This window comes from Chryseobacterium sp. MEBOG07 (assembly GCF_021869745.1).
In the GTDB taxonomy this organism is placed as follows: Bacteria; Bacteroidota; Bacteroidia; order Flavobacteriales; family Weeksellaceae; genus Chryseobacterium; species Chryseobacterium viscerum.
Genome location: NZ_CP084579.1, coordinates 3,344,948 through 3,402,618 on the forward strand (window position 1 = coordinate 3,344,948; position 57,671 = coordinate 3,402,618).

The 57,671-nt window shown below is 36.5% G+C and carries 50 protein-coding genes, 2 tRNA genes and 1 pseudogene (2 of these 53 running past the window's edge); 24 read left to right on the forward strand and 29 right to left on the reverse strand.

Annotation, left to right across the window (positions count from 1 at the left end; genetic code table 11):
- Positions 1-249, forward strand: partial view of a helix-turn-helix domain-containing protein gene (locus LF886_RS15430; RefSeq protein WP_236850361.1) — the 3' portion only. Its footprint begins 507 nt before the window's first position; only the last 249 of its 756 coding nucleotides appear in the window; its start codon lies off the left edge, out of view; it ends in the stop codon at positions 247-249.
- 27 nt (positions 250-276) lie between these two features.
- Positions 277-1,440, forward strand: coding sequence for an FAD-dependent oxidoreductase (locus LF886_RS15435; RefSeq protein WP_236850362.1), 1,164 nt, complete (start codon positions 277-279; stop codon positions 1,438-1,440).
- A gap of 102 nt (positions 1,441-1,542) precedes the next feature.
- Here the strand turns inward: LF886_RS15435 and LF886_RS15440 are convergent, their stop codons facing one another.
- The 3 genes from LF886_RS15440 to LF886_RS15450 all read right to left on the reverse strand — a co-directional run bounded on the left by LF886_RS15440 (position 1,543) and on the right by LF886_RS15450 (position 8,175).
- Complete coding sequence (locus LF886_RS15440; protein WP_236850363.1) at positions 1,543-4,581, reverse strand: reprolysin-like metallopeptidase; 3,039 nt, start codon at positions 4,579-4,581, stop codon at positions 1,543-1,545.
- A gap of 643 nt (positions 4,582-5,224) precedes the next feature.
- Complete coding sequence (locus tag LF886_RS15445; protein ID WP_236850364.1) at positions 5,225-6,649, reverse strand: tetratricopeptide repeat protein; 1,425 nt, start codon at positions 6,647-6,649, stop codon at positions 5,225-5,227.
- A gap of 119 nt (positions 6,650-6,768) precedes the next feature.
- The gene (locus tag LF886_RS15450) at positions 6,769-8,175 is read right to left on the reverse strand and encodes a tetratricopeptide repeat protein (RefSeq protein WP_236850365.1); all 1,407 of its coding nucleotides are present in this window, start codon (positions 8,173-8,175) and stop codon (positions 6,769-6,771) included.
- 512 nt (positions 8,176-8,687) lie between these two features.
- Here LF886_RS15450 and LF886_RS15455 point away from each other — a divergent pair.
- On the forward strand, positions 8,688-9,170 hold the full coding sequence (locus LF886_RS15455; protein ID WP_236850366.1) for a GNAT family N-acetyltransferase: 483 nt from the start codon (positions 8,688-8,690) through the stop codon (positions 9,168-9,170).
- Between the two features lie 286 nt (positions 9,171-9,456).
- On the opposite strand, the gene LF886_RS15460 is transcribed toward LF886_RS15455, so the two are convergent.
- The 9 genes from LF886_RS15460 to LF886_RS15500 all read right to left on the reverse strand — a co-directional run bounded on the left by LF886_RS15460 (position 9,457) and on the right by LF886_RS15500 (position 17,771).
- Positions 9,457-9,532, reverse strand: a tRNA-Lys gene (locus tag LF886_RS15460).
- Positions 9,533-9,825: 293 nt separating this feature from the next.
- The gene (locus LF886_RS15465; protein WP_236850367.1) at positions 9,826-10,527 is read right to left on the reverse strand and encodes a DAPG hydrolase family protein; all 702 of its coding nucleotides are present in this window, start codon (positions 10,525-10,527) and stop codon (positions 9,826-9,828) included.
- Positions 10,528-10,729: 202 nt separating this feature from the next.
- A complete protein-coding gene (locus tag LF886_RS15470) occupies positions 10,730-11,545 on the reverse strand; it encodes a helix-turn-helix domain-containing protein (protein WP_236850368.1) in 816 nt (271 codons plus the stop codon).
- A gap of 174 nt (positions 11,546-11,719) precedes the next feature.
- A complete protein-coding gene (locus LF886_RS15475; RefSeq protein ID WP_236850369.1) occupies positions 11,720-11,980 on the reverse strand; it encodes an SWEET family sugar transporter in 261 nt (86 codons plus the stop codon).
- Between the two features lie 82 nt (positions 11,981-12,062).
- A complete protein-coding gene (locus LF886_RS15480; RefSeq protein ID WP_236850370.1) occupies positions 12,063-13,466 on the reverse strand; it encodes an MFS transporter in 1,404 nt (467 codons plus the stop codon).
- Positions 13,467-13,469: 3 nt separating this feature from the next.
- The gene (locus LF886_RS15485) at positions 13,470-14,108 is read right to left on the reverse strand and encodes a uridine kinase (RefSeq protein WP_236850371.1); all 639 of its coding nucleotides are present in this window, start codon (positions 14,106-14,108) and stop codon (positions 13,470-13,472) included.
- A 59-nt stretch (positions 14,109-14,167) separates the two neighbouring features.
- Positions 14,168-15,289, reverse strand: coding sequence for an amylo-alpha-1,6-glucosidase (locus LF886_RS15490; protein WP_236850372.1), 1,122 nt, complete (start codon positions 15,287-15,289; stop codon positions 14,168-14,170).
- Between the two features lie 65 nt (positions 15,290-15,354).
- Entirely contained in the window at positions 15,355-16,911 is a 1,557-nt protein-coding gene (locus tag LF886_RS15495; protein WP_236850373.1) for a TonB-dependent receptor domain-containing protein, read from the reverse strand.
- A gap of 8 nt (positions 16,912-16,919) precedes the next feature.
- Entirely contained in the window at positions 16,920-17,771 is an 852-nt protein-coding gene (locus LF886_RS15500; RefSeq protein ID WP_236850375.1) for a TonB-dependent receptor plug domain-containing protein, read from the reverse strand.
- A gap of 242 nt (positions 17,772-18,013) precedes the next feature.
- Between LF886_RS15500 and LF886_RS15505 the strand changes: the two genes are divergently transcribed.
- Entirely contained in the window at positions 18,014-18,985 is a 972-nt protein-coding gene (locus LF886_RS15505) for a LacI family DNA-binding transcriptional regulator (protein ID WP_236850377.1), read from the forward strand.
- 206 nt (positions 18,986-19,191) lie between these two features.
- Here LF886_RS15505 and LF886_RS15510 read toward each other — a convergent pair.
- Positions 19,192-19,264 (reverse strand) — tRNA-Lys (locus tag LF886_RS15510).
- Between the two features lie 413 nt (positions 19,265-19,677).
- On the opposite strand from LF886_RS15510, the gene LF886_RS15515 reads away from it, so the two are divergent.
- The 3 genes from LF886_RS15515 (at position 19,678) to ric (ending at position 21,365) form a co-directional block, all read left to right on the forward strand.
- Positions 19,678-20,109 (forward strand): RrF2 family transcriptional regulator, encoded by a 432-nt coding sequence (locus LF886_RS15515; protein WP_236850378.1) that lies wholly within the window; start codon positions 19,678-19,680, stop codon positions 20,107-20,109.
- Positions 20,110-20,193: 84 nt separating this feature from the next.
- Positions 20,194-20,616, forward strand: a complete 423-nt coding sequence (locus LF886_RS15520) for a c-type cytochrome (RefSeq protein WP_236850380.1) — start codon at positions 20,194-20,196, stop codon at positions 20,614-20,616.
- A 23-nt stretch (positions 20,617-20,639) separates the two neighbouring features.
- On the forward strand, positions 20,640-21,365 hold the full coding sequence (ric, locus tag LF886_RS15525) for an iron-sulfur cluster repair di-iron protein (RefSeq protein WP_236850381.1): 726 nt from the start codon (positions 20,640-20,642) through the stop codon (positions 21,363-21,365).
- Positions 21,366-21,450: 85 nt separating this feature from the next.
- On the opposite strand, the gene LF886_RS15530 is transcribed toward ric, so the two are convergent.
- From LF886_RS15530 to LF886_RS15570, 9 genes are all read right to left on the reverse strand, one after another.
- Positions 21,451-24,936 carry a DUF2723 domain-containing protein gene (locus tag LF886_RS15530; RefSeq protein ID WP_236850383.1) on the reverse strand — a complete coding sequence of 1,162 codons (3,486 nt, stop codon included), beginning with the start codon at positions 24,934-24,936 and terminating at the stop codon, positions 21,451-21,453.
- A gap of 176 nt (positions 24,937-25,112) precedes the next feature.
- Positions 25,113-25,901 carry an SDR family oxidoreductase gene (locus LF886_RS15535; protein WP_236850385.1) on the reverse strand — a complete coding sequence of 263 codons (789 nt, stop codon included), beginning with the start codon at positions 25,899-25,901 and terminating at the stop codon, positions 25,113-25,115.
- Between the two features lie 185 nt (positions 25,902-26,086).
- Positions 26,087-26,899, reverse strand: a complete 813-nt coding sequence (locus LF886_RS15540; protein WP_236850386.1) for a hypothetical protein — start codon at positions 26,897-26,899, stop codon at positions 26,087-26,089.
- Between the two features lie 417 nt (positions 26,900-27,316).
- Positions 27,317-27,706, reverse strand: coding sequence for a RidA family protein (locus tag LF886_RS15545; RefSeq protein ID WP_236850388.1), 390 nt, complete (start codon positions 27,704-27,706; stop codon positions 27,317-27,319).
- A gap of 99 nt (positions 27,707-27,805) precedes the next feature.
- Positions 27,806-28,366, reverse strand: coding sequence for a Crp/Fnr family transcriptional regulator (locus LF886_RS15550; RefSeq protein WP_236850389.1), 561 nt, complete (start codon positions 28,364-28,366; stop codon positions 27,806-27,808).
- Positions 28,367-28,690: 324 nt separating this feature from the next.
- Positions 28,691-29,410 carry an SMI1/KNR4 family protein gene (locus tag LF886_RS15555; protein ID WP_236850391.1) on the reverse strand — a complete coding sequence of 240 codons (720 nt, stop codon included), beginning with the start codon at positions 29,408-29,410 and terminating at the stop codon, positions 28,691-28,693.
- Positions 29,411-29,432: 22 nt separating this feature from the next.
- The gene (locus LF886_RS15560) at positions 29,433-29,924 is read right to left on the reverse strand and encodes an SMI1/KNR4 family protein (RefSeq protein WP_236850392.1); all 492 of its coding nucleotides are present in this window, start codon (positions 29,922-29,924) and stop codon (positions 29,433-29,435) included.
- A gap of 12 nt (positions 29,925-29,936) precedes the next feature.
- Complete coding sequence (locus LF886_RS15565) at positions 29,937-30,539, reverse strand: TlpA family protein disulfide reductase (protein ID WP_236850394.1); 603 nt, start codon at positions 30,537-30,539, stop codon at positions 29,937-29,939.
- Between the two features lie 161 nt (positions 30,540-30,700).
- The gene (locus LF886_RS15570; RefSeq protein WP_236850395.1) at positions 30,701-31,420 is read right to left on the reverse strand and encodes a DUF6796 family protein; all 720 of its coding nucleotides are present in this window, start codon (positions 31,418-31,420) and stop codon (positions 30,701-30,703) included.
- Between the two features lie 208 nt (positions 31,421-31,628).
- Here LF886_RS15570 and LF886_RS15575 point away from each other — a divergent pair, with 208 nt between their 5' ends.
- From LF886_RS15575 to LF886_RS15590, 4 genes are all read left to right on the forward strand, one after another.
- On the forward strand, positions 31,629-32,612 hold the full coding sequence (locus LF886_RS15575; protein WP_236850397.1) for a helix-turn-helix transcriptional regulator: 984 nt from the start codon (positions 31,629-31,631) through the stop codon (positions 32,610-32,612).
- 623 nt (positions 32,613-33,235) lie between these two features.
- On the forward strand, positions 33,236-35,566 hold the full coding sequence (locus LF886_RS15580) for a TonB-dependent receptor (protein ID WP_236850399.1): 2,331 nt from the start codon (positions 33,236-33,238) through the stop codon (positions 35,564-35,566).
- A 3-nt stretch (positions 35,567-35,569) separates the two neighbouring features.
- Complete coding sequence (locus LF886_RS15585; protein WP_236850400.1) at positions 35,570-36,388, forward strand: DUF4249 domain-containing protein; 819 nt, start codon at positions 35,570-35,572, stop codon at positions 36,386-36,388.
- Positions 36,389-36,533: 145 nt separating this feature from the next.
- The gene (locus tag LF886_RS15590) at positions 36,534-36,929 is read left to right on the forward strand and encodes a VOC family protein (protein WP_109738198.1); all 396 of its coding nucleotides are present in this window, start codon (positions 36,534-36,536) and stop codon (positions 36,927-36,929) included.
- Between the two features lie 78 nt (positions 36,930-37,007).
- Here LF886_RS15590 and LF886_RS15595 read toward each other — a convergent pair whose 3' ends face one another.
- From LF886_RS15595 to LF886_RS15605, 3 genes are all read right to left on the reverse strand, one after another.
- Positions 37,008-37,955: an alpha/beta fold hydrolase gene (locus LF886_RS15595; RefSeq protein WP_236850402.1), complete on the reverse strand. Its 948-nt coding sequence runs from the start codon at positions 37,953-37,955 to the stop codon at positions 37,008-37,010.
- 164 nt (positions 37,956-38,119) lie between these two features.
- Positions 38,120-38,470 (reverse strand): hypothetical protein, encoded by a 351-nt coding sequence (locus LF886_RS15600; RefSeq protein WP_236850404.1) that lies wholly within the window; start codon positions 38,468-38,470, stop codon positions 38,120-38,122.
- Positions 38,471-38,657: 187 nt separating this feature from the next.
- Positions 38,658-39,056, reverse strand: a complete 399-nt coding sequence (locus tag LF886_RS15605) for an ACT domain-containing protein (protein WP_236850406.1) — start codon at positions 39,054-39,056, stop codon at positions 38,658-38,660.
- 194 nt (positions 39,057-39,250) lie between these two features.
- On the opposite strand from LF886_RS15605, the gene LF886_RS15610 reads away from it, so the two are divergent.
- Entirely contained in the window at positions 39,251-40,957 is a 1,707-nt protein-coding gene (locus LF886_RS15610; RefSeq protein ID WP_236850407.1) for an amidohydrolase family protein, read from the forward strand.
- A gap of 427 nt (positions 40,958-41,384) precedes the next feature.
- On the opposite strand, the gene LF886_RS15615 is transcribed toward LF886_RS15610, so the two are convergent.
- Positions 41,385-42,038, reverse strand: coding sequence for a response regulator transcription factor (locus tag LF886_RS15615; protein ID WP_236850409.1), 654 nt, complete (start codon positions 42,036-42,038; stop codon positions 41,385-41,387).
- Positions 42,016-43,749: a sensor histidine kinase gene (locus LF886_RS15620; protein ID WP_236850410.1), complete on the reverse strand. Its 1,734-nt coding sequence runs from the start codon at positions 43,747-43,749 to the stop codon at positions 42,016-42,018. Before LF886_RS15620 ends, LF886_RS15615 begins: the two co-directional genes overlap by 23 nt.
- A gap of 569 nt (positions 43,750-44,318) precedes the next feature.
- Here LF886_RS15620 and LF886_RS15625 point away from each other — a divergent pair.
- The 5 genes and pseudogenes from LF886_RS15625 (at position 44,319) to LF886_RS15645 (ending at position 50,670) form a co-directional block, all read left to right on the forward strand.
- Complete coding sequence (locus LF886_RS15625; protein ID WP_236850414.1) at positions 44,319-46,097, forward strand: flavin monoamine oxidase family protein; 1,779 nt, start codon at positions 44,319-44,321, stop codon at positions 46,095-46,097.
- A gap of 205 nt (positions 46,098-46,302) precedes the next feature.
- Positions 46,303-47,253 carry a helix-turn-helix domain-containing GNAT family N-acetyltransferase gene (locus LF886_RS15630; protein WP_236850416.1) on the forward strand — a complete coding sequence of 317 codons (951 nt, stop codon included), beginning with the start codon at positions 46,303-46,305 and terminating at the stop codon, positions 47,251-47,253.
- A 9-nt stretch (positions 47,254-47,262) separates the two neighbouring features.
- Positions 47,263-47,673 (forward strand): DUF2000 domain-containing protein, encoded by a 411-nt coding sequence (locus LF886_RS15635; protein WP_236850417.1) that lies wholly within the window; start codon positions 47,263-47,265, stop codon positions 47,671-47,673.
- Positions 47,674-47,996: 323 nt separating this feature from the next.
- Positions 47,997-49,136, forward strand: coding sequence for a vWA domain-containing protein (locus tag LF886_RS15640; protein WP_236850419.1), 1,140 nt, complete (start codon positions 47,997-47,999; stop codon positions 49,134-49,136).
- An 80-nt stretch (positions 49,137-49,216) separates the two neighbouring features.
- A pseudogene (locus LF886_RS15645) lies at positions 49,217-50,670 on the forward strand (sigma 54-interacting transcriptional regulator).
- 100 nt (positions 50,671-50,770) lie between these two features.
- Here LF886_RS15645 and LF886_RS15650 read toward each other — a convergent pair.
- Positions 50,771-51,178 carry a YybH family protein gene (locus tag LF886_RS15650; RefSeq protein ID WP_236850421.1) on the reverse strand — a complete coding sequence of 136 codons (408 nt, stop codon included), beginning with the start codon at positions 51,176-51,178 and terminating at the stop codon, positions 50,771-50,773.
- A gap of 427 nt (positions 51,179-51,605) precedes the next feature.
- Here LF886_RS15650 and LF886_RS15655 point away from each other — a divergent pair, with 427 nt between their 5' ends.
- The 7 genes from LF886_RS15655 to arsB all read left to right on the forward strand — a co-directional run bounded on the left by LF886_RS15655 (position 51,606) and on the right by arsB (position 57,414).
- Positions 51,606-52,430: a GyrI-like domain-containing protein gene (locus LF886_RS15655; protein ID WP_236850422.1), complete on the forward strand. Its 825-nt coding sequence runs from the start codon at positions 51,606-51,608 to the stop codon at positions 52,428-52,430.
- A gap of 70 nt (positions 52,431-52,500) precedes the next feature.
- Complete coding sequence (locus LF886_RS15660) at positions 52,501-53,622, forward strand: agmatine/peptidylarginine deiminase (protein WP_236850424.1); 1,122 nt, start codon at positions 52,501-52,503, stop codon at positions 53,620-53,622.
- Between the two features lie 124 nt (positions 53,623-53,746).
- Positions 53,747-54,691: an MBL fold metallo-hydrolase gene (locus LF886_RS15665; RefSeq protein ID WP_236850426.1), complete on the forward strand. Its 945-nt coding sequence runs from the start codon at positions 53,747-53,749 to the stop codon at positions 54,689-54,691.
- 184 nt (positions 54,692-54,875) lie between these two features.
- Positions 54,876-55,205, forward strand: a complete 330-nt coding sequence (locus LF886_RS15670; RefSeq protein ID WP_103235672.1) for an ArsR/SmtB family transcription factor — start codon at positions 54,876-54,878, stop codon at positions 55,203-55,205.
- Between the two features lie 75 nt (positions 55,206-55,280).
- On the forward strand, positions 55,281-55,751 hold the full coding sequence (locus LF886_RS15675) for a DUF6428 family protein (RefSeq protein WP_236850427.1): 471 nt from the start codon (positions 55,281-55,283) through the stop codon (positions 55,749-55,751).
- A gap of 14 nt (positions 55,752-55,765) precedes the next feature.
- Positions 55,766-56,377, forward strand: coding sequence for a low molecular weight phosphatase family protein (locus tag LF886_RS15680; RefSeq protein WP_236850429.1), 612 nt, complete (start codon positions 55,766-55,768; stop codon positions 56,375-56,377).
- Between the two features lie 2 nt (positions 56,378-56,379).
- Complete coding sequence (arsB, locus tag LF886_RS15685) at positions 56,380-57,414, forward strand: ACR3 family arsenite efflux transporter (protein WP_236850431.1); 1,035 nt, start codon at positions 56,380-56,382, stop codon at positions 57,412-57,414.
- Positions 57,415-57,480: 66 nt separating this feature from the next.
- Here arsB and LF886_RS15690 read toward each other — a convergent pair whose 3' ends face one another.
- Positions 57,481-57,671, reverse strand: partial view of a hypothetical protein gene (locus LF886_RS15690; RefSeq protein ID WP_236850433.1) — the end only. Its footprint extends 4,873 nt past the window's final position; 191 of the gene's 5,064 nt are visible here — the last part of the coding sequence; its start codon lies off the right edge, out of view — the gene reads right to left on this strand; the stop codon is at positions 57,481-57,483.

Sequence of the window (57,671 nt, forward strand, 5' to 3'; positions counted from 1 at the left end):
AGCAGCAGGCAGATCAACCGGTATTTTACCAAACAGCTGGGTTTATCATTGAAAGCCTACTCTACCATACTGCGTTTCAGGGCATCATTGGAACATATCGCACAGGGAAGACTCTTTCCCGAGCTCAACTATACGGATCAAAATCACTTCATCAAAGAAGTGAAGAAATTTTCAGGAGTTGCTCCTAAAGAATTATCCAAAAATAAAAACGACCGATTTGTACTATTATCAGTGTTGAAAGGAAAATAAATTTGCATTGTAAAATTTAAATTAAAAATGCTGATAGAAAATAAATCAATAGCAATCGTTGGTGGTGGTCCGGCAGGACTTACGCTGGCAAGACTTTTACAACTAAAAGGTGCCCATGTAAAAGTATATGAAAGAGACTTTAATCAATATGCACGGGTACAGGGTTCTCCTCTCGATATGCATGAAGATTCCGGGCTGGCAGCTATACGTAAGGCAGAACTGCTGGAAGAGTTTAAAAAAACTTTCCGTCCTGGTGCAGACAGAACTTTGATTCTCAATGACCAGGCAGAAATATTCTTTAATGATCATGAAACTAAACCTGAAGAGGATTTCGGGCACGAACATTTTCGTCCTGAAATAGACCGCGGTCCATTAAGAAATATGCTTCTGAAATCCCTACATCCCGAAACTGTAGTCTGGGACAGTCATTTTCTCTCGATGGAACGTCAGGATGAAGGCTGGCTGCTACATTTCAAAAACGGAAATTCAGTGTATGCAGACCTTGTCATTGCCGGTGATGGCGCCAATTCTAAAATACGCCCCTATCTTACTGATATTAAACCTGTTTATTCCGGAGTGATTATGCTGGAAGGAAATATTTCAAAAGAAAATGCTCCTCAGATTGATGCGATGATTAAAGGTGGAAAGATAATGGCCTTTGGAAATACTAAAAATATTTTACTCGGCCAGAAAGGAAATGGGGATCTTGGATTTTATGCAAGCTTTAAAACAGACGAAAACTGGGTGGTCAACAGCGGTATCGACTTTTCCGATACTACACAGGTATTGAAATGGTTTAAGACAGAGTACTCTGAATGGAGCCCAATCTGGGATGAGCTTTTTGAAAATGCTACTGCACCTTTTATTCCACGCCTTATCTATTATATGCCTTTGGATCAGACCTGGGAAGCCCAGCCCAATATAACGCTAATAGGAGATGCCGCTCATGTAATGCCGCCATTTGCAGGGGAAGGCGCCAATATGGCTATGCTGGATGCTCTTGAATTGAGTGAATATTTGACGGATAACCGCTACACCTCTTTGCAGGAAGCTATTTCTGACTACGAAAATAATATGCGCAAAAGAGCTGCTATTGCCACACAGGAATCCCTTGAAAACGGAGAGCGAATGCATTCTGAAAAATCATTGACAACCATGCTTGATTTTTTTAATGGTCATTTAAATTCATAATAAACAAAAGGCTGCCTCCAATCAGAGACAGCCTTCTTTAGTTAAAATAAATCTTTTTTCTCTCCGCTTTTAGATCCTGATACGGAGATTCATTTCTGTTTTTTATTTTTTAATTAATTTGGTGTTATAAGTGTTTTTGTCATCTTTTATGGTGATCACATACATTCCTTTTACCAGTGAAGCAACATTGATTCTTTGCCCATCAAGTTTTCCTTCCTGAACAAGTCTTCCATCTGCACTATAGATTTTGTAATCAGCTTTACCCTTTAGGTTTTTCACTTCTACAAATGTATCTGCCGGGTTAGGATAAATAGATATTTCTGATGATTTTGTGTCTGTTATTTCTCTTACAGCAAGATTAGCATTTTCCGAAATTCTTACAGAAAAATCTCTGAAAGATCCTACAGAAACGATTCCTCCTCCATTTACAGGTACAGTAGGGCTTCCACAAGGTCCGCTAGCTGCATTAAAGAAAGTACTGGCCACTCTCATTCTCAATAATTTATCGCCGGAATATGCAGTGTCAGGTACCGTAAATGTTACATCACCATCACGAAGATAAGCTTGAGCAGCAGCAGCATAGAAAGGAAGAGCTCCATTAGTTGCCACTTTTTCAGAGCTTTCGAATACTCCGTTTCTGTTATAATCTATCCAGATTTCAAGCCAGTCATTATAATTTCCTCCTGCAAGGTTTCTAAAGGTTGCTGTGTATTGAGTACCCTTTGTTAAGTTCACAACTTTGGTTGCATCTTCACTAAAGTCAAGGTATGTTTTATAAACATCCACTCCGGAATATACGTAAGCAAGATTAGATAATGTCAATTTTACAAGACCACTATTAAAGTTTCCGCCATTTCCTCCTGTAGTCATTAAGCAATAATCTGTACCTGTTCTCAAGCCTTTCGTTTTGAAGGCATAATTAGTTGAAAACGCTCCTGGAACACTATTTACAACAGCAGCCACCTGTACTTCATAATTGGTTTCATCTTCCAGATTTGATAACAATACCGAATTTGCAGTGCTTGTTGTGTTCGACCAGCTTGCAGCTCCCACTTTTCTGTAATTGACAGAATAAGTGGCTCCCGGCACCTTATTCCACGATATTCTTGCAGTTGTTTTGAAAACTTCTGTAGCTGTCGCAGAAACTCCTGTTGGAGCAGCTGTAGTAGAAGTAGGAGATGTTCCTACTGTTACAGCAGGAGATACAGCATAGAAAATATTACCTATTGCCGATACTCTTAATTTAACAGTACCAGTTACATTAGCAGGCATTTGTGCTGTATAGCTTCCGGTATTGGGTGTAGAGGCAGTCAAATCTGTCCATGTGGTTCCGTTATTGGTAGTATAATCTATTTTTACAGCGGCTACGTTATAAGGGGCGTTATTAGTGTTTGCGGCATCCCAGGTAATTGTATTGGATGCATCATTGTATAACACTGATGTTGTTGTAAGCCCGCTGAACTTGAAAGGTCCGTCATTACCTATTGTTACTACTGTTTCAGCAGTGGAAGTCATTGGTCTTACTGCGTTTTGGTCTCTTACAGTTACTGCATAATTTAATGTTCTTGGGATATAGGAAACAGTTTCCCATACCTGCTTGTCTGTCAATACACCATTGACCACTGTTTCCAGCTTAGGGAAATATCTTCTGCTATTAGCTGTTCCCGGCAATGATCTAGCGATAGCTCCTTCTGCATTATAACCCCATCCGCTGTCTCCTGAAATGGAATTCCTGTCTCCTACACTATTATATTGTTCCCATGTATAATTAACCGGATCACCTTCTGCATCTGCTGCTACAGCGTCCAGATAATAAGCAGTTCCTTTAGGAATAGAATAATTAGCCAGTGGTGTAATCACTGGTGCTGTATTATTTACGATATCAGCAGCAACCCCACATCCTACTTTGGATTCTAGATTATTTAATACCTGAGAAATAGATTTATAGTGGAAATATCCATCCATATTTGCCTGAATATTATCTTGTGTAATTCCAGGATATCCCATGATCGTTGTTCCTCCCCAAGGCTCTACATTAGCATTTGAACCTTCAGTTCTCATAGAAAAGGTATGATTGGCTCCCAGCTGGTGCCCCATTTCGTGAGCAGCCATTAAATCAAACACTTCTCCTACAGGATCAGGGCTCATTGAAAAAGCAGATCCTTTTGCTAAAGAAGTATTCGTTGCGGGATTGGTACAAACAATTCCTATTCCTCCTGCATTTCCATTTCTGCTTTGTCCTGCATTGCGATGAAATACGTGTCCAATATCATAGTTAGCATTTCCTACATCTGCTGTAAGTTTTTGCTGTAACTGTAAGTTTAAAGACGGATCAGTTGCAACGGCCTGAGGGGTATAAAAATCAGTAGCAGGATCAGTATAAATAATTCCAGGAAGATCCAGAACATTAAAATGAGCTCCAAAATCTCTCTCAAAAACCCCATTAATCCTTGTCATTGTATTATTGATGGCAGCAACGGCTCCGGCAACTGTACCTCCATGAAATTGTGTATATTCACCGGTAGCAGCCATAGCCATTCTGAAAGTTCTGTATTTGGTATTCGTAGGTCTGTTGGTAATTCCTACATTGGAAAGCATTTTTTTCCCGTTTTCCACCAGCTTATCAATATCTTTAAGATCATGGTCCGTATCACATTCAAACCCATGCATGTCTCCTTTTTCCTTTGTTTTATAAAAGACTCCATAAGTTTGTTTATCCGCGCTTATAGGTTCTATAAATTGAAATACTCCATCTTTGATAATCATAGACTGCATATCTGTAGGAGAAGTACTGAATCTCAAATATTTAGAAGTATCTTCTACTCCAACTCCCACATAAGAACCTAGCTGGTATCTGTCTACCAGAGATTTATCCATCACCGGATTGCTATAGACTGCAAATTTTTCAATTTTTCCTTCTGCCGTTGGTAAAGAAATAATAACAGGTCTTGCATTTTTCCCTGTTTCTTCAGCATTTCTAAGTATTTCTCTAAGAGACTTCAGGTCTACTCTGTAAGAATGTTGTACTTCTACCCCTTCTCTTGTCTGCGAAGTTCTTTGAGAGACAGACTCCCATCTCTGAGCATTAAAAACGGTAAAACAAGATGCTAACGCACAAACAAATAAAATTCTTTTTTTCATAGATTTATTTAAAGTATTATTGTGAATAAGTGTATTTGATATGATTTAGAAAGATGGAATGTGAATGAAATTATTAACAACAGCATTTCAAGCAGCAATTAATATAAATCAACTAAAACATGCATTTCTATGAATATTTCACAAGCAAAACTATCTAAAAAGCAATATATATTCAATTAATTAGAGAAAAACATGATACTACATAGATACAACACAAACGTAAAGTATTAACTTACAACAAATTATAAAGTAGCCTTATTTACTCAAAATAAAATTGAAAAAAGTACTTCCTTAAAAATCTAATCTGAAATATAGGATAATAAGCTCATTCAAAACGGTGCAACATACTGCCCTATTGAACAGAGATCTTAAGACGACTGATGAAAAACGGTGTATTAACTCATCATTAGCTTGCCTTTATATGAATTAACAAGCTCAATTCAACAATAAATACAAACAACTGAATACCAATTTATTAAAATTAAAAATATGTAGTGTAGTACCTGTGTAGTAGAGTTTTTTTTCTCATTCCCATTATAAATTTTGATATTTGCCCACAAGAGACCCACACAAAATCTGAGTGGTGAAAAGAGAATATTTCGAATACTGTTTGACCTGATGTGTCAGACAGTTTTTTTTTGAATTATTTCAATGTATCAAGAAAAAGATAGATATCAGTTTCTCCCGGAATGTTGAGCCTTTTTCTAATCCTGTATTTCTTCTGTTGGACAGTACGGTGTTGAACCAAAGTATAACTTGCAATTTCCTTTGAGGTAAAATGAAGTTTCAGCATGGCACAAAAAACCAGTTCAGAACTTTCAAGGCCTGGATTAATTATTAAAAGCTGATCTATAAAACCTGGATAAACTTCTTTGAAACGATTGAAAAATTCGGGATCATTATTTTTACCTAGTTCTATAATCTCTTCCTGCTTGTTATCATTCATCTGAATTTTCAGGTTTTCCGCTTCTATACCAAGAACTTTTTTTCTTTTTCCCAATGCACTGATGATTCTCCATGCATATATTCCCAATAGAGAAAGGGCAACAATAGATAAGAAGATAATCCTATATATATACTTTCTTTTATTATCCGTATCTTCTTGGGCATTGGTAATAAATCCCTCCATATCCTGATTAATTGTGGCTAGCAAAGAGGTATTGGTTTTAAAATAAGCATCGGTATACGCCTTCAGATAAAAGTATGCTTTTTCTTTATCTCCCGTACGTTCGTATAATATTCTGAGATCGTTATAAATATATTTACTGTAGTAGGCATAGATCCGTTTTGTTTTCTCACTGATTTTCAACGCCTTTTTAAGAGCTTCTTCTGCTTTGTCATATTGTTTATAGGTAATATAATATTCTCCCATAATTGTATTGGTATACAGCGATATCCCGTCTTCTTTACCATTTTTATTGGCCTTGTCATAAGCAAGAGTTATATATTTATAGGCTGAGTCCCTATTTTTATGCATATAAACATAATCACTCATAGCACATTCTGTAAGACCAGTATCATCTAACCTTTTTGCCTTATGAAAATAGTAAAGGGCTTTTTCATACTCTTTTCTTTCAATAAGATAAAGGGCTTGTCTTAAATATATACTGAAAAGAAGATCATTTTTGAGTTCTGATGGATCGCTTTTATGGATGAAGCTCATTGCTTCATTATTATACTGAAACGCTTTATCCAGCCTTCTGAGTTCTACATTGAAACGGCCGTAAACGTTATAAAATCTGGCTTTATGTATATTATCTTCTGAATGATCAAGGATTTCTTTTGCATTATCAAAAAGAATCTGGGCCTTCTGATAGTTTTCAAGTGAGATATTAAGCTCTGCCAGATTGATATAGCAGAGTGCCTTTCCGTCTGCATAATTTAGTTTATCAGCCTGCTTATAATATCTTTTATTAAGATTGATTAAAGAGTCATATTCTCCCGCAAGCCTGAACTTCTCGTTCTGCTTCAGCAAAGAAACATCAAATTTCTTTTCCACCTCTTTATTAGAATGAGAATGGCACGAAACGGTAATAGTAAGTAAAACAAAAAGAAAAATACGCATCATGTGATTCTCTATATAAGCTAAATTCTTGTACAAAATATAATTACTTCCAATGTGAGATCAACAATAAAATCTTTTCATAAAACAGAATCCTGCTCCTTTTATTGTGATTCACTTATTGATTATGCTAAATTTTCAAAAAAATCATAAATATCCGTATCTCCAGAGATATTCAGTCTTTTCCTGATCCTGTATTTTTTCTGTTGAATAGACCTGTGTTGTACGAAAGTATAATCTGCAATTTCCTTGGATGAAAAATTCAGTTTTAACATTGCGCAGAATGCCAGTTCTGAATTTTCAAGATCTGGTTTGATCTCCAGCAGTGCTTTTATAAAATCAGGATATAATTCTTTGAATTTTAACAAAAAAGAAGAATCATTCCGTTTAGCAAGCTCAATCACTTCTTCCAACTGCTTTGTCTGGACATTATTTTTCAATTCATCTGTTTCTTCCTTTAGAGTATTCTTTTTCAATTTCAGAGTATTGATTATCTTTCGGACATAGGCTCCCGAAATGGTAATAACTGTGATAGACAATGCAATGAACAGTGGGAGATCATTTTTATGCCAGTCCGATTCCTGCTTCATTTCAAGGATGAAATCTTCCGTAGCTTTATTCATCGCTGAAAATCGTTCTGCATCAAAGCGCTTTTCCTCTTCCATATATTTCTTCAGATAAAAATACGCCTTCCCTCCGTCATTTTTTTTCTTATACAATTCTGCAAGAGACTTATAGACCTCTTTTATGTGTGAAGAATAGGTACGTCTTGTTTTAATATTAATTTCCAACGCTTTCTTAAGTGCTTTTTCAGCCTGCTCATTATTATTGACATCATTGTAGTAATATCCCATCGTGTAATAGACCCAAAGAGATTCCACATCAGTTGTTTTCTGGCTCAGCATCTTTTCATCTGCCCGTGCAATATATATTCCTGCAGAATCCGGCTGATGGAAAAATAAATAATACTGTGCGACCATACAATTGGTATACGCAGAGTTTTCCAGCATATTTGCTTTTGTAAAGCATTTTAAAGAGGTTCCCAACCACCCTTTCAAGGCATAGTAAATTCCTTTGTTGACGTACAGTCTTGGAAGAAGTTTATCGGTAAGCTTAGTTTTTTTTGCCTGTTTTAAATAATAAAACGCTTTATTATTACATTCTATAGCCTTATCATTTAATTTAAGATGAGAATAATATTGGCCGTAATCATCATAGAATGTTGCCTTATGAAAAGTATTTTCTGAGTTTTCCAGATCTTTTTCAGCTTTGTTGAAAAAAAAGCGGGCTTTTTCATAATTTCCTGCAGAGACATTCACACCAGCCATATTCAGATAACAAAGGCCTTTTCCTGCTTTGTACTTCATTTTACCGGCCTTTTTCAGATATTTTATGTTAAGCCTGATTAGCGCTTCATATTCACCGGATAACTGCAGCTCTGAACTTTGGGTTGATAAAGAAATGTCAAAATCTTCTCTTTCCTTATCCTGAGAATCACGGCCGCAAGAAAGCATACATAGAAATAATCCCATGCAGATTGTATAGGCTAGTATTTTCTGTATGTTCTTTGACTGTATTTTTTATTCTTAAAAAGAATCAAATTAATTTTTCCCATCACCACCGCTTTTCCCTAAATCTACATACCTACCTATCCATATTTCCTTGAAATATGTTGATAAAAATCTATTATTATTTATTGTTTTCCCCAATATGTGTTATAAATATACACAATTTATCATGCTTATTGTGAGATAAGCCTTTTATTTTACGTAAAAGCAATATTCAAATAAAGTAAGCTATTTTTCCCCTAAAACAGACATTTTTCTAAATTTCCAGACAGTTTGTGTAGGATTTTCTGATTAAAAAAATGTCTGTTGTATTTATAATAAGACTATATGAAATGAAAATTGTTACAAATGCATCGTCTGGTTTTAAAATTTTAATTGAACTATTTAAATTCCATCACTTATATTAAAAAGAAATTCAAAATAATCCACATATTTGCAGTTGAATACCAATGAAAATGACAAACAAGGTTAACATAATGAATATTAGCTATCGAAAACTTCTTCCTGAAGAGAGTAAAAACTACCGAACCATCCGCCTGGAAAGCCTCGAAAAATTTCCTGAATCTTTTGGAGCAAACTATCAGGAAGCCTTGAAGATTGAAAAATTCCGAATGGAAAGCGACATTGAGGATCAAACCCCAGAAAGATTTGTGTTTGGTGCTTTTGCAGATCAGGAACTTATAGGGATCTGTACTTTTGTTAAAGATGAAAATAATACCGGAAATATTTACCAGATGTATGTAAAAAAAGAGTTTCAGGGAAGAAATATTGGTCAGGGATTGATTGAGGCTGTTATTCATGAAGCCTGTAAAAAATTTAATGGTATTGAAATCATTTTAGAAGTTACTCCTGGAAACAATAAAGCGTACAACTTATACAAGAAAATAGGATTTCAAGAAACAGGGATCACGCCAAGTGGAGATCACAACAGTAGCATGATCATGAAATATGCTCTCTAATACTATCCTCCACCTGTTGTTTTATATATTGTTTGCTATCTAGTAAGGAATAGTTCCCTTTCTTATCCTTAAAACAACTTTCTGAATCTGTGGTAAAATGAGAAGAATAATAATCATAACAACTAGTCCCAAAAGCATAAGATCATAATAATCCCGAGTGGCACGAGCCCATATTTGTTGCCCTACCAACTTATTAAAACACACTCCTGAAGCATCTTTACGGTATAGATATAACTGCCGAGATTTATTTAACAAAAAAGCCTCAACGAAAGTTGAGGCTTTTTCTTGGTGACCCGGCTGGGATTCGAACCCAGGACCCATACATTAAAAGTGTATTGCTCTACCAGCTGAGCTACCGAGTCGGCCACTTACTTTTTCAAGTAAATCCCTTTGTTTAAGGGACTGCAAAGATAGAAACTTTTTCTAAAATTCCAAATTTTTTCTCTGTATTTTCTCAGAAACTTTCATATTATTTTGAGCAAAAAGAAACCATTTGCAGTTGATATGAAATTCAATCCGAATTTCTCTATTCTTAAGTCCTTGTGTATTAATTTAATTCCTTCAAAAAACAAAAAATGAAGATTCCTGTATCCTATTTTAAATAAATTAATGAAAATTTTACTTTTTGGTCACAATAGACTTTAATGAATCAGGATTACCAAAGAAGTGGGGCCTTATCTCCTTTTGTATTTTCTGCATAGTAAAGAGAAGGAAGAACATGGGAGAGGTAAGTAAATTCGGTATAACAATGCTCCATCAATCCAAATCCAATTTCATCCGGCAACGGGTGATCACTGTCTGCAGCTAATGCTCCAAGGAAAAAGTGACTTCTCAACACACATCCCTGTGGTGTATCTCTGGTAACATGTACCATATACCCATCCATAGGATCACCGCTAACATCTTTTGGAGTGTTTTCCCCAAACCCTATTCTGGCATATATTACTGCACTTACCTCATCGGTTTCATATGCCTTTTTTAAAAGATCAGGATTAAAAATCTCCACAGGATCATGAAACTTAATTGCAGCCGGTACGGGGGGAATATTCCCCAATGACTCTGTGGCATGTATTGTAGCCCCGATGTAATTCTCATTTTTGATCCATTTGCTGTCCCATCCACTGTGTACCACATGATCATGCGGATGCCATAATTTCAAGTCTGCAGTTGTTTCAAAATAAGTGAACCACCAATCCAGCATCTTCCCTTTGCAGTGATGCATCACATTTCTCATTGCAATGTGCAGCATTCCGTTTTCCAATCTTTTGATACCGGCTTCCAGAGATATTGGTTTAGGTGATAAAAGAGCATTAATATCCTGAAACATTAGTTGTTCCGCTTCTTTTGTGAGTTCCATAATTCAGATATTTTTAGATTCATGTATTGATTCTTCAACCATTAGGCTTTGAATCCTGACACAAAATTAAATCAGAGCTGTATAAGTTCTCTTGCATTATTTCCTAATCTAATGGTACAATTAGGAAATCCAACAAAACATGAAGAATATGCTGAATTCATAAAAATCTACATCATAAAAAACTTGAAAAGATTGAATAGTCTTACATCCCAATAGTCTGATTTCTAAAACCCTCAGGGGTCCGCCCTGTCCTATTTTTATAAAATCTGGAAAAATATGCAGGATCATCAAAACTCAGATGGTATGCAATTTCTTTTATCGTGAATTCACTGGAAACCAGCATCCGATCTGCCTCCACAATAAGTCTTTCATGCAGCAGCTGCGTAAGCGTTCGGTCCATTTTCTCTTTCAGAATCTGATTGATCCGTTTTTCACTGATTCCCATTTTTGAAGAATAAAAGTCCGCTTTTCGCTCTGTTTTGTAATGTTCATCCATCAGCATAATGAACTGATAAACCCTTTTCTGATTGACATCCTGATGTAAAAAATAATGCTGGTTGATGCGGATAAGATTTAATAAGAGAACTTTCAAAAGTGCTTTTAAAACCAAATAGGTTCCCATTGGGTCATTATACTCTTTCTTTATCAATACGACCAGATGATTCAAGGTTTCTCCAGTATTACGGTCTATAGAAAACCCACTAAACTGCCCATGCATATTGAAAAGATTGAAAACATCCAACGCATATTCTTTGTCATCCTCTTCCAGATATTCTCTTTTAAAAGAGAGTATACAGCCTTTTTTATCTTCCAGATCTAATTTTGTAAAACGATATGGGGGAATAAGATAGATGTAATTATTTCCTTCATTCTGATCGCTTTCATCTCCTGTATAATCTTTTATCCAGATCATTTCAAAAAAATGGGTCCGCTGAGAACTTTGAAAATAATGATCAGGGCAATGAGGCAGCTCAAAAAAGATAAATTTTAATGGATCAATCTGGTGAATGAATTTCATATACTGCGCAATTTGCCTACAAAGATACCGTTATACACCATCTGAAACGATGATAAAGGATTAGATTTTCAGCCAGCAAAACCTGAATCAGATTTCAAGGATACTTTCTTTACCTATCCGGCCTGGAAAAAGATATTCCAGAAGATAATCAACCGAAGATATAAAAGACCGTTTTTATAAGGCAGTCATAAAAGCAAATATTCCAAAAAAAATACCTGGGGAATTGGCAACCACAATCGGCCAATCTCTTTTTGGCTTTTTAATAAAGCCGTAGATCACCCAAAGACTACAGTTGATGGCAGCAACCAAAGGCTGGAACCAGTCTCCTTTATCACCATTTAAATTATGAGATATCTGTGGGATATAAGAAAAATACATAGCCATTGCTGTAACAGTAGCTACCCATCCTAATATTTGCATTAACTTTTCATTCATAATTATTTTAGTTAAGTAGCATCCAATAATTGAAATTATCATGCCAAGCAATCAAACCTGGACAACAAATTTATCACACAAACTAATCTGCCGCCGGCCTATTTACCTTCATAAGGATTACTGAAAAAGATGCCAGTAGGAACAAAATCCCTGCAATTCTGATTGCATCAGCAGGATTACTGCCTAATATATATTTGTAAAAAGCTCCGAAAGTCAAGGTCTGTATCAGCATAGGAATAACGATCATCATATTAATCACCCCCATATAAACTCCCCTTTTGTTTGCTGGAATAGACGGAGATACCATAGAATAAGGAAGTCCCATCATGGCCGCCCATCCAATTCCAAAAAGGACCATTGGTAATAATATTATATATTCATTGATGCAAAGCGGCAATACCAGTAATGATATTCCTGTTGCCAAAAGACAGAAGGCATATACATTTTTGGCAGAAAACTTCAGAGCGAATGGAATCAAAAGAAGTGCTGATATCATTGTAATGAAATTATAAAATCCATTCATCAGACCTGTCTGCCCAACAGCTTGTTCCACAAGATGAAGTATATTTTTGGCCCAGAGCAGATCATTCTGAGGCACTGAAAAGCCATTTTTCGACAGCTCAACAAACCGATTAGCTCTTTCTTCATCAATTTCGGAAACATGATACAGGGTCTGCTTGGTCATGGGTGTGGCAAACTGCCAGTAGCAGAAGAGCGCATACCACTGAAACAAGTAGACCAGTGCCAACTGCCAGAGTATTTTTGGCATATTAACAATGGCTTTGAAAATATCGATAAATGGTGTGAATACTGTATCATTTTCTTTCTCAGCTTTTAGTTGAATAAGTTCTTCGTCTGTGGGAGGAATTTCAGGTGTTTTGTACACAGACCACACTACAGAAGCAACGGAACAGAAAGAACCTAAGAAAAATGAATAATAAACCCATGTGGGTATACCTCCTGATTCTGAACTGCCTCCAAAATATTTTTGAAAAATAAAAAGAGAAAGATTAGCCAGTGTGATTCCACCCCCTACAAACAGACTCTGCATCTGAAAACCATAGGTTTGCTGTTCTTCCGGGAGCTTATCTCCAATAAAAGCCCTGTAGGGTTCCATAGCCGTATTATTGGCTGCATCCAGGACCCATAGAAGCCCTACCGCCATCCAAATCGAAGAGCTGAATGGAAAAACAAACAATGCCAGACTACACAATATAGCTCCCAGCAAGAAGAAAGGCTTCCGGCGTCCCCATTTTACACTCCATGTTTTATCACTTATTGCTCCTATCAACGGCTGAATAAGCAATCCTGTTACCGGGCCTGCCAGATTGAGGATTGGAAGCTGATCTGCGTGAGCCCCCAAAAAAGAATACAGCGGATTCACAGCAGTCTGCTGCAATCCAAAGCTATACTGAATTCCAAAGAAACCAACATTCATATTCCATATCTGCCAAAAACTCAGTCTCGGTATTATTTTCTTATTCATAATTTATGACTTTACAATTTGATAGTTCTTATCAAGTATCATATTTGCCTTTTGTTTGAACTGAAGGATGATATGGTGTTCAATATCCAACACTTTTTCAACGAAATCACTTTGCTCATCACGGTTCCTTTTCATTCGGTTTTCATAAGTATCTTTATAATCACGGTCAATGAAAATACTGAAATCAAAGTCATCTATATTCAATATATAAGTTCCTTCAACTATAAGTACCTGAATATCACACACACCCACAATCTCGTCATTGACAACATTATCCACATAATGAACAAGAGGTTTTGAAATAAAGGATTTCCCTTCTTTAAATTGCTCTATGTTTTCCTGAATCCTATCCAGATGAACTTCATGTATACCTACATTATCCAGGCTTTTCTGTCTGTTCTCATGATTGCTTTTCGGAGGAAGTTTAAAGTAATCATCCATCTGTATCACCAGGCTCTTGATGCCATTTTTTTCCAAAATATTTTTAAGAGCAAAGGCCGTGATTGACTTTCCACTGCCGCTCTCGCCGCAAATCCCTATAGCCCACTTTTGGGTATGATCAAACGTTTCCTTTATTATTTTGTAAATATTTTCAGCCGTATCCAAATGTTTCAGCTCCAAATTAATAACATCTCCAATCATCTTTTAATCCGTTTAAAAAAATAAATAACTTTTGTTGTAAATTGTCCTTGTTTTTATCATTATATCTTCATCAAAAGATAGCCTGAAGCCGAAAAACACAGGTGATTTGTTCCTGAGGGTATCAGCTGATCTGTAGAATAATATTCTCTGAAACTGGCCCCTTTCTCTGTGAGAAGCTTTTCATATTGATTGACAATTTTTAGAGATATTTCATGATAATTTCTTTTCTTCAATCCCAAACAAAGCCACCCAAGATATATAGGCCAGGATCCACCGTTGTGGAAATGATAAGGTTGATTTTTGAAGTCATAACTATAATTGTTTTCCAGTAAATTCCAGTCGGTAGAATTTGGAAATACAATGGGATAAAAAACAGGCAGCATCCAATGCCCAAACTCCAGACTCAATTTTTCTAAAAAATGAGTGAAAGCATCTAAATCTAAATCAAAACCTAAAAGAACCGCTAAAGCATTTCCTGCAAGATCCAATCTTTCATCATAGCCATTGGCATTCAATGATGCCCATAAATAAGGCTTGTCATTTGCTTTTTGATATGCAGTCTCATGATATTTTGCTGCTTGAGAACTATTTTTCCTGAAATTATTTTCTATCAGTTTTTTTGTGGTTTCAGCGAGAGATTTTAAACTTTCATCCTCATATAATTCTGCTGCTCTTTCTAAAGCCCAATAACGGAGTACATTATCATAGAGAACATATCCCGAAGTGATATATTCATCTGCCCAATTCCCTCCTAGCGGACTGTATAGCAGACCTCTCTGATTGAATTCCCATGTTTTTAGACAAGAAAAAGCTTTATCTATTTTTTCTTTTAAAGCTTCTTTCAAATTTTCATCTCCAGAATACATAATATATTCACAGGCTCCTATGATCCACCAAATCGTGGCATCTGTTCTACCTACCAATGTTCCGTAACTTGCCTTTTCACCATCAACATTTGAAGGAATCTGGCCATTTTCAGCCTGATGCTCTGCAAGTGTTTTTATTGATTTTTCCAAACCATCCACGATGTTTTTATTCTTAATTAAAATCCCTGTAATACCCGTCATCATAGAATCTCTGGACCAGACTCTTGCATAATTATCTTTTCTTTCAGAAGAGGCAAGAATCCCTTGTCCGGAGATGGACTGCTCTATAACCTGTAAGGCTTGTTGTGTAAACATATATGATAGAATAAGTTTTTGTATATAATGATAATAAATGTTTCTAATAAAGTTTTAGCACCCGCTTAGAAGTCAAACTTTACGCTTGCTCCAAAAGTTCTTCCCGGCAATGTTCTTGCTCTGACTATTCCATTGGTTCCCTGTAATGATCCCTCTTCTGCTTCTGTAATGGCAAGCGCATTGAATATATTGTTGGCATTGATATTCAGTGTCAAGTTACTCAACACTCTATACGAAATGTATGGATTTATAATTACATAACCCGGCATAATCAGCTTATTACTATCCTGAGTAAACGCTTTTGTAGATCCTACGGCAAAGAAACCCAAGCTCAGCTTTTCAATATTCACATTCGGATTGAATGAATACATGAATTTTGGAGTTCTTCTTGGCACATTTCCTATGATAGTCGGATCAATTGCATTTTTAATTTCAGCGTGGGTATAGGTAAGACCTGCCTTGATGTCAAAATTTTTATTGATTTTATAGAATCCGTCAAACTCGATTCCCCATGACTGGTATTTATTTTCTGTTCTCAGCTGGGTAGTTGCTTCATAATTGGCCTCAATGGTTCTTGCATGGAAGAAAGTTGTATTCAGGAAATAATTAGCTCCCCTTACTTTATAACCGGCTTCAATCTGATTGAGTTTATTCACCTTTACAGCATCTAAGGCAGGATCATCATTATTGGTATAATTGTATCCTGCAAAAAGGATTCTGTCAGCAGAAGCACTTCCTCCCTGGCTTACTCTGGCGAAGACTGCATGATGGGCATTAAGGGTATAGTTGGCACCCAATGAGTACCCAAAAATTCCATATTTATAATCCACGGGAACAGTTCCGTCTACTACCGCTACTGAAAGTTCAGGGATTTCAAAAATTCCGTTTTGGTTTACATCAATGGCACGGGTTGTATTTTTTGTTCCGGAAAAGCTTCCCGATACATTTCCAAAATCATATCTTGCTCCAAAATCCAGGGTTAAATTTTTAATAGGATTGATTTCCACCTGAGCATGGGGTGCAATCACCGAATATTTGGTATCATAATTTCTGTTGACACCTCCCCACTCCGGAACACCATAATGAAGAAGCCCATGATCTGTAATTTTGGTTCCTGTATTGCTTACAATATCCACTAGTCTGGCATTGTTATCAGAAACTTCCATCAGATATGTATTCCAGTTCCATGATAGGTTGATATTTTGTCTGCTGTTGTAAACCCCGGCATTAAGTTTTGCTTTATTCCATTTTTTACTGATATTCAAATCACTGAAAAAGTTATTGAGATTATTCAGTTTAGTATTAAACAAAACTGTTTTCATATATTTTGCATTACTGTCTACAGGCGTATTGGTTCCTACATATACTGCGCTTCCATATCCAGCAACAGATTCCAGAATTTCAGATTTGCTGCCTACGGAAGCTGGGAAAGGGGCTAAAAACTGACCGTCATTGGCGGCATACCTTGCTTTGGCATCTAACTTCCAACCAGCACCAAAATCATAATTAAATTCCAGTCCTACTGTCTTGGATACGGAATGCATTCCATCACGGATGTCGCTTTTAAGAATCTGCCCATTTCCTCCAAAAGTAAGATCATTTTTGAAGTTAGAAGATTGCAACGCCCCCGTTAAGATATTATAACTGCTGAGAGAAGTATAATCCGGATTGGAGTCTGAACCGGAACGGCAATAGGCATCGGCATATAGGCAGCCGTCCGGTCATCAAGATATTTACCATAAATTCTGACACTTCCTTTTTCAAACTTCTTTAATAAAGACAATCGAAATTGCCCTCCATTATTAGAGGTATATCCTGTTTTTCTTGGACCATCTCCTCCTCTGTAAAAACCACCTATTCCAATATAAAAATCTTTCCCCAACGGAGTTCCATAATCAATATCCGTTCTGAAGTTTTTATAATTCAAACCGACCTGCTGCATAATGCTACCCCCTGCTTTTTCACCTGTTTTTGTAATAAAGTTGATAATACCCGCTGGTGAGTTGGATGCAAAAACGGATGCTGAACCTCCTCTCAATGCCTCAACCCTAGATACAAAAGAATCGAATCTTGTAAACTGATCCTGTGTTCCAAATGCAATATCTCCAAACTGCATTACCGGAAGCCCATCTTCCTGGATCAGTAGATATCTTGATCCCCCGGCAGAAACAGGAACTCCCCTTACTGTAATATTCGAGTTCCCTTCACCTCCTGAAGATTCAGCACGGATCCCCGGAATCGTTCTAAAAATTTCGGCAGTTGTTCTCGGTGAAGAATTGATAATATCTGCCTGTTTTAAGGTTGAAATTGAAGTACTGGTCTTGATAGAAGATTTAGGATTAGAATTACCCGTAATGACTACTTCGTCTATCACCTTATCTTTGGCTGATAGTGTATCATGAACGGTATTCTGAGAGAGCATAAAAGCTGCTATATTCATTGTCCCGAAAATCAGTAATTTCTTTATTACTTGTGATTCCATAGCATTTTTAGATTTTTGTTATGTCTCAAAAGTATTTTTTTTAGGGTCTTAAAAAATGATTTTTAACGGGGTGTTAAGAGTATATTAATTTCAAACGTTTGCGCAAACGATTGCAGTGGATAACTTTATTTAAAATTAACTTTTCATTAACAAATTAGCTGTATTTATTTAACAAATATTAACAAAATAATATCGCGTAATTATTCTTATTTTCTCCCGATAATTAACATTGAACCATCAGAATGAAAAGAACAACCTTAAAAGACCTTGCAAAGATGCTTAATATTAGTCCTTCAACAGTGTCCAGAGCATTGAAGGATCATCCTGATATCAGCAGTTCTGTAAAACTTAAGGTGAAGGAAGCCTCTGAAATGTTTAATTATATTCCCAATGATTTTGCGATCAGTTTTAGGAAAAAATCTTCTAAGGTAATTGGCCTTATTGTTCCGGAGATCTCCATGTTTTTTTTACCCTCTATTATTAATGGTGTTTCATCGGTTCTGAATAAAGAAGGTTACCGTTTTTTTATATTATCATCGGATGATTCTTATGAAGCTGAGAAGGAACATATAGAAACCTGTATCAATTCAAGAGTAGATGGTATTCTCATTTCTTTTACAAAGGAAACAAAGGATGATGAGCATTTAAAGAAATTGAAGGAAATGGAAATTCCGGTCATTATTTTTGATAAAACGATTCCCCAAAGTAGTTTCGAATCTGTAATTTTTGATAATATAAAAACAACTGAACAATGTGCAGAAAAACTAATTGATCATGGCTGCAAAAATATACTGGCTATTTTTGGTGATGAAAATCTTGAAATCACACAAAGCAGACTCAAGTCTTTTGAAAAAAAAATCCAACAATCCCCTTCTATCCGAGTGGAGATTATATTTTGTAAATCTGCTGATATTGTAAAGCAGAAATTAGATCTATTATTAGATGATGATTCATTTGATGGTTTCTTTGCGATGAGTGATGAAACGCTGATGGGCCTTCACAGCTCATTGATCAAAAGAAATCTTAACAATACCAATAAAAAAGTGGTTGCTATAAGCGAAGGAACTCTTCCGAAATATCTGGATGAAACTTATGAATATCAAATCAATGATGCGTACAGAATGGGGACATTTGCGGCTACAAAATTGATGGATGCAATAAAAAAAGTAAATCCTGATTACCCAAAAGGTCCTGGCAATTGTTATTACTTATAGTCTTTATTCTATTATTGATTATTGGATAAAAGCTAGCTTCACGCAATAAAAGAAAAGTTTTTTATTCAATTTTCACCAAAAAACTACAATTTGATAAAACAGTTTTTGAGTATCTAAAACTAAGCGCATATCAGAGCCTATACCACTTATAAACAACAAGCTGAAAACAAATAAAAAAAGACATTCTGAGAAGAATGTCTTTTTAGTGACCCGGCTGGGATTCGAACCCAGGACCCATACATTAAAAGTGTATTGCTCTACCAGCTGAGCTACCGAGTCGGCCACTTTACTTTTTCAAGTAAATCCCTTTGTTTAAGGGACTGCAAAGATAGAAAAACGCTTCTTAAATCCAAATTTTTCTACGCTTTTTTATGATAAAATTTTCACTAAAAAAGTCAAACATCTGTTTATAAATAAATTACACTCCCTATTTTTTTCAACAAAAATTACAGAAATAAAGGATGTATGAATAAAAATTGGATTTTCGCTGATTCTACTGTTTTGTAATTGCTTCATCATTCTACTATTTTAGGGTTAAAATTTTTGGATAAATACATTATTCTTCCAGCCACTCATAACATAGCAGGACAAAAAGGTTTTTCATGACCTTCGTCAGATTTAAAAAAAAATAAAAGAGTTATTTGTCTTTTATTAAAAATCTCTTTGTACCTTTGTCTCATAAAATCAGAAAAATGTTTTCAAAAACCTGTGAATATGCTTTAAGAGCTTTAATCTACATTGCCCAGCAGTCTAAAAATGGCAGCAGGGTCGGGATTAAAGATATTGCAAAAAGCATTCATTCACCGGAACATTTCATCGCCAAAATTTTGCAGGATCTCAGCAGAAAAGGATTTGTACAATCTGCCAAAGGCCCGAACGGTGGTTTTTATATGGATCAGAAAAACCTGAATAGCTCTATTGCTGATATCGTAAGAGAAATAGATGGTGATAAGCTATTCACAGGGTGTGGACTTGGACTTGACCAATGCTCAGAAATTCATCCATGTCCGCTTCATGATCAGTTTAAAAAAATCAGACAGGATCTGCGCATTATGCTAGAAACCTCTAAAATTCAAATGTTTGTTGATAATCTGGATTTAAAATTAACCCACCTGAAGGTTTAAAAAAATTTAATTAAATAAAAGATAAAAAGATCTTTTAATATTAAATAAATCAATATGAAATTATACCTTAAAATACCCCATATTATGAAAACACAATTGCTAAAGGCTCTCATTATTCCGGTGCTGTCACTCGTTTTATTTTCCTGTTCCAAAACAGAAACCACTCCTATCCCGCAGCCTGATCCTACCGCTCTGCAGACAGCCCCACCCCCCGTAGAAGCTCCTCCAGCTCCTGTCGTAATACCGAATCCAACAGGGGATAAAGGGTTACAATTAATTCAGGAAACCGACTGTCTTACCTGTCATAAGGTGGATTCAAAATTAATTGGACCTTCTTACCAGGAAGTTGCTGCAAAATATACAGACGCAGATCTCGATATGCTGGCACAAAAAATCGTTGATGGAGGTAAAGGTAATTGGGGAGACATTCCGATGGCCCCTCACACAGGATTAAGTAAAGAAGACGCCAAGCTAATGGTAAAATATATCCTGTCACTCAAAAAATAATCAAAAACAAAAAGTATCATATTATGAACACAAGAACAGACTTTATAGGAAATATGGTGGCTGAAGATTTCAGAACAGCTGCCATTTTTAAAAGACATGGCATTGATTTCTGCTGTAAAGGAGGAAGAACTATTGAAGAAGCCTGCAGCAATAAGAAACTTCCGCCTGAAAAGATTTATGAAGAGCTGGAAGCATTACCCAAAAATGAAAACGCATCAATAGACTTCAACAGCTGGCCTTTAGATCTGCTGGCAGATTATATTGAGAAAACCCATCACCGCTATGTGGAGGAAAAAACTCCGGTTTTACAAGCTTTCCTTGAGAAACTATGCAAAGTTCATGGAGAGAGACATCCGGAACTCTTTGAAATCAATACTTTATTTAATGAATCAGCTCACGACCTGGCAGCTCACATGAAAAAAGAAGAGCTCATCCTGTTTCCTTTTGTAAGAAATATGATGAAGGCGAAAATATCCGGTGGATCTCTGCAGCAACCCGTTTTTGGAACAGTGGAAAATCCTGTTCATATGATGCAGCACGAACATACAGTGGAGGGTGACCGTTTCAGAAAGATTGCAGAAATCACTGATGAATATCTTCCTCCAGCAGATGGCTGCAACACGTATAAGGTTGCTTTTGCGATGCTTCAGGATTTTGAAAATGATTTGCATAAACATATTCATCTCGAAAATAATATTCTGTTTCCGAAAGCTATCCGACTGGAAAAAGAGTTTACTGCTGTCCTTTAAAAATAGATAACAAAAAACAGGCTGTCTCAAAAGTCAAATAATTAAACATTATTTATATGAGACAGCCTGTTTTTTCACATATCGTTTACTGCGTTGCTTTCATCATGGCATTGGTTATTTCAATTTCTTTTTTTCTGGAGTAGGCAGAGTCAAAAGGCTCCATCACATTGAATAAATATTGATAAAAAGGAGCAATCTGTCTGACATTTTCAGATTCCTTCATGGCTTTTTCTTTACCCATTTGCTGTAATCTATTTACAAAAGCATTGAATTTTTTGTCGATTGGCGTAACAGATTTCAAAACATATGCATATGCTTTTTCGTTCTGCCCCAAAGTCTTGTAGGCATCCGTAACCGCTGAAACAACTAATGCATATTCCATCGGTTTGGACCTCATCGGTCTTTTGGACGCAACTTTAAATGAAGGGGAAAGGTTCTGATAATAATCATATTCTTCAAATATTCCTTTCTTGAGGGTTTCTGCCAGCTGAAGACCTTTTTGCTCCTGTCCTGCAACAATATATCCTGTGACCATCGAGCTTAATGAGCGTGGGTCGTTGTATTTCTCAACAGGAATTTCTTTTGCCGCAAGATCCAGTAGTTCCAGGGCCTTAGCTTTCTGTCCGCTTACTACAAGTGCAGACACTGCTCTGCTTACCGACATCCTGTAGCCCAGAATATTTGAAGTAGCCGTTTCATCATAATGAATACTAAGGTCTTTAAAATTACCCCATCTGAAGTTTTTCACCACCTGATAAAGAGAGTTGGCCTCTACCCTTCCTTTATCTCCATCCGGACTTTGAGGAGTATGAATAGGAACCAGCCTGTAACTGAAACCATCAAACTGCAGATATTCATCAAGATAAAAAATATTTTCACTGTCATACATTCCGCCTGATGAGAAATTCACAGGTCGCTTCCAGTCGAAATTGGCCAGCATGTCCAGCATCATCAGATTGCTTTTATAAAGGGTATTCGCCTCATAATTGATCATAATCTGATCCACTGCATTGGGAAGATCAGCTTTATTAATGATCCCTGATTTTACAGCATTTTCCTTATTTACAGGAAGAATAAATTTACTTACCGGAAGAATATTGTACTTTTCGTACTGCTTTTCGCCAAAATACATTTTCAATAGTTCATCCTTTGCGGATGATTTTAGTTTTAGGAATTTGATAGCATCTTTCAACGTAAGAGAATCCTGAGTCAGATATTTTCTGAACTCCTGAAATTCTGTCTCGGGGGCTCCCTGTTCTTTCAACATTTGGAAAAACCCTTCCCAGTCTTCTTTTTTCATCAGATACACCTGATCATTTACGCCGTCTCTGTATTCTTCATGGGTCAACTCTCCCGGGATTCCCATGGCATTATATGTTCTTCTTTTTACCTGATCGATACTCCATGGTGTAGCCAAAAGAGTAAAGTTGACTGTCTTTACATCATCCCTGAATCTTTCCGTTTCCTGGATTGCCCATACCGGAAAAGTATCATTGTCGCCGTAAATGAAAATAATATCGTTTTTAGGCAGCGAACGTAAAAATGAATACGCATAATCACGGGCTGCCGTTTTTTTGCTTCTGTCATGTGAAGTATAATTCTGGAACCCCATCATAAAAGGAATTCCTAATAATACAATTCCCAAAACAATAGGGGCTGTACTGGATTTAAGCTTAGATTGAATTAACCAAAGTATAGCTCCGGCTCCCAAACCGATCCAGATCGCAAAGGCATAGAATGACCCTACCATTGCATAATCTCTTTCTCTTACTTCGAAGGGCTTTACTCCGGTATAAAAGACAATTCCCATACTTGTCAGCACAAACAATGAAAGGATGGCATAAAACCTTCCGAAATCTCTGTTTAGCTGGAAAAAGAAGCCAATCAAACCTAGTATCAATGGAAGGAAAAAAAGCTTTACGGTACTTTCGTTTTTAAATTTGGCAGGCATATGATCCTGATCGCCCAGCATTGCATTATCTATAAAAGAAAATCCTGAGATCCAGTTGCCATTGGTATTTTCCATATGTCCCTCAAGATCATTTTGTCTTCCAGCAAAATTCCACATCAGGTATCTTACAAAATAGTATCCGTTCTGGAAAGAGATAAAATAATCCATATTTTGAGCGAAGGAAGGGCGTTTTACTTTGATAATATCGTAAGGTTTTACCTTCAGATAATCTTCTGCTGTGATAGAATCTCCTTCATATTTCGCTCTCAACTCCTCAAAAATCCGTTTAGCCTCCGGATTGTCTGCCACCTCTGCATTGTCATAATTGAAGGTGAAATCCGGAGCTCCATACAAAGAAATATAATTGGCAGTCACCTCTTTATCTTCATTGAACATCCTCGGCATAAAACTGATGTGGGATTTATTAAACACATAATTGAATCTTTCCCCGGTTTTTCTGTACGTTCCGGTTTTTTCATCTTTTTCGTAAATATCTCCTGTGACATCTCTTTTATAGCTTCCATCTTCATCTTTTTCCAATCCATTTTTGTCAAGAAATGCCGTGTAGTTCTGTCCGTAAATGGTAGGCCAGTCCCCATATTGTACCCTGTTGTAATAGTCTCTCATTCCGATTGCGGTATCCGGGTCATTAAGGTTCATTGGAGGATTGGCATTTGCTCTGATCGGAATCACCAGCCAGCACGAGAAACCAATAATCATGTATACAAGAGATAAAACGATAGTCTGGTACAGCTTTCTTTTGGCTTTTCTGGCGTATTTAATCAAAAGATAACTGATTACGGTCATGAGAACAAACGCAACAATCGTCCCCGAATGGAAAGGAAGTCCCAGCCCATTCACAAAGAAAATTTCAAGTTTCCCGAACAAAGTCATGACCAAAGGGAAAATAAATTTGAATACAAATGCAAGAATTCCCAATGTAACCAGATTAGCTATTATAAAATTCTTCCAAGAAAAAGTATAGTTTCTGGCGTAATACACCAGACATATAGCCGGAATTGCCAGCATACACATCATATGAACCCCTACAGAAAGGCCTATTATAAAGAAAATAAGAATGATCCATCTTTCGCTGTCAGCTGCCTTATATTCGTTTTCCCATTTGGTGATAAGCCAAACTAACAGTGCAATAAACAGAGAAGCCATCGCGTATACCTCACCTTCTACCGCTGAGAACCAGAAAGTATCTGAAAAGGTAAAGCATAAAGCTCCGATTACTCCGGCAAAGAGTATCGAAATCTTCTGAGATTTGGTAAGATCTTCAAAATCTTTATTTAAAAGCCGTCTTAAAAAATGGGTAATCGTCCAGAACAGAAACAGAATGGTAAAAGCACTGAATACTGCTGACATTGCATTAATCACAATAGAATAATTTTCTGAATTTCCCAATGCAAAAATACTTGCTACCGCTCCCACAATCTGGAATAAAGCGGCTCCCGGAGCATGCGTTACTTCCAATTTTACGGCTGAAGATATATATTCCCCACAGTCCCAAAAACTCAGGGAATGTTCTATGGTTGAGAGATACGTGATAAGCGCAACAGCGAAAAGGAACCATCCCACAACGGTGTTCCATTTTTTAAAAGACCAGTTTTTCATATACTATTTTTCAATATGTATATGACAACTGAAAAAAAGGATTTATTACATGAAAGTTGAAAATATTATTTAGGATGAAAATATTCAGATGATAAAATCCAAAAACTGTAAAAGCTTTAACTCAATTAAATAAGTTTAAAATGATACTGCATAAATAGATCAGGTAGTCTAAAATTTTAATAGGTATTATTCAAACCTCCGTCCAAAGGGATACTTGTTCCGGTAAGATAAGCGGCATATTCTGATGCCAGGAAAGCAACAAGATGGCCATATTCCTCAGGCTTTCCGAATCTTTTCATTGGAATTTTATTTTCTCTCGCTTTTTTTATTTCTTCTGCCGGAGTACCGGTCTGCTGCGCTTCATGGGTAACGAGTTTTTGAATTCGCTCGGTATCAAAATACCCCGTTAACACATTATTTATGGTAATATTATGCTGTGCAATTTCATTGGAAAGAGTCTTTGTCCAGGCGATTACTGCAGAACGGATAGAATTGGAAAGGGCCAGATTGGCGATCGGTTCTTTTACCGATAGTGAAGAAACATTGATGATACGTCCATTTCTCTGTTTGATCATATGAGGCAGAGCCAGCAATGTTGTTTCACAAACCGTCTTAAAAAGAAGATCAAATGCCTTCTGGTAATCATCTGCATTTTTATCAAGCGCTAAACCAGGTTCCGGACCGTTTGTATTGTTAACCAGAATATCTACCGAATGAGTATTAAAATATCCGGCAATAATTTTTTTATAGCTTTCAACATCCGAAAAATCAGCCACCAGATACTCGTGTTTCTGATCAGAATTGATTACCGGCAGTGAGGAAACGAAATCTTTAAGTTTTGTTTCATTACGGGACATAACGGTAACATTGGCTCCGCATTTTGCCAGCTCTATGGCAATTCCGGCACCGATTCCCTGTGTAGCCCCACCTACTAAAGCATTTTTTGAAAAAAGTTGAATATTCATCTTGATAATGAGCATTGATTAATCTATATAAATGTATGAAAAGCTTTACTGGTAAAAAAATCTCTTTACAATAATCCATATCCGACTTTCTCAATACAACAAAGCACCAGTATAAACCGGTGCTTTAGTATTTGTGTTAATAGAATCTTTTTTGATTGATCAATGCCTTGGGAACATGTATAACATTAATCTCCAATTCGGAAAACAAGCATCTGGGTAGACGTCGCTGCCAGGTTCATTCCTGCCCCTGAACAGTTGCCTGACTGACCTCTACCGAGATTAATCTGCCAGGTTTTGTTGGCCGGAACTGTAGTTGCATACGTAATGGTTCCTCCATGATTGGAAAGGGCTCCTTGCGAATGTGCAGCAGTGTTGTGAACTCTGGAACTTGTAGCATTCAAAGGAAAATCTACAAAATAAGAACTGACTGTACATCCTGTTGCATTATGTGATGCTTCATAAACAAATGTAATCTGATACGTTCCCGCAGGAAACGTGATGGTGCTTGTACCTGCATTATAAGTCAACCCTACAATAGAATTTTTTATAATAGTCATAGGTACTGCCAGTGATCCTCCTGCGCCCTGAGCCTGTAAAAAGTCAGTTTGGCCCGTTTCCAGACGGAAAACCGCGGGACTAGGAATAGATAAGGCTCCTAATGTACCAATGTTCTTTACAACACCATTAGCATCAATCACCAACAGAGGGTCTGTGGTACTATTTCCTGTTCCAACTCCCTGCAGACGCAGCGGATCTGTTCCATTGACATGGAGCTTATTGGTAGGAACTGTAGTCCCTATTCCCATATTTCCTGCAGCGGTAACCGCTACGTCATTGGCTTGTTGTGCTACGGATGGTATTCCGGTAGTGGGGTTATCCTTTGCACCATCAACATTAAATACTCCTTGCGGATTGGTTGTATTAATACCTACCTGTGCACTTAAAAAAATAAAATTACTTGTCAAAAGAAGTAAAAAATAGACGAGTTTACGTTTCATAATAAATTCTTTTTTAGTTAATATTTAAAAAATTCTCCGGTGTTATGAAAGTAGTTATTCCATTATGAATATAAATTCAATTAAAATAATAACCTTCATTAAACCAAATATAGTGAATTTCACATAAAAGTGATACGTTTTAAATTAAAAATAATTATTTATTTTTTTCAAAACACACACTATTACAATAAATTAGTAAAATATTTTTAATATAATCTACATATTATTAAATACATTTCATTCATTAAATTATTACCATATTTTAATAGAAATAATATCTCCTACACCAGAACAAAGCCCACCATTATTAGTAAAATTGAATGTTTATAGACCTTTATGCTAAGTCTATTGAAAGAAAAAAGAAAAAGACCTTCAAAAGTTGATTTGAAGGTCTTTTTTTTAATTTATATTTCTCATTTATTTTACTGCTGTCGCTTCGAGCTCAACTTTTAATGTTTCAAATAAGCCTGTTACTTCCAGCATTGCTACTGCCTGCTGAATATTATGCTTAGCAATCCACTCCTGAAGAATGGGGAAATAGGGCCAAAGTTCTTCTGTAGAAGTTGTATAGATATTTAATCTGACAATACTCTCACACTCATATCCTGCTGAGCTGATCAATTCTTCCAGATTGGCAATGGCCTGTTCCAGCTGGGATTTCATATCCTTATCACTCGATGTCCCGTCAGGATCAATAGCAGCCTGCCCTGAACAATATAAAGTACTTTCAACATTTTTTACTTCTACAGCCTGAGAATAGCTTCTCTCATCCTGCCATTTCCATGGATTAATTATTCTTTTTTCCATTGTATTGAATTTGTTATAGGTTACTCTGCAAAATTGCAGAATAGATACAGCAAATCCCTGTGATCCGGATCACGATTATGGTGTGAGTGAAGTCACATTTTACAGCGAAAGACGGCTCAAAGTTTCTCTGGATACGCCCAGATATGCTGCCAAAAGAGATTTCGGAACCCGCTGAACCAAAGAAGGATATTTTTTCAAAAGCTGATCATAACGATCTTTTATACCTGTTGTCATCATTGAAATAGTACGCTGCTGCGCTGTAATGAATCCCATATATGCTTTTTCAAGGAAGAAATGTTCAAGTTTTGGAAGCTGCGTACATAGCTTTTTATAATCGTCTAACGTAAGACACAATGCTTCTGTATCTTCAAGACATTCCAGAGACATCGTTGCCGGAGCCTGCTGATAGTAAGCCGGAAAATCTGTTTCCCACCAATCTTCCATAGCAAATCCGATAATATGTTCTTTTCCTGTTTCGTCAGAATACACCAATTTCAACAGACCTTTCAATACAAAATAATTGTAGGGTACGGTTTCTCCTTCCTGTACCAAAAACTGATGTTTCTTATATTTTTTATAGGTAAAGCAGGATGATATGAATTCAAATTCGCTATCATTTAGAGGGATTATTTTTTCGATGTGAGTCCTTAGCTGCTGCATATTCTATTTCTTAGGGTATAAATTTACTGTTTTTTCAAAGCAGAAATTACTATAGTAATCAGAAATCCGTCCATAAAAAAGCCTGCAATCTTTCATTTACAGGCTTTTTATTTTTAAAACTGTTTAAACTTTTTTATTAAACCACAAAAGGCACAAAAGATTGGGAGCTTAAGAGGATATCCTGGCAGAGAATAAGTCCACATAAGTTTTAAAAAATCAAAGATTTTTTAAAACTTATGTGGACTTTTATGCTGTATTATTTTAAACTTTCTAAAGTGTTTTTAAAAAAAACTTTTGTGACTTTTGTGGTTCGTTTAAACAGACTTATTTTATCTCTTTTGTATAATTGAACTTTGCGTTCAGTCTGTCAAAAGCAATCTCCCTTTTCAGGATTTCTTCCATTTCATCAAACGTAATGAGTCCTTCTGTTTCAAATGTATTGCCAGCAGGTACTTTATAGGTGTATTCAAAAATATCTCTCTGATAAATTTCATTCAGAATATCAATGTGCTTTGGTGCTAAATACGGCTCATGCGTTTTTAACTGGTTGAGCAGATTTTGTTTCAGATCTTCTTCATTTTCTTCATAAAACATAGAGTCTTCATCTATTTCGACGATCGCCTCAAGGAGCTGACGAAAGATAAAATCCTGGAAATTTTTAGCCAATATTTCAGCTTCCTCATCATCATGGGGTATAAAAGTTACCGGAACATCACCTCTATTTTCAAGATCAAACTGAAAAGCATACAGATCCCCTGCCCCACTTTTGGCAAACGGAACAAAGCTGTACCCAGCATGAATATTTCTGTAATCATCTTCCTCAGACATTTCATGAATGGAAGCTCTGATGGACTGTTCATCATTCCAGATCTCAATATCATACCCGAATAACAGCAAAGGTGGATTCTCTTTCAGTTTTGGAAAGACCGTCTGATACCAATCAGCACCGGATTCTCCCCAATCCAGCATACCGGATTCTGATAGTCTTCTGTAGACTTCAGGATAGTGGAAATTATATTTTTGTTCTAAGTTCTTTAAAATCATATTTTTTGTGATATAAATAAGGTTACAATATAAATGGGTATTTGTCACTTAATGTTGGATGGATCCTATTCAGGATTTGAAAAAACTCCTGTTTAATGAATTTCGGGATGGTATCATATTCATCAAAATAGACATCCAGCTGACCCACGATGAATGCCATTTGCAGCCATTCTTCAAAATTAATATTCATAGGCTCCAGCTTTTCATCATAGTCATGGTCATAGAAGAAAACCTGATCCTCTGTATTAAAAAACCATCGGTCACCCTGTCCGTTACAAGAAAAACACCAATAATTGGGCAGAACAAATTCTTTATTTTCGTTGACAGCATCCACTGAGTTATACAGGATGGTTTCAGAAGAAATTTCTGTTGTATTCATTTGGGTAACCCAATCCTTATATCGCTCGGAGAAAGGAAATGTAATGGTCTTTGGAAAATTCTGCAGGGGTGTTTTTTCTTTCAATATTTTGGAAGAAATTTCTTCAAGAGTTAATAAGGTAAAGGAACTCATCATTAAACTTAAAAATTATGGTTTTTGTTTCAACAGCTCATCAATCTGTTTGTAAAATGAATCTTTGCTGTAATCTGCCAATCCTTTATGATGCAGGCGAATCTCTCCTTTTTTATCAATCACGACTGTTGTGGGTAAGGAACCACTGTAAAGCACAGCAGGAATATTGCCGGCAGGCACCAGAAAAGGAACGGTAAATCCTTTTTCTTTTAAATAAGATCTTCCAAGAGCCGCATTATCATCCAGATTTACGGTAAGAAACACCATATCCGGATTCGTTTTGTATTGATCATAAAATTTCTGAACAGACGGAAACTCTGCTCTGCAGGGAGGGCACCATGATGCCCAAAAATTGATAAAGACCACTTTATTGTGTAAAGCAGAGATATCAATAATCTTTCCGTCTTCATCTTTCAGCATAAAACCTGCGTAGATAAATCTTTTTGAGGTATCCTGTTTTTCTTTGGGTTCTGATATGCTGGAATTGAGGATTCCTGTGGAAGCAACCTGTCTCATCAGCCATGCCTTTGCATCCTTATTTACCAATACGATAATGAATAAAACCATCAGTATAGCTGTGGAACCATTCTTTCTTATCCATGTTTTTAGATTTCCCATATTCTTCTGCGTAATTCTTAAGCCAATATAAGGTTAATATTTCGTACGAAGGTTCAAAAGGATAATTTTCTAGAGCAAAAAAGCCTTTAAATCCTAAGACTTAAAGACTTCTCACTGCACTTTAATAGTAAGTTATTCTCATGGTAAAGCTCTTTTAAGAATCATCTATTATCCAGCAGTTTCTTTCTGAAAATGAATAACAATGAACTGAAAAATATCAGATAAGCAATATTGAATATTGCCCCTCCAACCCATCCTGAATAAGGAAGCGGCAAAAGACCTTTTACAGGAATGATCAACAGCGTTAAAACAAATGGCGTCAATAAAGCCATCCATTTTGGAAGCAAAGTTTTGTTTAGAAGTATGCAGACCGCAAATGAAATCCACCCGATAGCCAGAACACCAATGGCCATTCCCCAGGCAATATTCAGCATTTTCATGAAACCTCTTCCTGTCTCCAAAAGATAAGCATGAGAAACCGGATCTGTGTGGTAAACTGCTTTATAGATTTCCCCAACATAGAAAAATCCGGCGTGGCCTAAAGGAGATAAAACCGCTCCGGCCATTAGAACCCAATAGACAAAAACAGCATACCATTTCTGGGTATCTCTAAAAAACTGATACACCAGCCAGGTTGCAGGAAGCAGTAAAGGACCTGTAAGGGCACCGATCAAAGCACCAAACATCAATCTTGAAGTAGATCCTTCCAACATTAAAGTGGAAAATTCAACGTTTACCTGTTCTGCATACGTTTTTGAAAACAATGGATAATCTGCAGGGTTCGGATCAAATCCGGCTACAAAAATATCACCTATCAGCCAGCATATTGATACAGCTATTGCCGCTGCAAAAGACCATTTTACTTTACTTGAATATTTCATATTTTTTAAATAATTAATTTTTAATACACTTTAAACACACCTATTTCATTTTACTTTTCCGTGTGTGGGGAATAACAAATCTGATTATTAAGAATGATTCTAAATAAACATTATCTTTGTACAAAAGTATCTTATCCATTTAACAGTGGAGGTACGCAAAACGGAATAAAAAGTCCGTCATAAGGAAATTCTAACAAAAGGAAACGAAATGACAGTACGGCTATACAATGAAACCCTTGGGGAAATGCTTATGGAGAAAGATTATCCTGATATTTATTTCTCAGATAATGTTGATATTCAGGAATATATTACACAGCTCAGCCCTCCTTATGGGAATGGTTTTTATCATGAAATATGCTTTGCGAATGTCCATATCAGTTTTGGAAATATTTCATTGACTAACCGGCTTCAGCTGTATCTTGAAAGCGATGCAGATACTGTAGAAATGCACTTTGCCCTTAAGGGAAAAAGTAAAGCAATTTCAGGAAAATTCGAGAAAACGGTAGAATTTGACAGCTACCAGCACAATATTATTTATGCCCATCATATGGAGGGTAAAATGGAATTCGACGGTCCAGAAATGCATCTCTTAGAAATCAACCTGGCCCCGGAATTCTTTAAAAAATTTCTACCCGAACACTTTGGGCTTTTTGAACTGTTCAGAAATTCGATTGACAAACAAAACTCATCCCTCATTCAGCCAAATCATAACCATATCACTTTGGAAATGTACCAGATTCTGAATGATCTTATGCATTGTGACAGAAAAGGGATTTTTAAAAGGATGTATCTTGAGGCTAAAGTAAGCGAACTGCTTTTGCTTCAGTTAGAACAACTTTTTCACAAAACACCTTCTACTTCCAGCTTGTCCAAAAAAGATGAAGAAAAGATATATGCTGTAAGAGATTATATTGCACATAATCTGCAGGCAACCGCTTCTCTTAATGAACTTGCCCATCTGGTGGGAACCAATGAATTTACTCTAAAAAAAGGATTTAAAGAACTGTTTGGAACTACTGTTTTCGGATTCTGGAATGATACTAAAATGGAACTGGCGAAAAAAATGCTTCTTGAAAGTGATATGAATATTAATGAGATTTCGGATGTGATTGGCTATAAAAATCCAAGACATTTCTCCGCGGCATTTAAAAGAAAGTTTAATATATTACCCAGCAAGGTTGGGTACAGATAATTGAGTTTTTTATGATTAAAAAATATTCTGATTGTAAAAAGGGGAATCAACTTTATTATTCATTGTGCAATATTTTAGTCATTTCAGAGTTTAGATAAAAAATTAGAAGAAGAAAACTAAAAGATATCTGCGAAAAATAATGGCTGACAACGATCCAATTTTTGATCTGTGGCTTTCATTATTTTGTTCCGTAGTTCAAATTTTCTTGCGCCATTATTTTATATAAACAATCACCATGAAAAATTACACAATCTCTACGGCCTTTATTTTTCACTCTTATTATCATTCAATCCTTATTCCCTTCCACAGCTCTATTTTCTGACCCAAGGTTACTATTTTAAAATAAAATACACCAAGAAATAGAAAAGAATTTATTTAATTTCAATAATAAAGAAAACGTACGAATAAAATAATATCCACTACATAATATTATTTTTCGTCTAACAATTCTCACTTATTCTTATTTTATAAATATCGGGATAATGCTGTAAAAAGCTTTTTGGGGATGGATTTATTTCATAATTAAAGCTTTAGGTGTAACTAATCTCCTATTCATCCAACTAATCATGTATCATCAAAACATTAATTCATATACAAGAGATCTACTACTTTAAAATAAACTAATGCAAACATCCTTTTTTAAAATTACCGCAGCTACCGCTGCGCTCTGCTTCAGCACCCTGGCAATGGCCCAGCAAGCTTATTCTGTAAGTGGAACCGTGAAAGACAAAAAAAACGGGGAACTGCTCATCGGAGTATCTGTAAAAGTAAGTGAAGATCCCACGATTAATGTTGTCGCCAACGAATATGGTTTTTACTCACTTTCATTACCTGAAGGCAAGTATACCATCATTATTTCGAATCCCGGATACAAAGATTTTGAACAGCAGATAACCGTTGACAAAAATATAAAAATTGATCTTCCTCTTATTCAACAGGAAGAAGTCTCAAAAGCAATTGATGAAGTCGTTATAAGCGGCATTAAAAAGGATAAAAACTTAACATCTGCCCAAATGGGAACGGAAACGTTAAGCATTAAAAGTATAGAGAAACTACCTGTTCTTTTCGGGGAAAAAGACGTTATGAAAACCATACAGCTTTTACCTGGTATCAAAAGTAACGGGGAAGGAAGCAGCGGATTCAGTGTAAGAGGGGGAGCCACAGATCAGAACCTGATATTACTGGATGAAGCTCCGGTTTACAATGCCTCTCACCTTCTTGGCTTTTTCAGTACATTCAACAGTGATGCCCTGAAAGATGCCAGCATCATTAAAGGAAACAGCCCTGCCCAATATGGAGGCCGTCTTGCTTCTGTACTGGATGTCAAAATGAAAGACGGGAATAATAAAGACTATAATGTGAATGGTGGAATTGGTCTTATCAGCAGCAGACTGAGTGTAGAAGGGCCTATTCAAAAGGAGAAATCTTCATTCATTGTTTCAGGAAGAAGAACCTATGCTGATTTATTCCTGAAAAGCAACAAGGATTATAAAGACAACAAACTATACTTCTATGATCTTAACCTGAAAGCGAACTATCAGATCAATGAAAACAACCGTATTTATCTATCCGGATATTTTGGAAGAGATGTACTGGGTCTGGGAGATACTTTCAATACAGACTGGGGAAATACGACAGCAACTTTGAGATGGAACAGTATTATCAGCAGTAAGCTATTCTCCAATACGTCTTTCATCTATAGTAATTATGATTATAAAATCAGTCTGAAAAATGATGACACTGTATTTGATTTAAATTCAAAAATACAGGACTGGAACCTTAAGCAGGATTTCACATGGTTTGCAGGAAACAAACATTCAGTGCGTTTCGGTCTTCAGTCGATTTACCATACGCTTACTCCAAGCAGCGCTTCCGGCACTACGGTGAGCAGTTTTGCCAGAAATCCAAGATACTCATGGGAAAATGCTGTTTACATCAATGATGATTATAAAGCAACAGAAAAGCTAACGATCAATTACGGACTAAGGCTTTCTATGTTCAGTGTCCTTGGAGGCGATACCTTCAATACCTATGAAAATGGCGTGATTACCGACAGTAAATTCTTAGAGAAAGGAAAATTCGGGAAAACATACACGAATCTTGAACCGCGAATTAGTGCCAACTACCGCATCAATGAGGTCAGCAGTGTGAAAGGAGGTTATTCCCGTAATACCCAGAATCTTCACCTTTTAAGCAACAGTAACAGTGGAAATCCTACTGACCAATGGATAGGAAGCAGCTATACGGTAAAACCTGAAATTTCAGACCAGATCAGTATGGGCTACAGCAGAAACTTCAACAATAATAATTATGAATTAAACGCTGAAGTATATTATAAGTCTATGCAAAACCAAATCGACTTCAAAAACGGGGCTCAGATTGGTTTTGATACGGGATCCGATGTAGAAAGCGAGCTTTTGTTTGGAAAAGGAAGAGCCTATGGTCTGGAACTTATCGCCAAAAAGAAAAGCGGAAAACTTACGGGATGGATCTCCTATACCCTTTCTAAAACAGAAAGAAAGATCGACGGAATTAATAATAATGAATGGTACAATGCAAGAATGGATAAAACCCATGATCTTTCCATCGTTGCCACTTACCAGCTTAATCCAAAATGGTCTCTTTCCGGACTTTTTGTTTACAGTACAGGAAATGCGGTTACCTTTCCTACCGGGAAATATGAGCTGAACGGACAAACTATATTCCAGTACAGCAGCAGAAATGCAGACAGAATGCCTTCTTATCACAGAATGGACGTAAGTGCTACTTATGAACCAAGCTCCAATAAACGATTCCGTGGTTCATGGACGTTCGGTATTTATAACCTGTATGGCCGTGAAAACGCTTATACTATTAATTTTGAAGACAATCCTGACAGACCTGGAACAACACGCGCTATGCAGACTTCTTTATTCCGCTGGGTACCAAACATCACTTATAATTTCAAATTCTAAATCATGAAAAATACATTTTATATTATATTCGCTCTCTTCACTTTAACGTCTTGTGAAAAAGAGATTGATCTGGATCTAAACGATCAGAGCGGAAACATTGTCATCGAAGGAAATGTGACCAATAAACCGGGACCTTACACCGTAAAAATTACAAAATCAGTTGGTTTTTCAGAACCCAACCAATACCCAGCCGTAACCGGAGCCCAGGTTATTTTGAGTGATGATATGGGACAGACCGAAACTCTTCAGTACGCAGGAAATGGAATGTACCAAACCTCTACTTTTGTGGGAGCACCAGGCAGAACGTATACCCTGAAAGTACAGGCTGATGGAAAGCAATATACCGCTCAGAGCAAGATGCCGGAAGTTGTTGATTTTGAAGGGTTAGAACAGAGTTCTTTCAAATTTGGTGATAAAGCTACTTATACCCTTTTACCGATTTTTACCGATCCTATGCCATTGGGAAACCGCTATCTTTTTAGTTTTACAATCAATGAGCTTCCTAAAAAATACATGAATACTTTTTCGGACAATGTCAATAACGGATTGCCTAACCAGCAGCCTCTTATTCTTCCGAATGATGATAATAAAGGCAGAGATCATGAAGTGGTAGTGGGAGATAAAATACATGTAGAGATGCAAAGCATAGATAACAATATATTTACTTATTACAGTGCTTTGCTTCAGATTTCCGGAGGCAATGGCGGAAGTGCCACACCAGCCAACCCACCCAGTAATATCAACAATGGAGCTTTGGGATATTTCTCAGCCCATACAACGGATACGGAGACTTTTGTCATTCAACAGATAACCACTCCATAAAATAACATAAAATCCCGATTTGAATCGGGATTTTTTATTTTCCCTATCCTATTCTTGATATTCAGTAAAAAAATAAAATTCATTAATTTCTACTGACATCCTGTTGTCACCACTCTACCCTACTTTTGTTTTAAATTTAAACAACATGAAATTAACGTCATTAAGAATTATTACAAAAGACATCAAAGCATCAGTAGAATTTTACGAAAAAGCTATTGGAGCAGCTGCCCGATGGTATACTGAAGATTTTGCAGAGCTTTCCACCGATTCTATTACAATCGCAATTGGAAGTACGCGGACAATGCAAATGTTTTCGGAAGGTATGACCGATTTTACCGGAACAAAATCAATCATTATCGAATTTTTGGTTAACAATGTGGACGAAGAATATGAAAGAATCAAAGGCATAACTTCAGAAATTATCCAGGAACCGACAACCATGCCTTGGGGAAACAGATCACTTCTGTTCTGTGATCCGGATGGAAATATGATTAACTTCTTTACTCCTGTGAGTGTGGAGGCTGTGAAGAAATTCAGCTAAGTCTTTCCATCAATAAAAAACAAAAACTCGCTGTTCATAATCAGCGAGTTTTTTTATATCTCAATTTTAATATTCCACTTATTTCCCAAGAAACTCAATTGCTTTCCCTACAAAATTATCATGGTATTGATAGAAAGAAGCATGTCCTGAATCCGGGAAAATCACCAGTTCTGCATGGTCTAAGTTCTGCGCCATATTTTTAGCATTCTGAACAGATACCGGAAGGTCATTTTCACCATGAACAATCAGCACAGGATTTTTGATCTTTTTTATTTCGGTAAGAGCATCAGCATTCGGCTGAGCCCAGGTCAATACTGCAGTAAACTGTGAGTTTGAAGTAATATCGCTTAACGGAAGATCTCTGTCTACTGTGCGAAGCTGGATTCTTGCAAAGGATGCTTTTCCCTCTGTAATACTTTGGGCAGATTCTGTAAATCCAAATTTTAGAAACGAAGCTTCAGGACTTAATCCTGCTGTTCCGGCAACAATATTAGGTAAGTTAGACAATCCGATGGCTCCTTGCGGCCCTGTCCCCGTTAAAATCACTTTATTGATGAGTGCCGGATTAGTAAGCACTATTCTCTGCGCAATAAATCCTCCCATAGAAAATCCCATGATATTTACTTTCTCCAAATGTAAAGCTTTGATAAAATCAACCGCATCATCGGCCATAGCCTGAACAGTATTTGGAGTAGTTCCCTTTGACGAAGCAACTCCCTGATTGTCGAAGATGATTACTTTGTATTTTTTTGCCAATCCGTCTGTCACTGCAGGATCCCAATCATCCATCGAACCTCCCAATCCCGGCAAAAGGATCAGTGGGGTTCCATTTTCTTTTCCTAAAACGCGGTATGCAATAGCATTTCCTTTAACGTTTACGAATTGGGTTTTGGCAGTTTGGTGGTTCCAATTTTGTATCTCTTGTACCGTGGGAGGCTCATTTTCTTCAGTACAGGACATTGTCACTACTGTAAAAAGAGTTAAGCATAATAAGCTTACGGCTGAGATTTTTCTGATTGCTTTCATTGTCGTTTATTTTTGTAATTATGCTGCAAACATAAAACACAAAAACAGGCAGAACATTGAAAAACCTATTGAACAGGACATTTATGGGGTTTATCCAGACAATTCAAAATCCGAAAATTTAATGGCAATTAGTTATCCTTTCTGAATAGAATAAATAATTATGATCATCTAATTTTTTTATTTAAAACAGATTTGTGAAGATCTTTTTCTGAGAACCAGACATTCCCACATTCTCCGCATCCCCAAAACTTTTTATTTCCGTCATCAATATAGCTTACAATACCATCAGAACAAACCGGACAGTCGGTACCATCCAATTGACTGTTCTTTTTATCTTCATCTTTTTGAGCTTCCATTGATAATAAATCAGCTGGGTTTATGGGGATGTGTTTATAACACTTGGGGCAATCGGTCATGATCAGACGTTGGCCTCTTTGTATGGCCCCTCCAATAAACAGTTCCTGATCAAGGTCTGCTTTAAAAATTTCATGACAGCTAGGACATCTTATTTCCATATTTTTTTTAGTTTTCTTTCATCATTCTCTCTATCCTATTCTTATCAAGATAAAATCCATCTGCGATAGAAATGCCATTTTTACTGATGGCAGCACTCTTTGAAACAAAATTCAGCGTTAAAAAGAGACGTGAATAATAAGCATAAAGTTAAAAATTAACCGTAAAAAACAAAGTAAGAGTTTTGTATCAATTATTTTTTAAAGCTTCAAGAGCTTTCATTGCGTTTTCAGCATCTTCTTTGGCAACAAAAATATGATCATGAAAATAAGCTGCCACTACATTACAGCTGATATTTTCCTGTTTCAGGGCATTTGCAAAAGCTGCAGTAAGCCCTACTGCTTCCAGGGAGGAATGGATATTCAGGGTGATCCATGAAGAAATATAACTGTAATTCATCCCCCATTCCTCTGCTATAGCTTTTTCTAAAACGATGGTAACGGCTTCGGCTTCCCGAAAGAAAAACAGGATCTTTTCTATATCCTTTATCTCACCTAAATTTTCAACCGTACAAAACACATATTCACCAGCATTCAATACGGGTTCCATGTTCTGAAGCAGAACCGCTAAATCCTTTTCTCCTGACATCTTTTTTTTGACACAAAACTAAGAGATAGATCACAGCATCCATTTATCATTTGATAAAAAATACCCACTAGCCCTCTATCTATTGTTGCCAAAAACTGAATTATCGGCTATTTCTTTATTTCAAAAAGGAAAGAATCTCATATGATATTTTGTTTGTAAATTAGGCTCCAAACTAATCCCTCACTTACTTATTCATGAAAACTATATCAGACCCGGATTTATCTGAAAAAAAACGGAATCCGTTCATTAACTGCCATACCCATACTTTTACCGGAGACCATATTCCACAGTTTCTGGGTAAAAAACTTCTACCGGCAGGTCTTGAATCTATTCTCACGATAAGACTTATCATCAACTTTTTCAGATGGTATTACCGGGTTCCTACAAAATGGCAATATAAGCGTCCCTACAAAGCTTGGCAGGCCTTTCATTTTCGTGTTAAATGGTTTCTTCAGAAAGTTCCTTTTATTACCATTCCTATTGCAGTGATACTTACTGTAGATACATTGCTGATTCTCTTTTTCGGCTACCTGGAAGGAAAATATCACCATGAGGTCTGGTTCGGATATATTGAATGGCTTAATCGCTTTATGCAAAATATTTATCTGCTTCCTAGCCCACAGCACCCAATACTGAGAGTTTTGATTGTATTGATACTATTTTTACTGATCAAATCCGGAAGAACATTGATTATCTTTATTGCCAAAAGTCTTTTTCAAATCCTACGTATACTTCCTGGCCCTGAAACGAAGGCATACCTTAAGCGGTACATCAGTATAGGCCGTTTTGCATTTCACAAAAGTCAAATGACGATATTCAGAATGTTAGAAAAGCAATATCCTGCAGATTCACGTTTTGTAGTTCTTCCCATGGATATGGATTATATGGATGCCGGCGTTTCCAAATCCAGCTACCGGGAACAACTTGAAGAGCTTAAAAAGCTCAGAAGGACCAAACCCAAAACTTGTCTTCCTTTCGTATTTGCTGACCCCAGAAGGATAAAGGATGATTCTACTTATTTTGATGAAATAAAAAACTGTATTGTACATGAAAATTTCAGAGGAATCAAAACCTATCCTGCTCTTGGATATTACCCTTTTGATAAAGATATTCTGCCCTTAATGTTATGGGCTTGTGAAAATCAGGTACCTGTTCTGAATCACTGTATCAGAGGAACTATTTATTATCGGGGTAACAAAAAGAAAGAATGGAACAGCCATCCTGTCTTTATGCAGTCTACCGGAGAAAAAGGAAAAAGTGAACCGCTGGCCCTGTATGAGCTTACCAACAGTGACTTTTCGACCAATTTTACACATCCTCTCAATTACCTTTGTCTGTTGAATGAAGAGTATTTGAAAAAACTTCTGGAATATTACAATGATGATTCTTTATATGCTCTCTTCGGTTATACAGGGAAAGATCAACCGCTTGCTAAAAACCTGCATGAGCTTAAAATCTGTTTCGGACATTTCGGAGGGGAAGATGAATGGACAAAATATATGGAGCGAGACAGGTATCTCTCTGAAAACGGATTCACCAATCCAGTGGGTAAAGGCATTAATTTCATTCCTACTGCCCTGGAAAATTCATGGCGTCATAACTCATGGTTTGCGGTTATTTACAGTCTGATGTTACAGCATCCTAATGTATATGCCGACATCAGCTACATCCTTCATGATGAAAATATATTTCCGCTTTTAAAATCGCTTTTAAAAAAAGACAGCCGAATCAGTGACCGTATTCTGTATGGAAGTGATTTTTACGTGGTACGGAGCCAGAAAAGTGATAAACAGATGTGGGCAGACACTTCAGGAAGATTAACGGAGAATGAGTTAGAGCTGATTACCAGGGATAATCCAAGAGAATTTCTGTATAATCATATTCATCAATATGTTAAGTAACTAAAAAATTGTATCCAAAAACAAAAAAAGAGGCTATTTGCCTCCTTTTTTGTTTGTACTCGTAACCTATCAACCGAACCTCACTATATGTATTTGTGTTTTTCATTTGGCTTTTTAAGAATCCTGTCTAAGATTACTCATACACTTCTTTTTTCATCAGTGTTTATTAATTTCATCATTTGTGTCTTTCATAATTATCCTTTAATTGAATAATTATAATCATTTGTTGTTTTTGTGTATGAAATTTTAAACTAAAAAAGCATTTCTCATTTACTTTTTTCATTACTTAAATTTCACAGTACAAAGGAACAACATTACAAAATAAAATCATCTATAAACCCCATCGATACAAATCGATCATCTTATAGATATTTATCGATAAAATAAAAAATTCTGACGGCAAGAAGTGAGTAATCCCTTGTAAACACTAGAGTTTATGGTGGGTTTTGACAAGGTCGACAAGCTCAATTATATTTTCAATCTTTAGTTTTTCAAAGATATTTTTTTTGATTGTGCTTACTGTATTTTGTTTTATGTCCAGACTATTCGAAATTTCCAGGTTACCATATCCTTCAGCATAAAGTTCTGCAATCTGCATTTCCCGCTTGGTTAAGCTGTTGAGAGGGCTTATAAGATCCGGATTGGAAACAAGTTGTATCGATAGATTCCGCAGAAGTTCAGAGAAATATTCTCCTTTCTCTATAAAAGTTGTAATTGCTTCTCTTACCTCATCTTCTTCGCTCAGTTTGCTGAGATAGCCATTAGCACCTGCTTTGATAAATTTTAGGCCATGCAGATCCTCTTCAAGTCCTGTAAAAATCAAAATCTTAATATCAGGATTTACACTTTTCATCTGAGGTAAGATATGCAGGCTGTTTCCGTCCGGAAAATGAGCATCAATGATTGCCATTTCAATGCTTTTTGATTTTATATGCTCCAATACCTGATGTAAGGACGAAGCCTGATAAACTATAGCTTGAGGAGCAATATCACTGATCACAATTTCCATCCCCTGACGCACAATACTGTGATCGTCTGCCAGCAGAAATATAATCTCTTTATTTTGAATTGGCATTTCCATTATTATTATAATTTAAATTGATCCTGAATGTCACTTTCGTTCCTTTATGCAGCTTACTTTCAACCGATATATCACCATCGAAAAGTTCTACAATTTCTTTTACCAGATTAAGACCCAGTCCGGCACCCAGATTATCTACTTCATCAGATACCATCCCCTGATAATAAGGATCAAAGATTTTACCTAGATCAGATTCTGATATTCCTACTCCAGTGTCTCCAACTGTTGTGATTAGGGAAATTTGATTTTCTCCAAGTGGTTCTGTGATCATCACGAGATCAATCTGTCCGTTTTCTGTAAATTTATTAGCATTCCCAAGAATATTCATAAAAATCTGATTGATTCTGATGTTATCAGAATATACCACCAAATCTTCAGGAATTCTGTCTGTCACCACAAATCTGTTGTTTCTGGTTTCCAAATAAGGAGTAATAACCTTTACAATAGAACCAATCTCCTCTTTAAGATTGAAAACTGACTTTATCAGTTCTTTCTCTGCATTTTCATTTTTTGTGTATTCCAGAATCTGGTTAGATTGCAGAAGCAAAGTGCTGTTGGTAAACTTAATAGATTTAAGATAATCCTTTATTGTTTCATCCTCTGTCGTTCTGTAGATTTTATCTATAAAAATATTGATGATTTTTAACGGGGATCTCAGGTCATGGCTCAGCATTCCCAAAATTCTATTTTTAAAATTAAGGTTCTTTTTAATTTCAGCATTTGCAGCATTAAGCTTTCGCTCATAGATAAATGCTACTCTTGTAAAATACATGATCAGAATAGATACAATAAACATCAGAATCATCAATCCTAATACCAGATAAGTCCTGATGTGGTTATTATTGGAACTTTGTTGGTTGTATTCTTTTTCCAGTTCTGATCTAAAATCCTTGATAGCGTTTTCGTAAACCTCTATCAGCCCGTTACTATAAACCAATAACTTACTGAAGTTACTGTAAAACTGTAAATTACTCTTTTGCTTTTGAGCGGCAAGCAACTGTACCCTTTTTACTTCGGCAGCATAATGCTTATCCATAGACTTTATTGTATTGTCCATTTTGGATTTTACCTGAGAAAGATCTATGGTTTTGTTGTTGGTCATTGTGATCACCGTACTCTCTTTCTGAACATCTACTTTTCCTGCGACAGCATCTTTTATACGTCCGAAAAAGCCTTTCTTTTTAACCGTATCGGCATAGGTACGTGTCTGAATTTTGATATCTTCAAAATCATTTTTGTACTTGGCTGGTTCATATTGCTTATCCTCAACCTTTGACGGCGGATTCAGGGAATTTTGGTATACCGAATCTATTAATGTTTTCAACTTTGCAGTCTTCAGTGTATCCTGTCTGTGAAGGGTCAGCGTTTTTTTCAGTCTAGGGCTTGTATTTTCATATTCCCCAATTTTGTCGAAATTCATTTTAAGCTTTCTCAAGGACTGAAAATATAACTGCAGTTCATTGTTGTCCTGAGTAGCCATATATTTCTGAAGATGATCCTGGGCATCCATAAAATCCTTTCTGGAATTATCGGTTAATCCTCCCAGTGCACGGCTTTCCTCCAGCTGATCTTTGATAAATTTCAGCTTCTTCCCGTTAACAAATTCATTATAAAAAAATATGGCAATAATGACCTGTATCAACAAAATACAAAGGATCAGTGAATAATGAACAACTTTTCTCAATTTAAAGTTTAAGAATTTATATTTCATATCTGTTTATCAGTTAAATTAATTTTCCTGACTACTTAAGTTCATTTGATATTAGTTTTCAACAATATACTATTATTTTTGCAAATTTCATAATAGTTATAAAGCATCTAATTAGCAAAGTTAAAGTAATTTTTGTCTTGTTGTAATAATGGATCCTTGATAAAATAAAGAGAAATTAATTTTATTTACTATTAAAACGTTAAGTAAACATTAAGTTTCATTCACGTAAACTCATTTTCTTAGATCAATTGCAAAAGTTGAAGCCTTTTAAAATATTCTCCATCTGTTTATTTTATTGTATACATCAAATAATAATGGGTCGAATGATGTATGAAAAAGAACAAAAACCCACTCCCTATATCCAACCATTTAAAAGATCAAAATCCCCCTGTTAAACAAGCTTTTCCTACCATTCAGTATTTCTACTCAATGCAGTAATTGGTTATTTACACTCTAAGAGCATATACCCCCTTCTTTGTTACTTTGATTACATGGACAAACTGATTTTAACATTACCCCTTTCCGATTAGGATATAAATATTTCTTAGCACTTTAAAAATTATAAAACCATGAATCAAGAAAACGTAAACAAAGATACCCCGCTGTATCCGGGAATGCAGCCCGATCTGAAAGTAGAAGTAGCCATTATCGGTGCCGGAACTTCCGGATTATACACCGCTTTCCGTTTGGTTACCGACAATAAGTATAAAGCTCATGAAGTACAGGTCTTCGACATGAGTGACAGATTAGGCGGAAGACTGGAATCCGTGATTATGCCGGGAATGAACTTCTGGGGCGAACTCGGAGGAATGCGTTATCTGACTTCTCAGGAAATTGTAACGACTTTAATAGAAGGGTATCCGTTAAAAGAAAAAGACCTGAGTAAAAGAACCCCTGTATTAAAGGATAAGATGACCCCTGTTGAGTTCCCTATGGGTGAACCGGAAAAACTCTATATGTACATTAGAAAAGAATGTTTCAAACAAAATGCATGGACAGAAGAGCAAAAACAGGACAACAAGCTGATTACCCGTTATTTTCTAAATGAAAACGATGAGGGATTCAGTTCTGATCAGTTATTCAATAAAATTATTTTTAATGTATTAATGTCCGATCCGTGGGTAGCAGCAACCTATAAAGACAAGATTCTCTCGGGACCTAGCATTTATGATTTTACATTCAAACTCGACAGTAGAGATTGGGATGCTATAAAACCAAGAATGATTTACAATTTCCCTGGCTCTCCTTATGACAAGCGTCTGGTCAACGATATCGGTTTCTGGAATCTGATCAAAGACCAGGTTTCTCAGGAAGGATATGAATTCCTGGCTAATGCAGGGGGATATTATTCCAATACCATTAACTGGAATTCTGCTGAGGCATTTCCTTATATGGTAGGAGATTTTTCTGCTGATACGACCTACAAAACCATTGAGGAAGGTTATGACAGCATCGCCTATGCAGTAGCCAACGCTTATATGGAACATGAAGGAGCCCGTATCTGGTCTGAGAATAAACTGATTACTTTCACTAAAGATCATCATTTAATCGCGACTCATAAATACGAGCTTACTTTCCTGAATATACAAAGCAACACGACATGGAAAGTATATGCCAATTCAATAGTATTGGGCATGCCTAGAAAGTCCCTTGAACTTCTGGATCAGAATAATTTCTTTTTTGATGCTAATAAACATACTGAACTCAACAAAAATATCCGCTCTATTATTATGGAACCGGCCTTTAAAATCCTGATGGGATTTGAGCGTCCATGGTGGAAAGAACTGGATATTGATTCCGGACACTCTATTACAGACCTGCCAATGAGACAGTGTTATTATTTCGGTACCGATCCTGAAACCAAAAACTCAATGCTCTTGGGAAGTTATGGTGATATGGAAACCGAAACATTCTGGAAAGCCCTTTCTGATGACAAAGTCCTGTTTAAAGTAAGAGCAGCCAAATCAGCATCACTGGAGGAATTACACAAGCTGGATGATGTTCAGGCAACTCAATTCATGGTAAGTGAATTGATGAACCAACTTAGGGAACTTCATGGTGACAAAGTAGATATTCCTGAACCGTATGTCACCTATTTCAGAGACTGGACAGATGATCCTTATGGCGCAGGATATCATGCATGGAAAGCTGGTTTTTCAGTAAAACATGTTATGCCTTATATGAGAAAGCCACTAGTGGATGAGCATATCCATATTATCGGTGAAGCCTATTCTGATCAGCAGGGCTGGGTAGAAGGAGCTTTCTGTGAAGCTGAAAAAATGCTTCAGGATCATTTTAAATTAGACTGGCCATACTGGTTAGATCCTGAATATTACTTAGGGTGGTAAACCATTTCTAGAATAATAATAAAGCTTCGGATTATTCCGGAGCTTTATTGTTTTCATTTCACAGCAAATCACTGCTCAGAAAGCTTCTCTGATATCTTTCTCGATCGTATCTAAATATATTTAATCATTTTTTAACTCAACGTATTCATAGTTTATTAATTAATTTATTACATTTGCATAACTAGTTATATAATTAATTATACTTATGGATTTATTTGAAAAAACGGGGAAAATTGCACTGGGCAGCAGATTGCGGTTTATGGCTTCAAATATGACAGAAGAAGCCGCAAAGATTTATGAACTGTATGAGGTTGATTTTTCACCCAAATGGTTCCCGGTCTTCTTTGTACTCTCTGAAGAAGGTTCAAAAACCATTACCGAGATTGCAGAAGAAATAGGACATTCTCAACCTTCAGTAACCAAAATCATCAAAGAAATGATCTCTGCAGGTTTGGTAAAGGATAATCAAAAATCAGATGATAAGAGGAGAAATATTGCAGGACTTACGGAAAAAGGGAAAGAATTTTCAGCCAAAATAAAAATACAGTGCACAGATATTGATCATGCCATAGATGAGATGATCAGCGAAGCTACATACAATCTTTGGGAAGCACTTGCAGAATGGGAGCATCTGTTTGAACAAAAATCTTTACTCTCAAGAGTAAAAGAACAGAAAAAAGCCCGTGAAAGTAAAAATGTAAAGATCGTTGATTATGAACCCAAATATCAATCAGCATTTAAAGCCCTCAATGAAGAGTGGATCTCTACCTATTTTAAAATGGAAGAGGCTGACTACAAAGCATTGGATAATCCTGATGAATATATTTTAAATAAAGGAGGAAAGATACTTGTGGCTTTATACAATGACGAACCGCTTGGTGTCTGTGCTCTTATAAAAATGAATGATCCTATTTATGATTTTGAGCTGGCAAAAATGGCTGTTTCTCCAAAGGCACAGGGAAAAAATATAGGCTGGCTGCTTGGACAGGCAATCATCAGCAAAGCACAAGAATCCGGAGCATCAAAAATATACCTTGAAAGCAATACCATATTGAAACCTGCCATTAATCTGTATTACAAACTGGGCTTCCAGAAAGTAACCGGACGTTCAACCCCTTATGAGCGCTGTAATATTCAAATGGAATTAATTGTATAAAAATAAAATATGTACGATAAAAAAGTAGCCGTTGTCATTAAAGATGACCTGTTACCATGGCAAAAACTTAATGTTGTTTCTTTTTTGGCAGGAAGCATTGCCATTCAGTTTCCGGAAACCCATGGTGAAAAATTCGTAACTGCAGACCAGGAAGAATTCTTACCTTTTATAAAGCATCCTACCCTTGTCTATAAAGCTGAGAGTACAGAAAAACTTCAAAGAGCATTCCGCCGGTCAAAAGATCGGGAGCTGGCAATCGGGATCTATACCCAACAGCTCTTTGACACCCGATCCGGTGAAGAAAATGTTCTTGAAATAGCAAAACATACCGCATATCATCTGGATCTGGTAGGTATGATCGTGTATGGTGAAAATAAAAAAGTAGATAAAGCTTTAGATGGATTAAAATATCACGAATAAAGCGCATCCAAATTCTCTGAAGGCTTACCCACAATACAATTGATTTTTCCAGACTATTCTACGAATGCACAAATTTTCATTGTGCATTTGTTGTTAAAAAAACAAACATTTATATTGATTCAAAAACCTTTTGTAAGAAATACATTATATACGATTTCCATATCACTACCATTAGTATTTTCTATTTCTCAAGAGAAATCTTAAGATGATATTTACCTAACTTTTCAGTTTGAAACAAATTAAAGAATATAGAATATTTCAGGCCGTTTAATTACATCAGCTGAAGTATTCGAAAGCAAACAGTAAAATAGCTTTATCATCTTATGACAGATAAAAATTTTAATCCTCAGAAAGGCTTTATATTCAGCAAACATGTGCCGGAGGAATTATCTCATTTCGACAGGGTCTTTGATGTTTTCAAAGATTTGCTTACCCACACCTCCGGAGATATTGAGGAAGCTTTTGAATGGCTCGATATGCTTGACAAGGAATATGACATTTTCAATGATGAATATACCCTTCAGGATTTTGAAGAAGATTTGAAAAAAAGAGGCTATATCAGAGAAGAAGATCCGGAAGAAGGAAATACGGGAAGCGGAAAAGGTAAAAATATATTGACTCCAAAGCTGGAGGCTGCCCTGCGTGAGTATGCCTTAGACCAGATTTTTGGAAAACTGAAGAAAAACGGAGCTGGAAACCATCGTACCACAAAAACAGGAATTGGAGATGAGCGGGATGGAGAAAACCGGTCCTTCCAGTATGGAGATGATTTAGCCGCTGTGAATATGACTGAAAGTCTAAGAAACGCTCAGATCAATAACGGAATTTCAGACCTTCGCCTCACAGAAGACGACCTCATCGTAGAAGAGACAAAACATAAAGCACAGATGAGTACGGTTTTGATGATTGACATCAGCCACTCTATGATTTTATATGGTGAAGACCGCATTACCCCAGCCAAGAAAGTTGCTATGGCACTTGTGGAACTGATTAAAAGGAAATACCCAAAAGACTCTATTGATATCATTGTTTTCGGAAATGAAGCATGGCCCATCAAAATCAAAGATCTTCCCTATCTGAAAGTCGGGCCTTATCACACCAATACCGTTGCAGGTCTGGAACTGGCAATGGATATTCTTCGCAGAAAAAGGAATACCAATAAGCAGATTTTTATGATCACCGATGGAAAACCAAGTTGTATTCAGCTGCCTAGCGGAGAGTTTTATATGAACAGTTTCGGGTTGGATGAAAAAATTGTCACCCAATGTCTCAACAGAGCTGCACAAGCCAGAAAACTGAAAATTCCCATTACTACTTTTATGATTGCCCAGGATCCTTATCTGCGTCAATTTGTAGAGGAATTTACAGCTCAAAACAAAGGAAAAGCCTTCCTGACCGGACTATCAGGTTTAGGGCAAATGATTTTTGAGGATTACGAGAAAAACAGAATAAGAAGAATATAGAGGTCAGAGGTCAGATTTCAGACTTGCTATCAAAAATATTTAAAATAAAAATCTTACCAGATAATTAGTATTACAAGAAAATGAAAAACGATATTACATTCAAAGAATTAAAAGATTCCGGATATACAGATAAAACAATCAATGAGGAAATCCAGGCGAACCTAATTGCAAGGATCAGAGCTAAAGAACCAGTTTTTGAAGGGCTTTGGGGCTATGAAGACACCGTTGTTCCTCAATTGAAAAAAGCCATTCTTGCCGGTCACCATATCAATTTATTAGGATTACGAGGACAGGCAAAAACAAGAATTGCAAGAAGTATGGTCAACCTTCTGGATGAATATATGCCTATTGTAAAAGGATCTGAGATCAATGACAGTCCATTCAATCCTATTTCAAAATTTGCAAAAGATCTCATTGCCGAACTGGGTGATAAAACGCCTGTTTCATGGGTTCACCGCTCTCACCGTTTCTATGAAAAACTGGCTACTCCGGATGTCAATGTTGCTGATTTAATTGGTGATATAGATCCCATCAAAGCAGCCACTTTAAAACTTCCTTATTCCGATGAACGTGTTTTACATTATGGAATGATTCCGCGTGCCAACCGTTCTATATTTGTGTTAAATGAATTACCGGATTTACAGGCTAGAATTCAGGTTTCTTTATTTAATATTTTACAGGAAGGAGATATTCAGATCCGTGGATTCCAGTTGAGAATGCCTCTTGATATTCAATTTGTATTTACAGCCAATCCGGAGGATTATACCAATAGAGGAAGTATTGTTACCCCTTTGAAAGACAGAATCGGGTCCCAGATTTTCACTCATTATCCAAAAACAATAGCGCTTGCCCGACAAATTACCGAACAGGAAGCTTTAATTTCTGCGGAAGATAAAGCACAGATACAGATTCCTGATTTTGCGAAAGACCTTTTGGAAGAAGTTGCTTTTGCAGCTCGTATTAGTGAATATGTAGATGCTAAAAGTGGTGTAAGTGCCCGTCTTACAATAAGTGCTATGGAAAACTTAGTCGCAGCAGCCAAGTTACGTTTAATTGAATCCGATGCAGAGAAAACGACAGTCCGTTTGCTTGATTTCATGTCGATCATACCCTCTATCACAGGAAAAATTGAACTGGTATACGAAGGGGAACAGGAAGGAGCAGATTATGTAGCCAAAATATTGATTGACAAAGCGGTCATTACTCAATTTGAGCGTATATTCCCCGTATTTCCAAACTGGAAAAAGAAGGAATCAAAACACCTTATACCGACCTGATCAGATGGTTCAATAAAAACCACCTGGAACTCAATTACAATGATACGGATGAAGAATTCTATGCTAAACTTGATAAGATAGAACCTCTGGTAACAGTAGTTGAAGAAAATGCGTCTGAACTGAGTGCAGAAGATCAGAATTTCTGTAAAGAATTAGTTTTATGGGCATTAACGATCAGCAATAAAATTGATAAGTCTGAAAATCAGAATATTTTCACTTTTGATTCTCCGGGAATCGGCCAATTTTTGCGCAACTAAAATCAGTTGATTATTCATCAGTAAATAAATAAAAACCTTCAGATTTGATCTGAAGGTTTTTTTGTTTACCGAGAAACATTGCTCAGCATTATTTTTAGCTTTACACCATATTATCATTTTTAAATACAGCAGAACCAAAAGGGTTATCTACCAGCCACAGCCAGTTTCCGTTTTCATCTCTTTTCATAATGCAGGAAGTATGACCTGTCATTTTTATAGGATGTCCGTCCGGAGCATTTCCCGTCATTTCCCACTGATCCAGCCACATCGCAATATCATTCACGACCGTTATATGGGGTGTTCCCCCTTGTATATTCATTTTTAGCCTGCATATCTCATCCATTGCCAATTGTATCTCATTCAGCCCTCTCAGCTCTCTCCCATCTCTGTCAATGTATACCGCTTCCGGATGAAAACAGCTTAAAGCCCCTTTAGCATCCCCATTTTTTATACAGTCGCGAAAATACGCTACTGCACCCTCTTGTATTTGTCTGTTAAAATCCTGCATTTATTTTATATTTCGGGCACTCAATTCCTTTTCTAATGCCTTCTTGTTTTTATTCCAGCTATTCACCGCAAAAAGGGCAAAAATAACAGGGAGAAAAGTCATAAGCCCCAACCCTTTGACTATGATGCTATAAATAGCAATACCAACCAATACTCCCAGGATTACAGCATTGACAATATCATTGGATTTGGTCTTTTTTTCTTCTCTAATAATTCCTGATCGGTTAAGTCTGACAATTCTTTTTCCATGGTTTGTTGAAAGCTTTTAGGTTGTTATTTTAGTTTTAAAATGGTAATTTATATTGGTTTTTTTTAAATTATTTCCAGTTTTTTACCTGAAGCTAAAATACAATATTGCTGAGACATTTTTTTATTTCTTTTATTTGTAATTTATTTCATGTTACCTATTTCTGAAAATTTCAAAGCTTATGGAAGACAACCTGAATTGTATTTACAGAGTTATCAATTTCATGGAAAAGAATTATGATCAGCCTGTTTCCGTAAAGGAACTGGAAGATATTTCCCATTATTCTTACCGAAATATCCAGCGTATTTTCAAGTACAGCTGTGGAGAAACAATAGGAGCTTTTCAACAAAGATTAAAGGTTGAAAATGCCTATAAACGGATTCTGTATACCCAGGAAAACCTCACCTCTATTGCCATTGAAGTTGGTTTTTCCAATATTGCTTCTTTTTCCAAAGCTTTTAAACAACATTTTGGGATTTCACCAAAAGCAGCAAGATTAAGTAAGGAAAAACTTCTGTGTGAAGATGAAATCATTCCGGTAACATCTGACGAACTGCTGGAACCGGAGATTGTATATTTTAAACCGTTGCAGGTATATTATCAAAGTATTAAAACCTATTACAACAATGAAGAAATTGAGGTGTTGTGGGAAAAGTTTATGGAAAATAAATTCCCTGATACCGGGACAGAATATTTTGGAGTTATCGCCGACGAACCTCTGATCAAAACTGAAATCAACTGCCGGTATGATTCATGTGCAACCCTACAATCTAACCATAAAAAACTGCCTTCAAAAATGATATTTGGTGGCAAATATGCCAGGTTTACCCATGCAGGCAGCTATGAAACGATAGATGACACCTACACTAAAATCTATTCCCGCTGGATTTTTAATTCAGGGCTTGAATTTTCTCATACTCCGATCATAGAAAAATACGAAAGACATACAACTTCTGAAGAGGATAAGGAAAACCAAATCACTTACATTTTATTACCCTTGAAATAAGTTGTCAATTTGGGACAACTTTAAGAATTTTCACAAATCTAATTTTGCATTGTTAAAAAATAAATCAATTATGCAAAAAAAGAAAATCATGTTCCTGTTATTACCTGTTTTTTTAATGGCCTGCTCTCAAACAGAGCCTATAGAACCTCCAGGAACTACGAACCCGGGAACTCCTGTTTACAAAATGCCGGAAGAATCTGCAAAGCACGAGGGGACCTGGCTTCAATGGCCTCACCAGTATCAATATGGAACTACCTACCGTAACCGATTGGATGCAACCTGGGTAGCAATGACCAAGGAGCTGGCACAAAGTGAGAAGGTTCACATCGTTGCGTACAACGGGATAGAAAAAGACCGTATTGTAGGATTATTAAACAGTGCCGGAGTTCCGCTTACCAATATCAATTTTAAGCTTTATCCCACAGATGATTTCTGGGTAAGAGATAACGGGCCTATTTATGTAAAAGATCAAAACGGGCAGTTATTTATTCAGGATTGGGGGTTTAACGGCTGGGGCAATAAAGCAGACTATAGCAAGTGTAATACAATTCCTTCTAAAATTGCTGCAGATACCAACATTCCAAAAATCGATCTCAATTCGGTTATGATCAATGAAGGCGGAAGTGTAGAAATTGATGGAAACGGAGTATTGATGGCGTGTAAAAGTTCCATCCTAAATAGCAACAGAAATCCTGGAATGACCCAGCAGCAGGCAGAAGCAATATTTACCCAAAACTTAGGGGTTACCAAGTTTATCTGGTTGAATGGGAAAGCCGGACTCGACATTACAGATATGCACATTGATGGTTTTGCAAGATTTGCCAATTCTTCCACCATTATCACTATGAATCCTAATGATCTGGCTTACTGGCAGGTTCCGGATGGCGATATTGACAAATTATATGATGCAACCACAAAAAATGGCTCTGCTTATCAGTTTGTAAAGGTTCCTTTGACCAGAAATGATGTGATAACCACTTATGGAAAGAATGTAGGCCGTGCCTCTTATATCAATTATTATATTGCGAATAACCGTGTATTGGTACCTAACTACAACGATCCCAATGATGCAGTTGCCAACAATATTATCCAGCAGCTTTATCCTGGTAAAACAGTAGTGGGAATAGATTGCCGTAATTTATTTGCCAATGGCGGAATGGTACATTGTGTAACCCAACAACAGCCTCAATAAAATAATACTCAAATAAAGCTTGCTGATTTTCAGCAGGCTTTATTACTTCAGAATGCCAGTCACCAAAAATAGCGTAAATTTGCTCTGCCCATCTCGTAAAGGATGGTTTTCCAGTGTAAGTATTATGAAAAAAACAGCAGTTTCTTTATTAGCCCTTCTTCTGAATATCGTTTGCCAGGCACAAAATTTTGATGTTATTCCATTAGGGATCTATGGTGGTGAGCAGGAAGACAATTTATCTGCCTATTTGGTAGGCGCACCGAAAGACAATTCATTTCTTTGTCTTGATGCCGGTACCGTAAATGCCGGGATACGAAAAGCTATTCAATTAAAAAGCCTTGACGGTTCAGCAGAAACGGTTCTTAAGGATCAGATAAAAGGATATTTTGTATCACATGGTCATTTGGATCATTTATCGGGACTTATTATCAACTCTCCGGCCGATTCTAAAAAAGATATTTTCGCGATAGCACCCGTGATTCAGATTTTGCAAAATCATTACTTTATAACAGATACCTGGATTAATTTTGCTGATCAGGGTCAAAAACCGATGCTTGGAAAGTATCATTATAATGAGCTTCAGGAAGGAACTGAGATCCCAGCACCTAAGACCCCATTTTTTATAACAGGCTATGAGCTGAGCCATGTAAATCCTTATAAAAGCAGTGCGGCATTAGTAAGAAGAGATGATCATTACCTGCTTTATCTGGGCGATACAGGCGCTGACCGCATCGAAAAGTCTGACCGTCTTGATCACCTTTGGACTACAATAGCACCCCTTGTTAAAAAAAGACAGCTCAACACCATATTAATTGAAGTTTCTTTCCCTAACAGCCAGCCGGAACATCTGCTGTTCGGCCACCTTACTCCTACCCTTTTGGTTGAAGAGCTGAGTAAACTGAAAGAAAAAACCGGACAAAACAGCCTTGAAGGTCTTAATATTGTAGTTACCCATAGAAAACCTACAGGTGACAATCCTGAACTTATCAAAAAGGAATTATTGAAAACCAATCCTTTAAAAGTAAATTATGTTTTCCCTGAACAAGGCAAAAAAATTAGTTTACCCTAATAAAAGATCAAAAGATGAAGCATAATTCCGCTTCATCTTTTTTTATATCTTGCTTTACCACATATTTTAAAACAGATATAAAATATTGATTTTTATATATTTAAAATTTATTTATAAAAATTAACACGTTTTGCATGGCTGCATAAAATTAATATCGTAATATTGCGATATAATAATTAAAACAATGGGAGTTACTAAAACAGAAATCTATACTGAAGAGCAAAATAAACTGGCTTCTCTGCTTAAAGTTTTGGGGCATCCTGCCAGAGTAGCTATTCTACAATATATCATTCACCAAAAAGCATGTATCTGCAATGATCTGGTTGAAGAACTTGGTCTGGCTCAGGCTACGATCTCTCAACACTTGAAAGAACTGAAGAATATCGGGATCATTAAAGGCTCTATTGATGGGAAATCTGTCTGCTACTGTATTAATGAAAATGTGTGGAAAGATATTCAAAATGAATTCAATGCATTCTTTAATCAGGATGTTACTATAAAACAATGCTGCTAAGGCATTTTTTTTGAATCAAATCATCGTAATATTGCAATATAACATTATAATTTTAATCTTTAAATTTTAATCACTATGAGATTATCAGAAATCAAAGAAATTCTTCCTACATTGGAAAACGTTGAATTTCAATTGGAAAACGGCAGTTTTGTTCCTGAGCATTTCCACGTTACGGAAGTTGGCCAGATTATAAAAAAATTCATCGATTGTGGCGGTGTCACCAGAAATGAGACAATCATTAACTTTCAGTTATGGGACGCTGATGATTATGAACATCGTCTGAAACCCGGTAAACTCCTTCACATTATTCAGCTTTCTGAAGAAAAACTGGGAATAGAAGACACGGAAATTGAAGTTGAATATCAGGGGGAAACCATTGGTAAATATGATTTAAGTTTTAATGGGAAAAACTTTGTCCTTAACAATAAAACCACGGCTTGCCTGGCCCAGGAAGCTTGTGGAATTCCTAACGAAAAGCAAAAGAAAAACCTGTCTGACTTCTCTGTAAACCCTTCATCCTGCAATCCTGCTTCAGGCTGCTGCTAATACCTTAGAATGCTATGTATCAAAAATTAGTAAACACCATCCAATCTCTACAGTGGGAAAATATAGATGCTGATAGAAAGGGAGTTCTGGAGCCATTGATCAGTTTCATTCAGCAAAAGGTGGATGAAGGAAAACAAGTCAATATCAATTTTATCTGTACTCATAATTCACGCCGCAGTCATTTGTCACAAATCTGGGCGCAGGCAGCCTCTTCCTACTTTTCTATTCCGGGTGTTCATTGCTATTCCGGAGGAACAGAAACAACCGCTTTGTTTCCCAAGGTTTCAGAAACATTAGCCGATCAGGGCTTCAGTATTTTCAGCATTGCTGAAACAGCCAATCCCGTGTATGCAATACAGTATGATGATAATGATTTGCCTATCATAGGTTTTTCAAAAAAATACGATAGTCCTTTCAATCCTGTATCCGGATTTGCAGCCATTATGACCTGTTCACAGGCAGACGGTGGATGTCCGTTTATTCCTGGTGCTGAAAAAAGAATTCCCATCACGTTTGAGGATCCTAAAATTGCAGACAATACTCCGGAACAGACAACAGTATATGCTGAAAGAAGCTTGCAAATTGCAGAAGAAATGTTTTATGTTTTTTCAAAAATCAACCAATAATCATGCAGCCAAGATTAAAATTTCTTGATCGTTATCTTACTTTATGGATATTCCTGGCCATGGGTATAGGAATTGCTTTAGGGCATTTTTTCCCAGCCATTCCTGATATGATCAATTCACAGTCCATAGGAACAACCAATATTCCTCTGGCGATTGGGCTCATTCTCATGATGTACCCGCCATTGGCTAAAGTTGACTATTCTCTTCTGCCATTAGCATTTAAAGATAAAAAAGTAATTGGCGTTTCCTTATTTCTCAACTGGATAATAGGACCAGTCCTTATGTTCGGACTCGCTATCCTTTTTTTAAGACATGAACCTGATTATATGGTGGGTCTTATCCTTATCGGGCTGGCAAGATGTATTGCAATGGTACTCGTCTGGAATGACCTGGCAAAGGGAAATAGAGAATATGCAGCTTTACTGGTTGCGTTGAACAGTATTTTTCAGATATTTACTTACAGCTTTATGGTATGGCTGTTTATCAATGTATTGCCTGATCAATTGGGCCTGGCCAGCTTTAATGTAAATATCTCTATGAAAGATATTACTGAAAGTGTACTCATCTATCTGGGAATTCCGTTTTTAGCAGGTTTTATCAGCCGTTATATTCTGATAAGATCAAAAGGCACCGCATGGTACAACAGAAAATTTATACCTGCAATATCCCCTGTTACATTATACTCCTTATTATTTACCATTGTACTGATGTTTAGCTTAAAGGGAAGCAAAATACTGGAACTGCCTATGGATGTGGCAAAAGTAACCATACCGCTTATCATTTATTTTGTTTTGATGTTTTTTGTGAGCTTTATAATTAATAAGTTATTAAAGATTCCTTATGATAAAAATGCATCTATCGCCTTTACCGCTACCGGAAACAATTTTGAGCTGGCCATTGCTGTGGCGATTTCTGTATTCGGAGTTCATTCACCGCAGGCATTTGTAGGAGTCATTGGACCATTGGTAGAAGTCCCGGTATTGATATTACTCGTGAAAGCCAGTTTATTCATGAAAAAGAAATGGTATCCTGAATAATCTTACCGTTTGTAATAAGAAAAGCATCACTGTTTCTGTGATGCTTTTTTGTTGTAATTTCAAGTTTTAATACATTTGATTTTCTGCATATTTATAAACCGTCTTTTCATCCCAAACAAATAATTGGATAGAGGTAAATGGTTTTATTTTATATGAGGATCCTGTGCTTTTGATGTCAAAGCCTTGTGCATCGTACTCGTTAGCATTTAATACCAGTATTCGCTGGCCTGGAAAACATTTTCCTAATGTAAAATGCG

Bases quoted from the DNA above. Each gene is read 5' to 3' on its own strand.
- LF886_RS15435 (WP_236850362.1), top strand. From the start codon at position 277: ATGCTGATAGAAAATAAATCAATAGCAATCGTTGGTGGTGGTCCGGCA.
- LF886_RS15440 (WP_236850363.1), bottom strand. From the start codon at position 4,581: ATGAAAAAAAGAATTTTATTTGTTTGTGCGTTAGCATCTTGTTTTACC.
- LF886_RS15445 (WP_236850364.1), bottom strand. From the start codon at position 6,649: ATGATGCGTATTTTTCTTTTTGTTTTACTTACTATTACCGTTTCGTGC.
- LF886_RS15450 (WP_236850365.1), bottom strand. From the start codon at position 8,175: ATGGGATTATTTCTATGTATGCTTTCTTGCGGCCGTGATTCTCAGGAT.
- LF886_RS15455 (WP_236850366.1), top strand. From the start codon at position 8,688: ATGAATATTAGCTATCGAAAACTTCTTCCTGAAGAGAGTAAAAACTAC.
- LF886_RS15465 (WP_236850367.1), bottom strand. From the start codon at position 10,527: ATGGAACTCACAAAAGAAGCGGAACAACTAATGTTTCAGGATATTAAT.
- LF886_RS15470 (WP_236850368.1), bottom strand. From the start codon at position 11,545: ATGAAATTCATTCACCAGATTGATCCATTAAAATTTATCTTTTTTGAG.
- LF886_RS15475 (WP_236850369.1), bottom strand. From the start codon at position 11,980: ATGAATGAAAAGTTAATGCAAATATTAGGATGGGTAGCTACTGTTACA.
- LF886_RS15480 (WP_236850370.1), bottom strand. From the start codon at position 13,466: ATGAATAAGAAAATAATACCGAGACTGAGTTTTTGGCAGATATGGAAT.
- LF886_RS15485 (WP_236850371.1), bottom strand. From the start codon at position 14,108: ATGATTGGAGATGTTATTAATTTGGAGCTGAAACATTTGGATACGGCT.
- LF886_RS15490 (WP_236850372.1), bottom strand. From the start codon at position 15,289: ATGTTTACACAACAAGCCTTACAGGTTATAGAGCAGTCCATCTCCGGA.
- LF886_RS15500 (WP_236850375.1), bottom strand. From the start codon at position 17,771: ATGGAATCACAAGTAATAAAGAAATTACTGATTTTCGGGACAATGAAT.
- LF886_RS15505 (WP_236850377.1), top strand. From the start codon at position 18,014: ATGAAAAGAACAACCTTAAAAGACCTTGCAAAGATGCTTAATATTAGT.
- LF886_RS15515 (WP_236850378.1), top strand. From the start codon at position 19,678: ATGTTTTCAAAAACCTGTGAATATGCTTTAAGAGCTTTAATCTACATT.
- LF886_RS15520 (WP_236850380.1), top strand. From the start codon at position 20,194: ATGAAAACACAATTGCTAAAGGCTCTCATTATTCCGGTGCTGTCACTC.
- ric (WP_236850381.1), top strand. From the start codon at position 20,640: ATGAACACAAGAACAGACTTTATAGGAAATATGGTGGCTGAAGATTTC.
- LF886_RS15530 (WP_236850383.1), bottom strand. From the start codon at position 24,936: ATGAAAAACTGGTCTTTTAAAAAATGGAACACCGTTGTGGGATGGTTC.
- LF886_RS15535 (WP_236850385.1), bottom strand. From the start codon at position 25,901: ATGAATATTCAACTTTTTTCAAAAAATGCTTTAGTAGGTGGGGCTACA.
- LF886_RS15540 (WP_236850386.1), bottom strand. From the start codon at position 26,899: ATGAAACGTAAACTCGTCTATTTTTTACTTCTTTTGACAAGTAATTTT.
- LF886_RS15545 (WP_236850388.1), bottom strand. From the start codon at position 27,706: ATGGAAAAAAGAATAATTAATCCATGGAAATGGCAGGATGAGAGAAGC.
- LF886_RS15550 (WP_236850389.1), bottom strand. From the start codon at position 28,366: ATGCAGCAGCTAAGGACTCACATCGAAAAAATAATCCCTCTAAATGAT.
- LF886_RS15555 (WP_236850391.1), bottom strand. From the start codon at position 29,410: ATGATTTTAAAGAACTTAGAACAAAAATATAATTTCCACTATCCTGAA.
- LF886_RS15560 (WP_236850392.1), bottom strand. From the start codon at position 29,924: ATGATGAGTTCCTTTACCTTATTAACTCTTGAAGAAATTTCTTCCAAA.
- LF886_RS15565 (WP_236850394.1), bottom strand. From the start codon at position 30,539: ATGGGAAATCTAAAAACATGGATAAGAAAGAATGGTTCCACAGCTATA.
- LF886_RS15570 (WP_236850395.1), bottom strand. From the start codon at position 31,420: ATGAAATATTCAAGTAAAGTAAAATGGTCTTTTGCAGCGGCAATAGCT.
- LF886_RS15575 (WP_236850397.1), top strand. From the start codon at position 31,629: ATGACAGTACGGCTATACAATGAAACCCTTGGGGAAATGCTTATGGAG.
- LF886_RS15580 (WP_236850399.1), top strand. From the start codon at position 33,236: ATGCAAACATCCTTTTTTAAAATTACCGCAGCTACCGCTGCGCTCTGC.
- LF886_RS15585 (WP_236850400.1), top strand. From the start codon at position 35,570: ATGAAAAATACATTTTATATTATATTCGCTCTCTTCACTTTAACGTCT.
- LF886_RS15590 (WP_109738198.1), top strand. From the start codon at position 36,534: ATGAAATTAACGTCATTAAGAATTATTACAAAAGACATCAAAGCATCA.
- LF886_RS15595 (WP_236850402.1), bottom strand. From the start codon at position 37,955: ATGAAAGCAATCAGAAAAATCTCAGCCGTAAGCTTATTATGCTTAACT.
- LF886_RS15600 (WP_236850404.1), bottom strand. From the start codon at position 38,470: ATGGAAATAAGATGTCCTAGCTGTCATGAAATTTTTAAAGCAGACCTT.
- LF886_RS15605 (WP_236850406.1), bottom strand. From the start codon at position 39,056: ATGTCAGGAGAAAAGGATTTAGCGGTTCTGCTTCAGAACATGGAACCC.
- LF886_RS15610 (WP_236850407.1), top strand. From the start codon at position 39,251: ATGAAAACTATATCAGACCCGGATTTATCTGAAAAAAAACGGAATCCG.
- LF886_RS15615 (WP_236850409.1), bottom strand. From the start codon at position 42,038: ATGGAAATGCCAATTCAAAATAAAGAGATTATATTTCTGCTGGCAGAC.
- LF886_RS15620 (WP_236850410.1), bottom strand. From the start codon at position 43,749: ATGAAATATAAATTCTTAAACTTTAAATTGAGAAAAGTTGTTCATTAT.
- LF886_RS15625 (WP_236850414.1), top strand. From the start codon at position 44,319: ATGAATCAAGAAAACGTAAACAAAGATACCCCGCTGTATCCGGGAATG.
- LF886_RS15630 (WP_236850416.1), top strand. From the start codon at position 46,303: ATGGATTTATTTGAAAAAACGGGGAAAATTGCACTGGGCAGCAGATTG.
- LF886_RS15635 (WP_236850417.1), top strand. From the start codon at position 47,263: ATGTACGATAAAAAAGTAGCCGTTGTCATTAAAGATGACCTGTTACCA.
- LF886_RS15640 (WP_236850419.1), top strand. From the start codon at position 47,997: ATGACAGATAAAAATTTTAATCCTCAGAAAGGCTTTATATTCAGCAAA.
- LF886_RS15650 (WP_236850421.1), bottom strand. From the start codon at position 51,178: ATGCAGGATTTTAACAGACAAATACAAGAGGGTGCAGTAGCGTATTTT.
- LF886_RS15655 (WP_236850422.1), top strand. From the start codon at position 51,606: ATGGAAGACAACCTGAATTGTATTTACAGAGTTATCAATTTCATGGAA.
- LF886_RS15660 (WP_236850424.1), top strand. From the start codon at position 52,501: ATGCAAAAAAAGAAAATCATGTTCCTGTTATTACCTGTTTTTTTAATG.
- LF886_RS15665 (WP_236850426.1), top strand. From the start codon at position 53,747: ATGAAAAAAACAGCAGTTTCTTTATTAGCCCTTCTTCTGAATATCGTT.
- LF886_RS15670 (WP_103235672.1), top strand. From the start codon at position 54,876: ATGGGAGTTACTAAAACAGAAATCTATACTGAAGAGCAAAATAAACTG.
- LF886_RS15675 (WP_236850427.1), top strand. From the start codon at position 55,281: ATGAGATTATCAGAAATCAAAGAAATTCTTCCTACATTGGAAAACGTT.
- LF886_RS15680 (WP_236850429.1), top strand. From the start codon at position 55,766: ATGTATCAAAAATTAGTAAACACCATCCAATCTCTACAGTGGGAAAAT.
- arsB (WP_236850431.1), top strand. From the start codon at position 56,380: ATGCAGCCAAGATTAAAATTTCTTGATCGTTATCTTACTTTATGGATA.